Annotated in this window: 50 protein-coding genes, 1 tRNA gene and 1 pseudogene (2 of these 52 cut by a window edge); 21 read left to right on the plus strand and 31 right to left on the minus strand. The window is 66.1% G+C overall.

Features of this window, described 5'->3' with window-relative positions; all coding sequences use genetic code 11:
• The 11 genes and pseudogenes from THSYN_RS22780 to tnpA form a co-directional block, all read right to left on the minus strand.
• Positions 1-41 carry the start of a glycosyltransferase family 4 protein gene (locus THSYN_RS22780; RefSeq protein WP_100921153.1) on the minus strand. The gene continues 1,108 nt to the left of window position 1, outside the view, so the window shows 41 of its 1,149 coding nt (coding positions 1-41); its start codon is at positions 39-41; its stop codon lies off the left edge, out of view.
• The gene (gene galE, locus THSYN_RS22785) at positions 38-1,087 is read right to left on the minus strand and encodes a UDP-glucose 4-epimerase GalE (protein ID WP_100921154.1); all 1,050 of its coding nucleotides are present in this window, start codon (positions 1,085-1,087) and stop codon (positions 38-40) included. The genes THSYN_RS22780 and galE overlap by 4 nt, the downstream gene beginning before the upstream one ends.
• Positions 1,088-1,104: 17 nt before the next feature.
• Positions 1,105-1,920, minus strand: coding sequence for a glycosyltransferase family 2 protein (locus THSYN_RS22790; protein WP_100921155.1), 816 nt, complete (start codon positions 1,918-1,920; stop codon positions 1,105-1,107).
• Positions 1,921-1,938: 18 nt separating this feature from the next.
• Entirely contained in the window at positions 1,939-3,012 is a 1,074-nt protein-coding gene (locus tag THSYN_RS22795; protein WP_172965321.1) for a glycosyltransferase, read from the minus strand.
• A gap of 192 nt (positions 3,013-3,204) precedes the next feature.
• On the minus strand, positions 3,205-4,185 hold the full coding sequence (locus THSYN_RS22800; protein WP_100921157.1) for a UDP-glucuronic acid decarboxylase family protein: 981 nt from the start codon (positions 4,183-4,185) through the stop codon (positions 3,205-3,207).
• 325 nt (positions 4,186-4,510) lie between these two features.
• Positions 4,511-4,984 carry a hydrogenase maturation protease gene (locus THSYN_RS22805; protein ID WP_172965322.1) on the minus strand — a complete coding sequence of 158 codons (474 nt, stop codon included), beginning with the start codon at positions 4,982-4,984 and terminating at the stop codon, positions 4,511-4,513.
• A gap of 148 nt (positions 4,985-5,132) precedes the next feature.
• Entirely contained in the window at positions 5,133-6,638 is a 1,506-nt protein-coding gene (locus tag THSYN_RS22810; protein WP_100921158.1) for a Ni/Fe hydrogenase subunit alpha, read from the minus strand.
• A 187-nt stretch (positions 6,639-6,825) separates the two neighbouring features.
• Complete coding sequence (locus tag THSYN_RS22815; protein ID WP_100921159.1) at positions 6,826-7,365, minus strand: NADH-quinone oxidoreductase subunit B family protein; 540 nt, start codon at positions 7,363-7,365, stop codon at positions 6,826-6,828.
• Position 7,366: 1 nt separating this feature from the next.
• Complete coding sequence (locus tag THSYN_RS22820) at positions 7,367-8,086, minus strand: 2Fe-2S iron-sulfur cluster-binding protein (protein WP_100921160.1); 720 nt, start codon at positions 8,084-8,086, stop codon at positions 7,367-7,369.
• Positions 8,083-9,921: an NAD(P)H-dependent oxidoreductase subunit E gene (locus THSYN_RS22825; protein WP_100921161.1), complete on the minus strand. Its 1,839-nt coding sequence runs from the start codon at positions 9,919-9,921 to the stop codon at positions 8,083-8,085. Before THSYN_RS22825 ends, THSYN_RS22820 begins: the two co-directional genes overlap by 4 nt.
• Before the next feature lie 253 nt (positions 9,922-10,174).
• Positions 10,175-10,432 (minus strand): annotated as a pseudogene (gene tnpA / locus THSYN_RS22830) (IS200/IS605 family transposase); the annotation flags it as partial.
• Between tnpA and THSYN_RS22835 the strand changes: the two are divergent.
• Together THSYN_RS22835 and THSYN_RS22840 are read left to right on the plus strand one after the other, a co-directional pair.
• Positions 10,397-11,659, plus strand: a complete 1,263-nt coding sequence (locus THSYN_RS22835) for an RNA-guided endonuclease InsQ/TnpB family protein (RefSeq protein ID WP_236848656.1) — start codon at positions 10,397-10,399, stop codon at positions 11,657-11,659. The pseudogene tnpA and the gene THSYN_RS22835 sit on opposite strands and share 36 nt — an antisense overlap.
• A 145-nt stretch (positions 11,660-11,804) precedes the next feature.
• On the plus strand, positions 11,805-12,248 hold the full coding sequence (locus tag THSYN_RS22840) for an Hsp20 family protein (protein WP_100921163.1): 444 nt from the start codon (positions 11,805-11,807) through the stop codon (positions 12,246-12,248).
• Between the two features lie 235 nt (positions 12,249-12,483).
• Here THSYN_RS22840 and THSYN_RS22845 read toward each other — a convergent pair whose 3' ends face one another.
• The 4 genes from THSYN_RS22845 to THSYN_RS22860 all read right to left on the minus strand — a co-directional run bounded on the left by THSYN_RS22845 (position 12,484) and on the right by THSYN_RS22860 (position 14,914).
• Complete coding sequence (locus tag THSYN_RS22845; RefSeq protein WP_100921164.1) at positions 12,484-13,041, minus strand: YbhB/YbcL family Raf kinase inhibitor-like protein; 558 nt, start codon at positions 13,039-13,041, stop codon at positions 12,484-12,486.
• A gap of 335 nt (positions 13,042-13,376) precedes the next feature.
• The gene (locus THSYN_RS22850) at positions 13,377-13,934 is read right to left on the minus strand and encodes a formylglycine-generating enzyme family protein (RefSeq protein ID WP_100921165.1); all 558 of its coding nucleotides are present in this window, start codon (positions 13,932-13,934) and stop codon (positions 13,377-13,379) included.
• Positions 13,864-14,409 (minus strand): toll/interleukin-1 receptor domain-containing protein, encoded by a 546-nt coding sequence (locus tag THSYN_RS36120; RefSeq protein WP_100921166.1) that lies wholly within the window; start codon positions 14,407-14,409, stop codon positions 13,864-13,866. The genes THSYN_RS22850 and THSYN_RS36120 overlap by 71 nt, the downstream gene beginning before the upstream one ends.
• A 97-nt stretch (positions 14,410-14,506) precedes the next feature.
• The gene (locus tag THSYN_RS22860; protein WP_157817870.1) at positions 14,507-14,914 is read right to left on the minus strand and encodes a HigA family addiction module antitoxin; all 408 of its coding nucleotides are present in this window, start codon (positions 14,912-14,914) and stop codon (positions 14,507-14,509) included.
• A gap of 145 nt (positions 14,915-15,059) precedes the next feature.
• Between THSYN_RS22860 and THSYN_RS22865 the strand changes: the two genes are divergently transcribed.
• Complete coding sequence (locus tag THSYN_RS22865) at positions 15,060-16,334, plus strand: glutamate-5-semialdehyde dehydrogenase (protein WP_100921167.1); 1,275 nt, start codon at positions 15,060-15,062, stop codon at positions 16,332-16,334.
• A 90-nt stretch (positions 16,335-16,424) separates the two neighbouring features.
• Entirely contained in the window at positions 16,425-16,862 is a 438-nt protein-coding gene (locus THSYN_RS22870) for a DUF29 domain-containing protein (protein ID WP_100921168.1), read from the plus strand.
• 802 nt (positions 16,863-17,664) lie between these two features.
• Here the strand turns inward: THSYN_RS22870 and THSYN_RS22875 are convergent.
• Positions 17,665-18,246, minus strand: a complete 582-nt coding sequence (locus tag THSYN_RS22875) for a superoxide dismutase (RefSeq protein WP_100921169.1) — start codon at positions 18,244-18,246, stop codon at positions 17,665-17,667.
• A gap of 415 nt (positions 18,247-18,661) precedes the next feature.
• On the opposite strand from THSYN_RS22875, the gene THSYN_RS22880 reads away from it, so the two are divergent.
• The 3 genes from THSYN_RS22880 (at position 18,662) to THSYN_RS22890 (ending at position 21,348) form a co-directional block, all read left to right on the plus strand.
• Positions 18,662-20,452 (plus strand): N-acetylglutaminylglutamine amidotransferase, encoded by a 1,791-nt coding sequence (locus THSYN_RS22880; RefSeq protein ID WP_100921170.1) that lies wholly within the window; start codon positions 18,662-18,664, stop codon positions 20,450-20,452.
• A 238-nt stretch (positions 20,453-20,690) separates the two neighbouring features.
• Positions 20,691-20,972 carry a toxin-antitoxin system TumE family protein gene (locus tag THSYN_RS22885; RefSeq protein ID WP_100921171.1) on the plus strand — a complete coding sequence of 94 codons (282 nt, stop codon included), beginning with the start codon at positions 20,691-20,693 and terminating at the stop codon, positions 20,970-20,972.
• Between the two features lies 1 nt (position 20,973).
• Positions 20,974-21,348, plus strand: a complete 375-nt coding sequence (locus THSYN_RS22890) for an HVO_A0114 family putative DNA-binding protein (protein ID WP_100921172.1) — start codon at positions 20,974-20,976, stop codon at positions 21,346-21,348.
• A gap of 49 nt (positions 21,349-21,397) precedes the next feature.
• Here THSYN_RS22890 and THSYN_RS22895 read toward each other — a convergent pair whose 3' ends face one another.
• A complete protein-coding gene (locus THSYN_RS22895; RefSeq protein ID WP_100921173.1) occupies positions 21,398-22,369 on the minus strand; it encodes a class I SAM-dependent methyltransferase in 972 nt (323 codons plus the stop codon).
• Positions 22,370-22,552: 183 nt separating this feature from the next.
• On the opposite strand from THSYN_RS22895, the gene grxD reads away from it, so the two are divergent.
• On the plus strand, positions 22,553-22,879 hold the full coding sequence (grxD, locus tag THSYN_RS22900; protein WP_100921174.1) for a Grx4 family monothiol glutaredoxin: 327 nt from the start codon (positions 22,553-22,555) through the stop codon (positions 22,877-22,879).
• 19 nt (positions 22,880-22,898) lie between these two features.
• Here grxD and rnt read toward each other — a convergent pair whose 3' ends face one another.
• Positions 22,899-23,555 carry a ribonuclease T gene (gene rnt, locus THSYN_RS22905; protein ID WP_100921175.1) on the minus strand — a complete coding sequence of 219 codons (657 nt, stop codon included), beginning with the start codon at positions 23,553-23,555 and terminating at the stop codon, positions 22,899-22,901.
• A gap of 293 nt (positions 23,556-23,848) precedes the next feature.
• Here rnt and THSYN_RS22910 point away from each other — a divergent pair, with 293 nt between their 5' ends.
• The 7 genes from THSYN_RS22910 to THSYN_RS22940 all read left to right on the plus strand — a co-directional run bounded on the left by THSYN_RS22910 (position 23,849) and on the right by THSYN_RS22940 (position 31,619).
• The gene (locus THSYN_RS22910) at positions 23,849-24,706 is read left to right on the plus strand and encodes an MlaA family lipoprotein (RefSeq protein WP_100921176.1); all 858 of its coding nucleotides are present in this window, start codon (positions 23,849-23,851) and stop codon (positions 24,704-24,706) included.
• A gap of 245 nt (positions 24,707-24,951) precedes the next feature.
• The gene (locus THSYN_RS22915; RefSeq protein WP_100921177.1) at positions 24,952-26,397 is read left to right on the plus strand and encodes an amidohydrolase family protein; all 1,446 of its coding nucleotides are present in this window, start codon (positions 24,952-24,954) and stop codon (positions 26,395-26,397) included.
• A gap of 138 nt (positions 26,398-26,535) precedes the next feature.
• Entirely contained in the window at positions 26,536-28,401 is a 1,866-nt protein-coding gene (locus tag THSYN_RS22920; RefSeq protein WP_100921178.1) for a phosphoenolpyruvate carboxykinase (GTP), read from the plus strand.
• 140 nt (positions 28,402-28,541) lie between these two features.
• Positions 28,542-29,081 (plus strand): hypothetical protein, encoded by a 540-nt coding sequence (locus THSYN_RS22925; protein ID WP_236848658.1) that lies wholly within the window; start codon positions 28,542-28,544, stop codon positions 29,079-29,081.
• A 155-nt stretch (positions 29,082-29,236) separates the two neighbouring features.
• A complete protein-coding gene (locus THSYN_RS22930) occupies positions 29,237-29,593 on the plus strand; it encodes an MbcA/ParS/Xre antitoxin family protein (RefSeq protein ID WP_100921180.1) in 357 nt (118 codons plus the stop codon).
• Positions 29,594-29,607: 14 nt separating this feature from the next.
• A complete protein-coding gene (locus THSYN_RS22935; protein WP_100921181.1) occupies positions 29,608-30,405 on the plus strand; it encodes an RES family NAD+ phosphorylase in 798 nt (265 codons plus the stop codon).
• Between the two features lie 776 nt (positions 30,406-31,181).
• The gene (locus tag THSYN_RS22940; protein WP_172965323.1) at positions 31,182-31,619 is read left to right on the plus strand and encodes a CBS domain-containing protein; all 438 of its coding nucleotides are present in this window, start codon (positions 31,182-31,184) and stop codon (positions 31,617-31,619) included.
• Between the two features lie 163 nt (positions 31,620-31,782).
• Here THSYN_RS22940 and THSYN_RS22945 read toward each other — a convergent pair whose 3' ends face one another.
• The 9 genes from THSYN_RS22945 to THSYN_RS22990 all read right to left on the minus strand — a co-directional run bounded on the left by THSYN_RS22945 (position 31,783) and on the right by THSYN_RS22990 (position 41,577).
• The gene (locus THSYN_RS22945) at positions 31,783-32,511 is read right to left on the minus strand and encodes an HIRAN domain-containing protein (protein WP_157817871.1); all 729 of its coding nucleotides are present in this window, start codon (positions 32,509-32,511) and stop codon (positions 31,783-31,785) included.
• Positions 32,512-32,516: 5 nt separating this feature from the next.
• Entirely contained in the window at positions 32,517-33,431 is a 915-nt protein-coding gene (locus THSYN_RS22950) for a HipA domain-containing protein (protein ID WP_100921184.1), read from the minus strand.
• 85 nt (positions 33,432-33,516) lie between these two features.
• Positions 33,517-34,653 carry a restriction endonuclease subunit S domain-containing protein gene (locus THSYN_RS22955; RefSeq protein WP_157817872.1) on the minus strand — a complete coding sequence of 379 codons (1,137 nt, stop codon included), beginning with the start codon at positions 34,651-34,653 and terminating at the stop codon, positions 33,517-33,519.
• An 8-nt stretch (positions 34,654-34,661) separates the two neighbouring features.
• On the minus strand, positions 34,662-36,227 hold the full coding sequence (locus THSYN_RS22960) for a class I SAM-dependent DNA methyltransferase (protein ID WP_100921186.1): 1,566 nt from the start codon (positions 36,225-36,227) through the stop codon (positions 34,662-34,664).
• Between the two features lie 53 nt (positions 36,228-36,280).
• Positions 36,281-36,658 (minus strand): type II toxin-antitoxin system VapC family toxin, encoded by a 378-nt coding sequence (locus THSYN_RS22965; RefSeq protein WP_216644614.1) that lies wholly within the window; start codon positions 36,656-36,658, stop codon positions 36,281-36,283.
• 29 nt (positions 36,659-36,687) lie between these two features.
• Complete coding sequence (locus THSYN_RS22970; protein ID WP_100921187.1) at positions 36,688-36,951, minus strand: FitA-like ribbon-helix-helix domain-containing protein; 264 nt, start codon at positions 36,949-36,951, stop codon at positions 36,688-36,690.
• Positions 36,952-36,993: 42 nt separating this feature from the next.
• Positions 36,994-39,402 (minus strand): EcoAI/FtnUII family type I restriction enzme subunit R, encoded by a 2,409-nt coding sequence (hsdR, locus tag THSYN_RS22975; protein ID WP_100921188.1) that lies wholly within the window; start codon positions 39,400-39,402, stop codon positions 36,994-36,996.
• A 719-nt stretch (positions 39,403-40,121) separates the two neighbouring features.
• The gene (locus tag THSYN_RS22980; protein ID WP_157817873.1) at positions 40,122-40,709 is read right to left on the minus strand and encodes a hypothetical protein; all 588 of its coding nucleotides are present in this window, start codon (positions 40,707-40,709) and stop codon (positions 40,122-40,124) included.
• Between the two features lie 781 nt (positions 40,710-41,490).
• Positions 41,491-41,577: transfer RNA gene (locus tag THSYN_RS22990), tRNA-Leu, on the minus strand.
• A 130-nt stretch (positions 41,578-41,707) separates the two neighbouring features.
• Between THSYN_RS22990 and THSYN_RS22995 the strand changes: the two genes are divergently transcribed.
• Positions 41,708-42,595: a tyrosine-type recombinase/integrase gene (locus tag THSYN_RS22995; protein WP_157817874.1), complete on the plus strand. Its 888-nt coding sequence runs from the start codon at positions 41,708-41,710 to the stop codon at positions 42,593-42,595.
• Between the two features lie 132 nt (positions 42,596-42,727).
• Complete coding sequence (locus THSYN_RS23000) at positions 42,728-43,918, plus strand: IS4 family transposase (RefSeq protein ID WP_100918740.1); 1,191 nt, start codon at positions 42,728-42,730, stop codon at positions 43,916-43,918.
• A gap of 231 nt (positions 43,919-44,149) precedes the next feature.
• Here THSYN_RS23000 and THSYN_RS23005 read toward each other — a convergent pair whose 3' ends face one another.
• From THSYN_RS23005 to dnaB, 4 genes are all read right to left on the minus strand, one after another.
• Positions 44,150-44,449, minus strand: a complete 300-nt coding sequence (locus THSYN_RS23005) for a hypothetical protein (RefSeq protein WP_157817875.1) — start codon at positions 44,447-44,449, stop codon at positions 44,150-44,152.
• A 287-nt stretch (positions 44,450-44,736) separates the two neighbouring features.
• The gene (locus THSYN_RS23010; protein WP_100921193.1) at positions 44,737-45,831 is read right to left on the minus strand and encodes an esterase/lipase family protein; all 1,095 of its coding nucleotides are present in this window, start codon (positions 45,829-45,831) and stop codon (positions 44,737-44,739) included.
• Positions 45,832-46,480: 649 nt separating this feature from the next.
• Positions 46,481-46,918 (minus strand): DUF29 domain-containing protein, encoded by a 438-nt coding sequence (locus THSYN_RS23015; protein ID WP_100921194.1) that lies wholly within the window; start codon positions 46,916-46,918, stop codon positions 46,481-46,483.
• Positions 46,919-46,964: 46 nt separating this feature from the next.
• Positions 46,965-49,358, minus strand: a complete 2,394-nt coding sequence (gene dnaB / locus THSYN_RS23020; RefSeq protein ID WP_172965324.1) for a replicative DNA helicase — start codon at positions 49,356-49,358, stop codon at positions 46,965-46,967.
• 277 nt (positions 49,359-49,635) lie between these two features.
• On the opposite strand from dnaB, the gene THSYN_RS23025 reads away from it, so the two are divergent.
• The 4 genes from THSYN_RS23025 to THSYN_RS36850 all read left to right on the plus strand — a co-directional run.
• On the plus strand, positions 49,636-50,076 hold the full coding sequence (locus THSYN_RS23025; RefSeq protein WP_100921195.1) for a YcgN family cysteine cluster protein: 441 nt from the start codon (positions 49,636-49,638) through the stop codon (positions 50,074-50,076).
• A 214-nt stretch (positions 50,077-50,290) separates the two neighbouring features.
• The gene (locus THSYN_RS23030) at positions 50,291-50,896 is read left to right on the plus strand and encodes a toll/interleukin-1 receptor domain-containing protein (RefSeq protein WP_236848975.1); all 606 of its coding nucleotides are present in this window, start codon (positions 50,291-50,293) and stop codon (positions 50,894-50,896) included.
• 727 nt (positions 50,897-51,623) lie between these two features.
• On the plus strand, positions 51,624-52,913 hold the full coding sequence (locus THSYN_RS34250; RefSeq protein ID WP_157817876.1) for a hypothetical protein: 1,290 nt from the start codon (positions 51,624-51,626) through the stop codon (positions 52,911-52,913).
• Positions 52,914-52,953: 40 nt separating this feature from the next.
• Positions 52,954-56,599 carry the 5' portion of a formylglycine-generating enzyme family protein gene (locus THSYN_RS36850; protein ID WP_157817877.1) on the plus strand. The gene runs 299 nt beyond the window's last position, so the window shows 3,646 of its 3,945 coding nt (coding positions 1-3,646); the start codon lies at positions 52,954-52,956; the stop codon falls past the right edge of the window.

Here is a 56,599-nt window from a genome sequence, read left to right on the forward strand (position 1 = left end):
CAGGGATTACCCGCCATTGTGCTTACGAACGCAATTTTCATTTCCCATCCCCCGCGTCTGGACCAAACACGGAAGAGCCCCCGGATCGCAGGTCCACCCACTCCCAAGCGGTACGAATAATCTCCGGCAACTCCGCAATCTCCGCCCGCCACCCCAACACCGCCGCTGCCCGCCGAGCATTCCCGACCAACACGGCCGGATCACCTGCCCGCCTCGGCAGCGCTTGGTACTCGACAGCTTGCCCGGTAACCTCACGGCAGGCAGCGATCACCTCCAGCACGCTGAAGCCCGCGCCATTTGCAAGATTATAAAATTCCGCGCCCAAGGCCTCGTTCGCAAGCAGCCGCTCGGCCGCGCGCAAGTGCGCGGCGCACAGATCGCGGACATGGATGTAGTCACGAATGCAGCTACCATCCTTCGTCGGAAAGTCCGTCCCGAATACTTGTAGGCGGCTGTCACGCGGATCGCCACCCTCCTGCATCCGTAACGCCTCCGCAAGCACCAGCGGGATCAGGTGCGTTTCAGGGTCGTGCCGCTCCCCTGCGCGGCACTGGGGATCGCAGCCCGCCGCGTTGAAATAGCGCAAGCTGACGCTTTGCAGACCATAGGCGGTGGCGTAGTCGACCAGTGCCTGCTCGATCATCAGCTTGGTACGGCCATAGGGGTTGATTGGCCGCTGCGGATGCATTTCATCAATTGGCACCTGGTCCGGCTCCCCGTAGGTGGCGCAGGTGGAGGAAAACACCAGGCGCATTACGCCGTGCTTGCGCATGGCCGTCAACAGATTAATCGTGCCGACGACGTTATTTTGATAGTACAGTTCCGGCTCCGTCACCGACTCACCCACATAGGCCAGCGCGGCAAAGTGCATCACCAGGGCGACGCGATGCGCCGCGAAGCAGGCGTCGAGATCGACGGGCGAGCGAAGATCGCCCACGACCAGCGGCGCGGGACCAACGGCATCGGGGAATCCGCGCGACAGATTGTCGAACACCACGACCGAATAGCCGGCGTCACGCAGGGCGAGCACCATGTGAGAGCCGATGTAGCCCGCGCCGCCAACGACCAACACGGTATCAGTGATCATCGCTGTACTCTCTCAGCCTAGAAGTACTTCGACCTGAACCTTGGCTTCCTCAACCTGGCGGCAAGGAGTCTGAGCGCTAACGCGGAGCGGTCGTAGAAGATCGTAAACCTGAACTCAGCGAGATTGCGGAGTGCAGACTTAGCGATAAAAAAAATATTGCTCATTGCCAAATTTTTCTTGAAGGTGAAATAGGCAATCGATACATAGTCATTTCTTTTCTTCTTCAACGAAACCCGCGGATTAAGATATTGTATCCAGTTCCCACTCAACGCGGCGGTCGTGTATCCCATATCAAACAACCTCAACGCAAAATGCTGGTCCTCCGCAGCGGGCACGACCTCATCAAAACCGATAGTCTCTACAAGCTCCGTAACGTAAAGCGCACACGGATTCCATAGACCATTATATCCATTAAAGCTGTTGCGATCGTTTATCGTTACGCCTTCGTCGTTTCTGCAAAAATCAACGTAAACCCCTTTCGCATCATGAACACGCATCGACTCGAACATCCTGTCAACCAAGTCCGGCCTGACGATGACCACATGCGATGAAAGAACGAGGCAGTAGGGCGAGACCACGCGCCGGAACCCCTGATTGAGCGATCGGGAATAGTTGAATACGTCACCCTCGTAATCATATACACTGCAACCGCAGGCTTTACAGAGAGTCACCGTGTCGTCAGTCGATCCGGAATCGACCACGACGATCTGCGACGGCTGGGATGACAAAGACGAGATCCCGCTGAGCACGCCGCGAATGGTCTCGGCCGAATTATATGTTCTGATGAGGATATCAAAGTTGGGCGGGCCGCCTTTTAGCGATTGCGTATTCATCTAACAGGCACCCGATCCTCACAAAGACTGAAAAACAGCAATCGTCTCATGCACCATTGCGTCCATGCTGTGCAATGCTTCGACCCGTTCCCTGTTTTTCCTTCCCAACGCCGACCTGACCGTCGGATCAGCCATGAGTCGCATTACCTTCATCGCAAAATCCTGAGGGTCTGACGGAATTGCAAATTGATCCTCTGAAGTACTTCCAACGGCCTCTCGTATCCCCGGGATGTCAGTTGCGACAACCGCCAGACCATGGGTCATCGCTTCAAGAATCCCGTTTGGAACACCTTCGCACAAAGAACTGAAAACCAGCAGTGCCGCGTCGTCGAGCAGTGCCGGAACATCTGAAATTCGATTGGCGAACAGGACGCTGTCGAGCAGGTTATTTTCAACGGCAAAGGTCTGCAACTCCGAATAGGTATCCTCATATCGACCAGCAAGGACAAGCATCCAATCAGATGACATTGCGGACTGGCGAATGATTTTCCACGCCCGCAGCAATGTCAGATGATCTTTGTATTGATGCAGATTCGCCACCATCGTGAGGATCTTCTTATCCGCGGAAATGTGCCAGTTGTCACGCCAGCGGCCAGTGTGGGGAGAGACTTTGGGAAGGATTATGCCGTTGCGTATTACCGATATCCTGGTCGGGGCCACATGCAGATCCGTTTCGAGCCACCTGGCGGCGTGGATGCTATTGGATATGAAGGCAGGCGTCAAGCGGAGGGCCCATGGTTCGATCCAGTCGCTGCGCCGTAGGCGCCCTTCGTCACGCTGCTGCCAGACGCAAGCCTTTGCCCCGGTCAGACGCCACGTCAGTCCGCAGATCAGGTTGGCAGGCATGCAATAAGGCGCAACGAATGTAGGCCCCAGACGCCGCAGCCGTGCGGCAAAGCGGAAAATGCTGCGCCATTGCTGGTAATACCGATCAGGAAACTCGAACGGCCAGTAATGGCAATCGATCCCGAGACGCCTGCATTCATCCATCACATAGCCGGGATTGCTCAGTCCAACAACGCTCACGCGCACCCCTCGCTCTTTCATGAGCGCCTGAGCCAGATAAAGGGCTTGGCGCTCGGCGCCTCCCATCGTAAGCCACCCCAAAACCATCACCCAGTGCTCAGTATTCCCGTGTCTCATGACCGTATCGCTATGCTCCCAGTCCGCGGCGTCTCGCAATCTATTCCGGCGGGCGTCAAAGAAAGGTCCGGCACGTTGCTCGGCAGGATCCAGCCGGGAGGGACCGGCCACCAGTGCCCGATGATGCCACTGTGGCCAGCATCAGGCGCCGGTGCAGAGAAGTTCGTCAAAATAGGCGATGGTCTTTTTCAGCCCCTCATCAAGCGGCACCAACGGTTCCCAGCCCAGATACTCACGGGCGCGCGAGATGTCCGGCTTGCGCTGCATGGGGTCATCTGCCGGCAGCGGCAGGAAAACAAGTCGTGACCGGGCGCCAATCAGTTCGATGATCATTTCGGCCAGTTGGCGGATGGTAAATTCGCCCGGGTTGCCCAGGTTGAGCGGCCCGGGGTGGCCCGGCCCCCCGTCCTCGCCATATGGTAAATCCATATAGCGGATAAATCCCTCGATCAGATCATCGACATAGCAGAAGCTGCGGGTCTGGAGGCCGTCGCCGTAGAGGGTGATGTCCTCGCCCCGCAGCGCCTGCACAATGAAGTTGCTGACCACGCGACCGTCGTTCGGGTGCATCCGCGGGCCGTAGGTGTTGAAGATGCGGGCGACCCGGATATCGAGCCGATGCTGGCGGTAGTAGTCGAAAAACAGGGTTTCGGCGCAGCGCTTACCTTCGTCGTAACAACTGCGCAGGCCGATCGGATTGACGTTGCCCCAATAGTCCTCGGTCTGGGGATGCACGGCGGGGTCGCCATAGACCTCGCTGGTGCTGGCCTGGAAGATGCGCGCCTTGAGTCGCTTGGCCAGGCCCAGCATGTTGATGGCCCCATGCACACTGGTCTTGGTCGTCTGGACCGGGTCATGCTGATAGTGGATGGGACTGGCGGGACAGGCCAGGTTATAGATCTGGTCGACCTCGATGTAGAGCGGGAAGGTGACATCGTGGCGGATGAATTCAAAGCGCGGGTGGCTATGCAGATGCTCGACGTTGCGCTTGGTGCCGGTGAAGAGATTGTCGGCACAGACAACCTCGTCGCCGCGCTCGAGCAGGCGGTCGATCAGGTGGGAGCCGAGGAAACCGGCACCGCCCGTCACGAGGATGCGTTGGCGGGGATTATAGGTGCGCATCGATCAGAGGCCTGTTCACCGGTGAAGGGCAGAACGCCGGGGGCGATCCGACTGGCCCGGCGCCTGACGGCGGGGCCGAATGCTGCCGCCGTTTCGGGCCGCAGCCCATTTCGCCGAGATTGTATCTGTTTGGCATCGCTGTCGATAGTCGGTCAGCGCGATTGCTCGCCGCGGCGTCCCGGGGCCTTCGTCATCGTTCCGGCCACCCCGGGTCGGAGTCCAAGGCTTCAGCCTTGGAGGTACAAGACCAAGGCTGAAGCCTTGGACTCCAGAAGGTGGCCGCCGGCCGGAACGATGATCGAGGCCCGTCCCGACGGCCCTGCCATCAGGCTCGCCGACCGCGCCAGTCGACCAAAAAGGCCAGCGCAGCCAGCAGGTTTGCCGCGGCCCCTTGCGATAGCCCCGCCCCCAACTCAAAGTCGTAGCCGCGGATGGCGAGCAGCCGGCAGTCCGGCGCCTGGCCGCCGATCGCCTCCTGATAGACCCGCAAGAGCCCCCCGGGGCTCAGTGCGTGGGTGGTGATGGACAGTGCCGGCTCCGGAACCACGGGGCCGAAGGCGAAGGGCTCAGGACCGGCGAGTGCCGCATCCACGAAGATCACGAGTTCCCGACCTTGGAGATCCAGTGCGTGCTCGATCTGGAGCTGAAAGTCGGTCAACAGATCGAACGCCTGGTCAGCCTCGGGCATGGCATCGGGCAGCGCGGACAGGCGTTCGATCAAGGTCGGACCTAATGCATCATCCCCGCGAGACGGGTTGCCGCACGCGAGGATGAGGATGCCTCGCGTGGCCTCGATCATCACTCCGACCACGCGCCCTTGCGGCAGCCCGTCGCGGCCTGGGGGCCGCTCCTACGCCGTAGGAGCGGCCCCCAGGCCGCGACGGATGCCCCCCTCGAGGTGGCCGGAGTTTCGATCAAGGCCCCTCGCGCGGGGTCTTGCACCGGGATCAATACTCGGCGACGAGGGCCGGTCGGTCCACTGAACCGTCCGGATGGCGGCGCAGGCGGTCCAGGGTGGTCCCGGCCGCGTCGCACAGTTCCAGGTCGAGCGGCATCCGGCCTACCGCGTGGGTGGCGCAGGACAGACAGGGGTCATAGGCGCGGATCGCCACCTCGATCTGGTTCAGGAGCGGCTCAGTCAGTTCCCGCCCGTCCAGGAACTCGCTCGCCACCTGGCGGATGGCCGTGTTCATGGCCTGGTTGTTGTTGGTGGTGGAGACGATCAGGTTCGCCTTGGTCACGAGGCCGTCGTCGTTGATCTCATAGTGGTGGAAGAGGGTGCCGCGGGGGGCCTCGACCACGCCGATGCCCTTGGCCCGCATCTGGCCATGCAGGCGCAGGTCGGTGCCTTGCAGGTCCGGGTCCTGGAGCAGTTCCCGGATTGCCTCGGCACAGTGCAGCAGTTCGATGAGGCGCGCCCAGTGGGTGGCCAGGGCCGCCTGCAGGGGCCGCCCCTCGCCGGCGGCGGCGAAGTCCTGGCGCTCCTGCTCGGCCAGCGGGGTGTGGAAGCAGTCACAGTTGTTGACCCGCGCGAGCGGCCCCACCCGATACCAGCCGCGTTCCGGCCCCAGTTGGGTCAGGAAGGGGAACTTCATGTAGCTCCAGTCCTTGATCTCCTCGTGGATCACCCGTTCATAGTCCTGGTAGTCGACCTGGTCGAGCAGGGTGTTGCCGTCCGGATCACGGGCGCGCAGACCGCCGTGGTAGAGTTCGTGGGCGCCGTCCGGGGCGATCAGGCCCAGGGTGTTGGCGTCGACCGCGCCGAAGCGGTAGTGGAAATCCGCGTTGCCGAGGACGATGCGCTTGATCAACTGGACCGCCCCTTCCGCCCACTCGAGGACCTGGCCGATGTCCTGCCGGAGGTAGTCGCGCTCTTGCAGGCTCACATTCTTGTTGACCCCGCCCGGCAGTGCCCCGGTGCCGTGCACGCGCTTGCCCGCCGTCACCCGGATCACCTCCTGACCGAACTTGCGCATCAGTACGCCCCGGGTGGCAATCTCCGGGTGGTCCTGGATCACACCCACGATATTGCGATGGGCCACCGGGTCGTCGAAGCCGAAGAGCAGGTCGGGGGACGCCAGGTGAAAAAAGTGCAGTGCGTGCGATTGCAGGGTCTGGCCCAGGTGCATCAGGCGCCGGACCTTCTCCGCGGTCGGGGTGAGTTGATCCACCCCGATGAGCTGATCGCACGCCTTGGCCGCCGCCAGGTGGTGACTCACCGGGCAGATGCCGCACAGACGCTGGACCAGCACCGGCAGCTCCCAATAGGGCCGCCCCTGGATGAACTTCTCGAAGCCGCGGAATTCGACGATATGCAGCCGCGCCTGGCGGATATGGTTGTCCTCATCGAGCAGCAGTGTGACCTTGCCGTGCCCCTCCACCCGGGTCACCGGCTCGATGCAGACGCGCCGCAGGTGCTCCGGATGGCGGGCGGTTTCGAGTGACATGGTCATGGTTTGGTCCTCAAGAAGGAGTATTGGCCGCAAATGAACGCAAATGGACGCAAATACTCGCAAGCAGTCGTCAGCGATTGCGCCGGAACGCCAGGCCGCCGCTGGTCGAGCGATGGGGCTTGGCACCCCATCGCTCCTTTCTTATTTGCGTCCATTGGCGTTCATTTGCGGCAAAATCTTCCGCTATTCAATCGTAATGGATCTGAGTATACGGGAACGCAATCGGCTGCCCCGCCAGGAGCTCGGTGAGGAAGGTCCAGAGGGTATCCGCGGAGGGCGGGCAGCCGGGCAGGAAGTAGTCGACCTTCACGACCTCATGGATGGGGTGGACCTGGTTGAGCAGCAGCGGGATCTCCGGGTCATTGGGGATGCCCGGGTTGTGCACCCCGACCCCGCCCACATAGGACTCCTCCAGACACTCCTTGAGGGTGAACTGGTTGCGCATGGCGGGGATGCCGCCGTTGACCGCACAGGCGCCGACCGCGACCAGGACCTTGCAGTGGCGCCGGAAATCCCGCAGGACCTCCACGTTCTCGGCGTTGGCGACGCCGCCCTCGATCAGCCCCAGGTCACACTCCCCGATGGTCTTGATATCGGTCAGCGGGGTCCGGTCGAAGCGTACCAGTTGCACGAGTTCAAGGATGCGCTCATCGATGTCGAGCAGCGACATGTGACAGCCGAAACAGCCGCACAGTGAGGTGGTCGCGACGCGGGGCTTGTCAGTCATCTCAATCGACCTCGTCCTCATGGGCACGCAAGTCGCCGACCTTGCTGATGGGTTCACGGTCATAGAGCCGCTCGCCGATGGGGCGCTCGAAGCCCTTGTGTTTGGGCAGGATGGCGCCGGTCGGACAGACATGGGCGGCGCGGTCGGCGGCGGCGAAGCACGAATCACCCAGGAGACCGCTCGGGGAGTCGATCACCAGATGACTCGCAAGCCCCCGCCCGCTGATGGCGAAGACACGCTTACCATCATGGTCGCGGCTGGCGCGCACGCACAGTTCGCACAGGATGCAGCGGCCGAAGTCGATGATGAAGTCCGGGTGCGAGGCATCCACCGGGCGGCGCGGGAAGAACGGCGGATAGTGCGGCGCGAGCATCCCGGTGTAATAGGCGACCGCCTGGAGTTGGCAATTGCCGCTGCGCTCGCATGCCGGGCAGATGTGGTTGCCCTCCGCGAACAGCATCTGCAGGACGGCGCGCCGGTTGGCCTGGACGGACTCGGAGGCGTTGTCCACCTCCATCCCCTCCATCACCCGCGTGGTGCAGGCGGACACCTGACGGCGCCCCACCCCCACCAGGCAGACCCGGCAACTGCCGTGGGGGGCATAGTCCGGATTGTGACAGAGGTGCGGGATATAGACCCCGGCCGCCTGGGCCGCCTCCATGATGGTCTGGCCGGGGACGAAGGCAAGCTCCTGACCGTCGAGCGTGAAGCTGTGGCTCATACCGCGGCCTCCTTGGTTTCGGACAGGTCCTCGGGGCTCGGGTCGGCAATGTGCGCGGCGGCATCGTCGCGGCCGGCCAGCGCCCGTGCCTCGGCCAAGGCCCCGTCCAGGTCGAAGGACGGGGTGTACTCGGCGCTGCGCAGGCGGCGACGATAGATGTCGGGAAACTTGTCCAGGGTGTTCAGGATATGGTTCGGGGCGGTGTTGCCCAGGCCGCAATAACTCGCCAGGCGCATCACGCCGCCGATCTGGCGCAGTTCGCCCAGGTCATGCTCGGACGCCTGCCCGGCGGCGACCTTCTCCACCAGGTTGCGCAGCAGGGCCCCGCCGACCCGGCAGGGGGTACAGAAGCCGCACGACTCGTGGGCGAAAAAGGCGGCAAAGTTCTGCACCATATCGAACATGTCGCGACTGTGGTCGAAGATCATGAAGGACCCAGCGGTCGACAGGTCCTCGAAGGCGATGATGCGGTCGAAGTCCGCCGGGGTCAGGGTGGTCCCGGAGGCACCGGAGATCTGCAACGCCTGGGTCCGCTCGGCCCCACAGTCGGTCAGGACCCGGTGCACCGGGGTCCCGAAGGGGTACTCGTAGATCCCGGGGCGGGCGCAATCGCCGCTCACCGAGAGGATCTTGCTCCCGGCGGACTGATCGGTCCCTTCGCCGCGGAACCAGTAGCCGCCCCACTGCACCACCCGGGCGGCGGCGAGGAAGGTCTCCACATTATTGACCACCGTCGGGCGGTCCTTATAACCGGCGATGACCGGGTAAGGCGCGCGCTTGCGGGTCACCCCGCGCCGCCCCTCCAGCGACTCGATCAGGGCCGTCTCCTCCCCGCAGATATAGGCCCCGGCCCCCAGGTGCACGGCGATCTCGAAGTCGAAGCCGGCCTTGCCCAGGATCGACCCGCCCAAGAGCCCCTCGACGCGGCGCCGCGCCAGGACCGACTCCAGGTGCGGCAGCAGATAGGCATACTCACCGCGCAGATAGATGAAGCCGCGGCGGGCCCCGACCACCGCGGCGCAGATGGTCATGCCCTCGATCACCAGGTCCGTGTAGCTGGTCAGGAGGACGCGATCCTTGAAGGTCCCGGGCTCGCCCTCGTCCGCGTTGCAGACGACATAGCGGTCCCCGTCCGGGGCCTCGCGACAGAACTTCCACTTGAGCGCCGTGGTGAAGCCCGCACCCCCGCGCCCGCGCAGCCCCGAGCGCTCCAGATCCGCGAGCGCCGGTTCCACCCCCAGGTCGATCAGCTTGCGCAGGCCGGCGCCGTCGGTGACTGGATTGCTCAGCAGTAGCCCGCGGCGGCGCAGATTGTCCTCCACGCGGAAATACTCGCCGGGCCAGCGCTCGAGCGGGACACCCTGCCCCACCAGGTCCGCGATGCGGTCGATCCGCTGCGGGGTCAGTGCCGTCACCGCCCGGCCGTCGACCAGGAGCGCCGGCCCCTGATCGCACATCCCGGTGCAGGAGGTCAGCCCCAGGGTGACACGCCCGTCCGCCCGAGTCGCGTCGGTGCCCATCCCCAACTGCTCCGCGAGCAGGCCCAGCAGGCGCTGGTTGCCGAGCATGCGGTCAGTGATGTTGTCGCTGAACAGGATGTCGAAGTCGCCCCGCGGGCGATCATGGAGAAAGGCATAGAAGGCGATGGCCGCGCGCACCTGGGTGCGCGTCACGTCCAGGGCCCCGGACAGGGCCTCCACCGCCGCCGGGGGGACCCACCCGAAGCGCTGCTGGACCGCGATCAGGTGCTGGAGCAGGTGCTCCGGCGCCCGCCCGCGCAGACCGAGCGAGTCGGTCACGAAGCCCTGGACGTCTGAGACTGAGGGTCCACCCATCGTTGCCTCCAACCTGTGGGATCTGTTGCAGCGCCTGATTATAAGCCTCAACTGATGTTTGCGGACCGGGCAGCGGTGACAAACGCCTCAATGCAAAGGGTTGCGTCGGACCGGGACGACTTCACATAATATTTTTCGCGACCCCTCTTGACATGCGGGGGCCAGAGATCTACTTTGCCGGTCTTGCGCAAAAAGCCCCTTCGTTCAGGGCGGGGATGGATAGCGCCGGACGGTGGACCCGTCCGACTGCCGTTTAGGTGGGAGTCTGTTGCTGTTCGATGTACTGGCGCACGATAGAAATCGGTGCGCCCCCACAGGAGGCGGCGAAGTAGGAGGGCGACCAGAGGACGCCCTTCCAGTAGCGCCGCTGGATGTCCGGGCGCTCTTGGCGTAGCAAGCGGCTGGACACGCCCTTGAGGCTGTTCACCAGGGCGGACACCGCCACCTTGGGCGGCTACTCGACCAGCAGGTGAACATGGTCGCTCTCGCCGTCCATCTCGACCAACACCGCCCTATGTTGCGTCTCCAAGCCTTCAAGTTCGAGCTGATGCCAGACGGCGGGCAGGCGCGCGATATGCGCCGCTTCGCGGGATCGTGCCGGTTCGTCTTCAACAAGGCCCTGGCGATGCAGCAGGAGCTGCACGCGGCCGACGAGAAAAAGCTCGGGTATGCCGGGCTCTGCAAGGCCCTCACCGAGTGGAAGGCCGACCCGGCTACGGCCTGGCTCTGCGACACCCCATCCCAAGCCCTGCAACAGACCCTCAAAGACCTGGAGCGAGCCTATACCAAGTTCTTCTCCAAGCGCGCCGACTTCCCACGGTTCAAGAAAAAGGGTCGGTCCGGCGACAGCTTCCGCTACCCCCAGGGCTACAAGCTCGACCAGGCCAACGGGCGCTTGTTCCTGCCTAAACTGGGTTGGATGCGCTACCGCAAGAGCCGCGATGTTCTCGGCACGGTGAAGAACGTCACCGTCAGCCAGTCGGGCGGCAAGTGGTTCGCGTCGATCCAGACCGAGCGCGAGGCCGAGATTCCGGTTCACCAGGGCGGAGCGGTCGGGATCGACATGGGCATTGTCCGCTTCGCCACCTTGAGCGACGGCGCGGTGTTCGAGCCCCTGAGCAGTTTCAAACGCCAAGAACAGGCGTTGGCGAAGGCGCAGCGCGCCATGAGCCGCAAGACCAAGTTCGGGAAGAACTGGAAGAAGGCGAAAGCCAAGGTCCAGCGCATCCATACCAAGATCGCCAACGCCCGGCGCGACTACCTGCACAAGACCACGACCACGATCAGCCAAAACCACGCGATGGTGTGCATCGAGGACTTGCAGGTTCGCAACATGTCGGCGTCGGCGGCCGGGACGGTCGAAGCGCCGGGCACCAACGTTCGGGCCAAGTCCGGCCTGAACAAAGCCGTTCTCGACCAGGGTTGGTTCGAGTTCCGTCGGCAACTGGACTACAAGACGGCGTGGAGCGGCGGGCACCTGGTCGCGGTGCCCCCACAGAACACCAGCCGGACCTGTCCGTGCTGCGGGCATATCGCCAAGGAGAACCGGCAGACTCAAGCCCGGTTCGCGTGCGTGGAATGCGGTTTCGAGGAAAACGCCGATTTGGTCGGCGCGATCAATGTTCTAAGGGCGGGACACGCCCGGTTAGCCTGCGGAGATACTTCGCTCATTGGAGCGTCGGCCCAGGAACCCGCCGAAGCGACTATTCGCGAGCAAGCTTTGCGCGTAGCGCCGTAGGAATCGCCGTCCTTCAGGTCGGCGAGGATGTCAAATAACGCGGGTGCTCAACCGAGGCCCGCGGGTTCAGCGGTTCGTAAGAACGCGCCAGACCATATTGCTCAACCTGAGGATATGACCATGACGAACACCCCTGCTCCGGTCCATGATCGGCTACGACCGGCTCTCCAATGCACTTGAGAGCGCCTATCGCACCGAGCCCGGCGGCTATCCGCCCTACAACGTCGAGGCGAGCGGCGAGAACGACTACCGCATCACCATGGCGGTTGCGGGCTTCGCGGAACAGGACCTGACCATCGAGGCCAAGGAGAACATCCTGACCGTCTCCGGTAATCGGACCGAAGACGAGGACCAACAGGGCACCCGGCTGCTCTACCGCGGGATCGCCAACCGCAGCTTCGAGCGCAAGTTCCAACTCGCGGACTATGTCCGGGTGGTGGATGCGCAACTCGCCAACGGGCTGCTCCACGTCGAACTGCGGCGCGAGATCCCGGAGGCCATGAAGCCGCGCAAGATCGAGATCCGCGCCGTCCAGGACCAGACCCGGGAGCCGCTGACCGCCCCCACCGAGTTGCGAGCCGCTGCCTGATCGGGGCGGCCAACCCTAGGGATGGGTAATACGAAGGCCGGGCGCAAGCCCGGCCTTTTTGCGTCGTGGTATTGCCCCCGCTGATGCCTCACTGCCATTTGAGTTAAGCCGCAACGGCTACTGGGAGCGCCGCACCCCAGTGCGGCGCGGCCTCTGGTCAATCCGCACCGCCGGGGTTATCCGCAAGATCGCGCCGCACTGGGGTGCGGCGCTCCCAGGCCGGTTGAGCCGTCCCTTACTGCTCGCGACCGTAAAGCCCGGTCAGGCTCGCCTTGCCCAGACTGTGGCTGTTGACCAGATAGCCGACCAGCGCCGCGCTGGCCCCCGGCGGAACCTCGAGCTTAGGCACATCGAGCGCGTGCAGGGTGAAGTTGTACCGATGGGGTTTAGCCCCGACCGGCGGACAGGGGCCGCCCCAGCCCGCACTGCCGAAATCGGTCGTGATCTGACGCGCGCCCGCGACCATCTTTGAACCATCACTGGCCCCGGCACCGAGGGGCAGCGCATCGACCGTTGCCGGGATGTCGATCAGCACCCAGTGCCACCAGCCAGCCCCCCCGGTCGGGGCGTCCGGGTCATGCACCAGGAGCGCGAAGCCCTTGGTGCCCGTCGGCGGGTCCTGCCAGTTCAGGGCCGGTGACACATTATCGCCGGTGCACCCGAAGCCGTTGTAGACCTGCGCCTTAGCAATCGTGGCATTGGGCGCGATCTGCGGACTGGTCAGCGTAAAGGTGCCGGCGTCGGCACCTGACGCGGCGGCCAGCAGGCTCAGCAGGAGCGGAATCTTGCGCATGATGAATCTCCGTTGTCGTGACGAGAGGGGTGGACGCGGCAAACCGACGAGATTGTACGCTGTGGGAACGGCTTCAGCCGCGACGAGGCCGCGGCAGTTTGCGCCGTCCGCAAGAAGACCGGAGGTCGAGGCTTCAGCCGGTCGACAGCGGAGACACTCAGCGGCCCTGGTCCGGCTAGCGGCCATGAGGGCTCGTCCGTCACCCCGTAACATGAAAGCTTGTAGGGTGGGCAAAGCGCAGCGTGCCCATCCCCCAGACCGCGACGCGCCCCGGATGGGCACGCCCGAGCGACGCCACGACAGGTCCGGACCGTCGCGCGCGGGCTTTGCCCATCCTACGGCCCGACCTGGGAGCGCCGCACCCCAGTGCGGCACGATCTCGCAGACAACCCCGCCGGTGTGAGTTGAGCAGAGGCCGCGCCGCACTGGGGTGCGGCGCTCCCAGTAACCGTTGCGGCTTGACTTAGCGGCAGTGACGCGCCGGCGTGGGAACGAGAAGAATGGTTCCCGCGTGGCAGCAGGGGGCGGCGGTGCCCGGCTGGAAACCGCCCCGGCTCCGCCCGGGGCCTTTCCAGCCAGGCCCCGCCACCCATGCCTGCTTGCCGGATTGCGCTCCGCGCTAGCGGCCCCGGCCGGGCGGGGAAGCCCCTCGGGACAGCCGCAAGCCGATGTCGTCCGGCGCGGGCGGCATATTCCCATTCGGCCTCGCTGGGCAGGCGATAGGGCTGGCCGGTCTGCCCGGCAAGCCAGGCGGCATAGGCGCTCGCGTTGACCCAGGAGACATCGATCACCGGCCGATCGCCGCGCCCCCAACCCCGGTCGTCAGGCTTCCTGCGGCCGGTCGCCTCGGCAAAACGGTCGTATTGCGCGAAGCTCGCCTCGGTTCGACCCATGGCAAAGGCGCCCACAAGACGGAATGCCGGGGACCCTCGCCATCCCAGCGCCAGGTTCTCCCGGCGGACTGCCCATCTGAAAACACCCGGCCGGCAGGGCGATCATCTCCGGCGCCTGGCCGCCGATCTTCATGTGCTTGGCGAGGAAGAGCGGCAACTCGGGCGCCGCGGGGGCGTCGGCCAACAGGACCGGAATCACCGGGCGTCCGTCCTTCACTGCCAGGCTGAGGGCGGCGCGCATCTCCTTCTGCTCCCAAGGCCCCAGCCCGTCCGCCCCGACCAGGACGGCGACGCTGCGCGCGGCGCGGATACCGGACTCCAGGAGCGGCTGCCAGGGCAAGCCCGGCCGCAATTGCTCCTCGTCCAGCCAGACGGTCAGACCGCGGTCGCGCAGTTGCGCCGCCAGCGCCCGCACCGCGGGCTGGGCCCGGCTGTTGTGGCTCAAGAAGCAGTCGAAGGTCTCGCCGTCGGGCATGTCCCAAGTCCGAGTTGCCGCGCAACCCGCGCGCGCCTGGTGAGGGTGGCGGGATTATGCCATGGATAACGAGGGGATTGGCGGGCGCGGAGCCGGCTCATGCAGCGCGGGGCCGGACGCACTCCGCAATCGACTCTCCCAGTGTCCGTTCGGCGACCGCCAGCTCATAGCTCAATTGCAGATTCATCCAGAACCGGGCCGAAGTGCCGAAATAGCGGGCAAGGCGTAGCGCGGTGTCCGCGCTGACCGAGCGCTGGCCGTTGAGGACCTCGGTGACACGGTTCGGCGGCACGTCCAGGGCACGCGCCAGCGCGTTGGCTGACAGGCCCAATTCATCGAGTTCGTCGCGCAGCACCTCGCCCGGGTGGATGGGCGGGAGGACCAGGAGCGGCGGATCTTCAGTGATAGTCGGTGATCTCGACATTGCTGGCATCTCCCTCGTCAAAGGTGAAACAAATCCGCCACTGATCATAGCAGCCCGCGAATTCAAGCGCTCCCTCCTCATCACGCGCAGTCGGACCGGGACGACGACTGACGAGGCACGGGCAAAACGCCTGTCCGACTGCTATGCTCCCCGGCCAAGATCCCGCGGGGTCGGCGCCGCCTGCGCCCCCCACGGCACGGCATCTTTGCAGCCCCGGAACGCCACCATGACCCAGCCCCCGATCACCGACATCCCGGCCTACATGGCAGACCTGGGCCGCCGCGCCCGCACCGCCGCCCGCGCCCTGGCCCGCGCCGCCACCCTCGACAAGGACGCGGCCCTCATCGCCATCGCGCAGCACATCGAGCGCGAGCGGGCGGTGATCGCCACCGCCAACCGCGCGGACCTGGACGCCGGGGCGGCCAAGGGCCTGGACGCGGCCATGCTGGACCGCCTGGAACTCACCCCCGGGCGCATCGACGCCATGCTGGAGGGGCTGCGCCAGATCGCCGCCCTGCCCGACCCCATCGGCGCCATCACCGACCTCAACTACCGCCCCTCCGGCATCCAGGTGGGGCGGATGCGGGTGCCGCTGGGGGTCGTCGGCATCATCTACGAGTCGCGCCCCAACGTCACCGCCGACGCCGCCGGGCTTTGTCTCAAATCCGGCAACGCCACGGTGCTGCGCGGCGGCTCCGAGTCGCTCGCCTCCAACCAGGCCATCGCCGCCTGCATCCGCGCCGGCCTGACGCAAGCCGGGCTGCCGGCCGATGGGGTCCAGGTGGTCGCCACCACCGACCGCGCCGCGGTCGGGTCCATGATCGCCATGCCGGAGTTCATCGACGTCATCATCCCGCGCGGCGGCAAGGGGCTGATCGAGCGCATCAGCCGGGACGCGCGGGTACCGGTGATCAAGCACTTAGACGGCATCTGTCACGTGTACCTGGACGCCGCCGCGGACCCGGATCAGGCCCTGCGCATCGTCATGAACGCCAAGACCCAGCGCTACGGCACCTGCAACACCCTGGAGACCCTGCTGGTCGACGCACCCGTGGCCGCAACCCTGCTGCCGCCCATCGCCGCCGCCCTGGCCGCCCAGGGCGTGGAACTGCGCGGCTGCCCCCGCACTCTCGATCTGGTCCCCTACGCCCTGCCGGCCACCGACGAGGACTGGGACACCGAGTACCTGGCCCCCATCCTCTCCATCCGGATCCTGGACGGACTGGACGCCGCCATGGACCACATCGCCCGCCACGGCTCGGCCCACACCGACGCCATCGTCACCCAGGACTATGGCCGCGCCCGCCGCTTCCTGCGCGAGGTCGACTCAAGCTCCGTCATGGTCAACGCCAGCACCCGCTTCGCCGACGGCTTCGAGTACGGCTTAGGCGCCGAGATCGGCATCAGCACCGACAAGTTCCACGCCCGCGGGCCGGTGGGCCTGGAGGGGCTGACCTCGCTCAAGTTCGTGGTGCTGGGTGATGGGCAGGTGCGCGCCTGACCCTGCCGGAGTCCAAGGCTTCAGCCTTGGCGCCCCCCTCCAAGGCTGAAGCCTTGGACTCCGGTTCAGATCATTCGTACGAGGACGGCCATGGCCACTCATCGTTATGAACAAGACATCGTCGCCTGGGCCGATGAACAGGCGCGGCTGCTGCGTGCCGGCGACTTTACTCTGCTGGACCTGGAGCACATTGCAGAGGAGATCGAGGACGTGGGCAAGAGCGAGCGGCGCGAATTAAAGAGCAGGATGGCCGTGCTCCTGGCCCATCTCCTGAAGTGGCAATATCAGCCCGAGCGCCGCGGCAATAGCCGGCGGCGCACGATCAGGATCCAGCGCCGCAGCGTCATCCGTTGTCTTGCCGAAACGCTCAGTTTGAAGGCCGACTTGCGGGATGCCGGATGGTGGGAACAGGCCTGGGACGATGCCATCAGCAACGTGCTGAAAGAGGTCGAGATCGACGACTTGCCCGAAACCTGTCCCTGGTCGATGGACGACATTCTGAATGATGAGTTTTGGCCTGAGCCGTAGGATGGGCAGAGCGGGAGCGATGCCCATCATCCCGGGTCGCGGCGGCGGCCTTGATCATCATCCCGGCCACTGGGAGCGCCGCACCCCAGTGCGGTGCGATCCTCCCGGCGGGACGGGGCATTCGCCCCGTCCCGAACGTTTTGAAACTGCGGAAGATTCGCGGAATCAACCGCCTGACGCGGCCTCCGAAACGTCTCGGGCGGGGCGAATTCCCCGTCCGGCCCAGGGACGACAGTCCCTCGTGGGAGCGGCTTCAGCCGCGATGCGAGGCCGCGATAACCTGCGACATGGCGGCGGCTTGCGAGGGCTCGTCGCGGCTGAAGCCGCTCCCACAGCGCCGCTGCGCGACCTTCACGGCAAAGCCTCAGGCCCCGGGCGGATCAGGCCCAAACCGGAGATCGAGGCTTCAGGTCGTAGCCTGGATGGAGCGCAGCGGAATCCAGGTCCCCTCGGCAACCCGCTGATTCATCGCCTACCTGCGAGGCCGCACCCGGATTCCGCTGCGCTCCATCCGGGCTACGGGGAGGTCGCGGCGAATACTTGCCCAGTCTCGAATGCCCCGTCCGGCCCAGGGGACGAAAATCCCCCGCGGTAGCGGCTTCCTTCAGCCGCGATGCGAGGCCGCGGTAACCTGCGACATGGCGGCGGCTTGCGAGGGCTCGTCGCGGCTGAAGCCGCTCCCACAGCGGCGCCGCGCAACCTTTACAGCGAAGCCTCAGGGCCTTGGCTGATCAGGCCGAAACCGGAGGTCGAGGCGTCAGCCGGACGGCGGCGCCGGGCCGGGGCCCGGCGCCCCCGCGCATCAGCCCCCGAAATTCGCCGCCACGAATCCCCAGTTGATCTTGTCCCAGATGGTTTCCAGGTACTTGGGACGGGCGTTGCGGTAGTCGATATAGTAGGCGTGCTCCCAGACATCGACCGTCAGCAGGGGCTTCTTGCCGGAGGTCAGGGGGCAGCCGGCATTGGCGGTGTTGAAGATCTCAAGCGAGCCGTCGGCGTTCTTCACGAGCCAGGTCCAGCCGGAGCCGAAGTTGGTGACGGCGGACTGGGTGAAGGCCTTCTTGAAGTCCTCGAAGGAGCCGAACTTGGCGTCGATGGCGGCGGCCAGGGCGCCGGTGGGTGCGCCGCCGCCGGTGGGGCTCAGGCAGTTCCAGTAAAAGGTATGATTCCAGACCTGGGCGGCATTGTTGAAGACCCCGCCGGAGGACTTCAGGATGATGTCTTCCAGGGACAGTGACTCGAACTCGGTGCCCGGGATCAGGTTGTTGAGGTTGGTGACATAGGCCTGGTGGTGCTTGCCGTAGTGATAGTCGATGGTCTCGGCGGAGATCACGGGGGCAAGGGCGTCCTTCGCGTAGGGCAGTGCGGGCAGTTGGTGTGCCATGGTCGGAGTGCTCCGGGTGCTGAGGGTTGGGATTGGTGCGGGGTCCAGGCCCGGGGCGGCGGTCTGCGCCGCCGCCCCGGTGCCTGAGGAAAGCGATCAAGGGGGCCTTAAAGCCGTGCACCCGAGCTAGGGTCTTGGCGGGGGCTTTGCAACCTTGGCCGCGCCCGCGGGCACCAGGGATCAGGTCAACCCGGAAAAAGCAGTTTAGCCGCAAATGAACGCAAATTAACGCAAATTAACGCAAATTAACGCAAATAATCAAAGCCTTGGATTTTTCTGCCAGGTCGACGCCCGGGACGATGCCAACCAGCAGATTTATTTGCGCTTATTTGCGTTCATTTGCGGCCAAACACTCTTCTTAGGGTAGGTTATTGCGGCCGCCGGGCAAGCCCCGGCGGCCGCGGGAGCAGGGGCTATGTGCGGTATCTGTGGTGAACTGCGTCTCGACGGCGCCCCGGCGGACCTCGCGGTGATCGCGTCCATGATGGGGCGGTTGACCCGCCGCGGGCCGGACCATGGCGGGAGCTACAGCGACGGCGCCCTGGGATTCGGCCACCGGCGGCTCGCGGTCATCGATCTCTCGGTGCGCTCCAATCAGCCCATGGTCGACGCGGAACTGGGCTTGGCCCTGGTCTTCAACGGGACCATCTACAACTACCGGGACCTGCGTCGGGAACTCGAGGCCAAGGGCTACCGCTTCTTCTCCGACGGCGACACCGAGGTCATCCTCAAGGCCTGGCACGCCTGGGGCGAGCGCTGCCCGGAGCGCCTGCACGGCATGTTCGCCTTCGCCCTCTGGGACGCCAATCAGCGCGTGCTGTTCCTCGCCCGTGACCGCTTCGGCATCAAGCCGCTGTACTGGTCGCGGCAGGGCCCGAGCTTCCGGTTCGCCTCGACCACCCAGGCCCTGCTGGCGGCGGGCGGGGTGGACACCAGCATCGACCCCATCGCCCTGCACCACCTCTTCACCCTGCACGCCGTGGTGCCGGCCCCGCGCACCATCCTGCAGGGCGTGCGCAAGCTGGCCCCGGCGCACTGGCTGCGGCTGGACGCCGACGGCGGCGAGGTCGAAGAGGCCTATTGGAGTCTGGATGCGACGCGCCCGGACCCGCTGCCGAGCGAGGCCGACTGGCTCGCCGGCATCCATGAGCGCCTGCGCCTGGCGGTGAAGCGGCGCAGCGAGGTGGCGGACGTGCCGGTGGGGGTACTGCTCTCGGGCGGCCTGGACTCCAGCCTCCTGGTCGCCCTGCTGGCGGAGGCCGGGGTGGCGGATCTGCGAACCTTCTCGGTGGGCTTCGAGGACACCCCGGAGGAGGCGGGCAGCGAGTTCGAGTACTCGGACCTGGTGGTGGCCCGCTACGGCACCCGTCACCGCAAGTTCCGGGTCCCCAACGATCAGGTCTTGAAGCGCCTGCCCGAGGCCATCGACGCCATGACCGAGCCCATGTTCGGCCAGGACGCGGTCGCCTTCTATCTGTTATCCGAACAGGTCTCGCGCGAGGTCAAGGTGGTCCAGTCCGGCCAGGGGGCGGATGAGGTCTTCGGCGGCTATTTCTGGTACCCGCGCATCGACGCCGAGCCGTCCGGCTCGCGCCTCGCGCGCCTGGCGAAGCACTATTTCGACCGCGACCACGCGGAATACCTGCGCATGGTCCAGCCGGCCTACGCCGGAGCGGACCCGACCTCACCGCTGCTGGAGGCGCTGCTGGAGGCCCCGGGGGCGGACGAGGTGATGGACGCCATCCTGCGGCTCGATGTCACCACCCTGATCGTCGATGACCCGGTCAAGCGCGTCGACAACATGACCATGGCCTGGGGCCTGGAGGCGCGGGTGCCCTTCCTGGACCACGAACTGGTGGAACTGGCAGCGCGCTGCCCCCCGGCGCTCAAGCTGCGCGAGGGCGGCAAGTACCCCCTGAAGGCCATGGCCCGCGGCCTGTTGCCGGACGCCGTGATCGACCGCCCCAAGGGCTATTTCCCAATGCCGGCACTGAAATATGTCCGCGGCCCCTTCCTGGACCTGATGCGCGACGCCCTGACCGCGCGCGCCGGACGCGAGCGCGGGCTCTACCGGCCGGAGTATCTGGACATGCTGCTCGCCGCCCCGGACCTGCACCACACCCGCATCCAGGGCAACAAGCTCTGGCATTTAGCGCTGCTGGAGCTGTGGATGCAGCGCAATGTGGATGGGGCCGTGACCGGCTGAAGCCTCGACCTCCGGTTGCTCTGGCATCCCAACCGGAGGCCGACGCTTCAGCGGGCGGCGGGCCGCGAAACGGCGCTTCGCGCCGGGGCCGACAGGATGTCGGCGGTCCCAGACGTCGCCTTGCGGCGGCGGCACGGTGGCTTGTCGCTCGACCTCGATCCCGACGGCCGCGGATAGGTGCCCGGTTCAAACCCGCGGGGCACTGGCAGGACGGTGGGCGATTGCCTACCATGCAGCGATGCTGGCGACCCCCATCTACCAACTGCGCGATATCCTGCCCAACGGCCTGACCGTCGAAGCGGTGGTGTGGCAGGTCCCGGTAGCGGTACCGGGCTGCAGTCACCCGTACAAATACCGGCTCTACTGCGGACGCGCGGGAACCTGCCTGGTGCGCTATGACAACGAACGCGGCAAGGGCGATCACAAGCACCTCGGTAACCTGGAGGTGCCCTACGGCTTCGTGTCGATCGAGCGACTGATGGCCGATTTCATCGCCGACGTGGAACGGCTGGGAGGTTGAGGTGGCAAGAAAGGCGATCGTGCGGGTAGCGGACTGGACGCGGACCAAGGCCGAGCTGTCGGACCTGGCACGCCGGGCACAGGCGGGCGAGGCGTTGCCGGAGGCGGATTATCAACTGGGCTTTGCCAGCGCGGCGCAGCTCTTCGACGAACTGACACCGGCGCGGCTGGCGATGCTCGACCTGCTCAAGGAACTGGGTCCGGTCTCCATCGCTACCCTGGCCGGGCACTTGGGGCACGACTCCCGCCAGGTGCAGATCGACATCGCTAAGCTTCTGGATCTGGCGCTGGTAGAGCAGGACGCGGCGGGACTGGTCTGCGTGCCTTGGGAGGAGATTCAGATCCAGGTCACCCTGGCCAGGGCCAAGGCGGCTTAGCGGGGTCGGCCATCGCGACCGCCATGCACTTTTAGCGGGAGGGGCGGCGTCAGCGGCCACCCCGGCGAACGAGGATGAAGGCCGCCGCGTCACCGTCACGCCGGGCATTGAGGGTACGCGCCGCACGCTTGAACCCGCGGATATCCCGGGCGCTATAGCAGGTGCGCTCCCACTGCTCGTAGTCCTTCATGGTTCCCCCCAGGCTGAGCCATTCGCTCAAGGCAATCTGTTTGTACTGGGAGTCGTAGACGATGGACTCGATCGCCATCCCCGCCGCCGCGGCCAGGAGGGCGAGACTGGTCGGGGTATGCAGGTAGAGGTGCCGCGGGGCGTCCAGGTTGGCCCAGGAGGCGCCGTACTTGCGCCAGGCGTAGCTGCCGGCGAGCGGGATGCGGACCAGCAGCCGGCCGTCCGGCGCAAGGTGCGCGGCCAGTGTCGCGAGCACCTCCAGCGGCCGGTCCATGTGCTCGAACGAGTGGTGCAGCATGATCAGATCGAACTCGCCCGCGAGGTCTGCGAGCGGCTCTTTCTGCACCACCAGGCCGCCGGGATAGGTCAGCGTCTCGGCGATGAAGGGGTCCAGACCGCGCAGCGATCGGAATCCGTCTCGCTGCAGGCGCAAGAGCAGATGGCCGGCGCCGCAGCCGACGTCCAGGATGCGGGAGTCGAGCCCGAGCGGCAGCCGCGCCAACCAGTCGCCGTAGGGCGGTAACGGCAGGAGCCGCGCGAGCCACCGGCCGCCGCGCCCGAGGCCACCGAGCAGCAGCCGCGTGCGCAGGGCCTTGAGCCGGCGCCGCCAGGCGGGGAGCCGCCGCACCTTGGCCTGGCCGTAGGCGCAATAGTCGGGCGGGTACCAGGCGGCCATCTCCGGCGGGATGTCCTGCAACTGAAGGCACCCGCAGGCCGCACACTCCAGGTAGACGAAGGCGCCAGGCACGCCGTACATGGTCTCGCGCACCTGGTGCAGACGGTTGCCCTGGGAGTGTCCGCACACACGGCAGTCGGCGGCGTTTTCGCTCATCGTTTGCGGTACCTGTGGGTTCTGACTTGAGGAAGGGTGCGGGGCACCGGGGATTGGTGATGATCGAGGCCGGTCCGCGCAGCGGACGCGACTGGCGCCCCCCGCGGCACGGGAGCGTTGAAAACCAGGCGTCCGACCCGACTGTCTTGGTCCAACTTTCAGTCAACTTACAGAGGTAACCGAATGGATGTCTTGGAGCGCATCGACCAGCAGGTGAAACAACATCCCGTCGTCATCTACATGAAGGGCACGCCCCAGTTCCCCCAGTGCGGATTCTCCATGCGGGCCGCGGCGGCGCTCCAGGAGTGCGGGGTCCCCTTCGACTATGTCAACATCCTGGATGACCAGGAGATCCTCCAGAATCTACCGCGCTACGCGGACTGGCCCACGTTTCCCCAGATCTACATCGACGGCGAACTGATCGGGGGCTGCGACATCACAGTGGAACTGCACGAGAAGGGCGAACTCAAGGCGCTGATGGAGGCGGCCACGGCCAAGGCGGCACCCTAGTCGGGGTCCGCACTTCGCCCTACCGACCGTCCCCGGGTCCCTCCCAGAAGTGCACCGGGTCCAGGGCCTGCCAGCGGTTGACGATGGTACAGAAGAGGCGGGCGGTCTGTTCCGCGTCGTAGATTGCCGCGTGCGCCTCGCTGTTCTGCCAGCCGAGCCCGGCCGCCTGCGCGGCCTTGGCCAGAACCGTCTGGCCGAACATCAACCCGGCCAGGCTGACCGTGTCGAAGACGCTGAAGGCGTGGAACGGATTGCGCTTGAAGCCGGTACGCTCGACCGCCGCCGCCAGGAAACCCAGGTCGAAGTGGGCATTGTGCCCCACGAGGATGGCGCGGTTGCAGCCCGTCGACTTCACGGCCTTGCGGATCGGGGTGAGGATGCGGGCCAAGGCCTCGTGCTCGGCCACCGCGTCGCGGAACGGGTGGTCGGGATCGATACCGTTGAAGGCCAGCGCGCGCGGATCGATCTCGGACCCCACGAACGGCAGGACGTGGGCCGCGATCGGCGCGGCCGGTTCCAGGTTCCCGTCCGGGCGCATCCGGATGATCACCGCGGCGATCTCCAGCAGGGCGTGGCGCTGGGCGTCGAAGCCCGCGGTCTCCACGTCCACCACCACGGGCAGAAAGCCGCGAAAGCGGCGGGCGATCCCTTCGACAATCGGTTGCTCTTCGTTCATCGCGACAGCATACGGGGGCGGCGCCCGGTTGCCAAACCGGCGCACGCCCGGCGACGCCTCAGACGCCGCCCCGCGCGGCGGCCCCGGTGCGGACGGCGCGCCCGCACAACCGTAAAGGCACCGCAGACGCAAAGAACTACAATAGGGGCCTGACCTGGCGGGGGCGACCGCGCCGACGGCACCAAAAGGCGGGGTAGCGCCATTAAATCCCAAGCCTTTTTGCGACCTTGCGGTCTGGCGGTCTTTTTTGGTTCAACGAGCCGCGCCCGACGGGCGTCGGGGGAACGACACAAATGCGCGATTGGAAGACCGGAGCAGGGACCCGCCGGGTGGCCGGGTCGGCGCTGGCGGCACTGCTGGCCGCGGGCTGTGCCTCCCAACCCAATCGGGTCGCGGACCCCCGTGACCCGCTGGAGCCCTACAACCGGGCGGTGTACCGCTTCAACAGCGACTTCGACAAGGCGTTTATGCGGCCCTTGGCCAAGGGCTACAAGGCGATCACCCCGGAGGTGGTCGACCGCGGCATCACCAACGTTTTCGACAACATCGACGACGTCACCTCGCTCGCCAACAACATCCTGCAGTTCAAAATGTCGCGCGCCGCCAACGATATCGGGCGGCTCATCGTCAATTCCACGCTCGGAGTCCTGGGCTTCATGGACGTGGCCACCAACCTGGGCCTGCCGAGCTACAAGGAGGACTTCGGCCAGACCCTGGGCTACTGGGGCCTCCCGCCCGGTGCCTACTTCATGCTGCCGATCTTCGGACCCAGTAACTTGCGCGACACCGTGGGTTTCGCCGGGGACCTCGTCACCGACCCCTTCTTCAGCATCGAGACGGGCAAGATCTATTGGGGTTTCGCGACCCTGCGGATCGTCGACTTCCGGGCCGACCGGCTGGGGGCGGGCGAGGTCCTGGAGGACGCCGCCCCGGACCCCTATGTCTTCCTGCGCGACGCCTATCTGCAACGGCGGCGGAATCTCGTCTACGACGGCAACCCACCGGAGTCCGAGGATCAGGGGGACATCTGGGCCGACGTCGAGTTCAGCGGCGGGGCCAGGCCGGCACCCGGCGGGCGGGCGGGGTCCAAGCCCCCGGCATCCACCAAGCCGGGGGAGACGCCGCTGGGGCTGGGGTCGCATGGGGATTAATAACGAGTCAAGAACAAGTTAGACGCAGTCGTTGTCGTTGTCGTTGTCGTTGTCGTGATCGTAATCGAAGAAGCGATGCGTTTTGGGATGGTAGCGAATCCGGGGCGCTACGATAGCCTCGATTACGACAACGACAACGACAACGACGCGACAAGCATCCCCTGAAGCACTTGTTCAACGTATTAGTGAACCGTTCCTTGGTACTGTTGGCCTAGCCTTCACACTCGCATCCGGAACTCACCCCCATGCACGAAGATATCTCGCTCGAAGCCGTCGCGTTCAACCTGAAGCTCTTGGGCAAGACGCCCACGAACGTCCTGGTCAGCGCGGGCAAACCGTCGGACAAAGAGGCGATGCTGCCGGGCTTGCGCCGTTTGAAAGAGGCCAACGTGCAGCTCTATGCCACGCCCGGCACCAGCCGCTTCCTGGTCAAGCACGGCATTGCGAACATCCTGCTCCATAAGATCAACGATGCCCAGTTGCCCAACATCCGGTCGTTTCTGGACACCAACCGCTTCGATATGGTCGTGAACGTCCTGACCGGCAACAACGACTACGACGAGGCGTCCGACTGCAACCTGATCCGCTCCCTGTCGATCGAGGCCGGCATCCCGATCTACACCGACGCCGAGGTGGCCATGATCGCCATCCGGGAGATGCTGCGCAAGCACCAGGCGGGCCAGTATCGCTATAAGCTGTCGGACCCGACCGAACCCTGGAATCTGAAGCGCGATTTCCTGCGGCGCGTCGCCGCCAAGGGGGGCTTTGCCTGTCATCACGCCCATTTCGACAAGGCCTACCTGATCTCCACCGAGAATCTGAAGCTCGGACAGGTGGACATGCAGGCGAAATGGAAGCTGTACAAATACCTCAAAGAAAACTATACGCCGGAAGACCTGCTCGAGCGGATGGAGCGGGCAGTCAGGAAGATGATTGCGCAGGGCGTGACCTATTGCCGCACCTTTGTCGATGCCGACACCACCGTCGGCCAGATGCCGATCGACGCGGCGCTGCTGCTGAAGGAGCGCTTTCGCGATCAGATCCGCCTGGAGATCGCGGTCCAGCCGCTGCAGGGGGTGCTCGAACCCGACTCCCAGGGCGAATTCGTGCGTGCCTGCGAAAAGGCCGACGTGATCGGCGGCCTGCCGTCCAAGGACCGCCCCCAACCCGAGAAGCACCTGGACTTCATCTTCAGCCTGGCCCGCGAGCTCAATAAACCGGTCGACGTGCATGTGGACCAGGAGAACAACCCCGACGAGGTCGAAACCGAGTTGCTGGCCTTGAAGACCATGGAATTCGGCCTGCACGGCCGGGTGCGGGCGGTGCACGGCATCTCACTGGCGGCGCATGATGAGCGTTACCAGCGCCGCGTCATCGCCATGTGTCGCGAGGCCGCGGTCGCCTTCATCGTCTGCCCCTCCGCCGCCTTGAGCATGCGCCAACTGTCCGATCGGACGGCCCCGATCCACAACTCCATAGCCCCGGTGACGACGCTGCTGCACCATGGGGTCAGAGTTGTGATGGGCGTCGACAACATCTACGATTTGTTTATGCCGTTGGTCGATGGGGACATGTGGGTGGAGTGCCGCCTGCTCATGGAGGCGACCCGCTACTACGACATCGACGTGGTCTCTTCGATGGCGACCGACAAGTCCGGATTTGCCGTGCCGCCAGGCGCCCCGATGGCTTAAACTCACGGTGGCCCGCCGGACGCGGGCCCCGGGTGGTCGCGGCCCCGCGCCGACCCGCACGGCCGATTGCCCTCCCGCGTTCTTCCTTCAGGCCCTGATCGGCTCCACTTTCTTTGCCCAAGCGAGGATTTCTCCGCCATGACCAAGACCCACGATGGTGCGACGCGCACCACCCACCACCGGCTCCTGAACTGGGTCGACGAGATGGCCGGACTCTGCGAGCCGGACCGCATCTACTGGTGCGACGGCTCCCAAACCGAGTACGACCGACTCTGCGAGGAGATGGTAGAGAGCGGCACCTTCGTGCGTCTCAACGCGCAGAAGCGCCCCAACAGCTTCCTGGCGCGCTCCCACCCGAGCGACGTGGCGCGGGTGGAGGAGCGGACCTTCATCTGCTCGCGGCGCAAGGATGAGGCGGGTCCGACCAACAACCACATGGACCCGGTCAAGATGAAGAAGATCCTGACCGAGGCCTTCCGCGGCTCGATGCACGGGCGCACCCTCTACGTGATCCCCTTCAGCATGGGGCCGATCGGCTCGCACATCGCCCACATCGGGGTGCAGATCACCGACTCGCCCTATGTCGTGGCCAACCAGCGCATCATGACCCGCATGGGCCAGAAGGTGCTGGACACCCTGGGGGAGGACGGTGAATTCATCCCCTGCCTGCACTCGGTCGGCGCCCCCCTGGAGGACGGGGAGCCGGACGTGCCCTGGCCCTGCGCCCCGCGGATCGAGGACAAATACATCGCCCACTTCCCGGAGACCCGCGAGATCTGGTCCTATGGCAGCGGCTACGGCGGCAACGCCCTGCTCGGCAAGAAGTGCCTGGCGTTGCGCATCGCCTCCGTCATGGCCCGCGACGAGGGGTGGCTCGCCGAACACATGCTGATCCTCGGGGTCGAGTCACCTGAGGGCAAGAAGCAGTATGTGACGGCCGCCTTCCCGAGCGCCTGCGGCAAGACCAACTTCGCCATGCTGATCCCGCCCGCCGGCTTCGAGGGCTGGAAGGTCACCACCGTCGGCGACGACATCGCCTGGATCAAGCCCAACAAGGACGATGGCCGCTTCTATGCCATCAACCCGGAGGCCGGCTTCTTCGGCGTCGCCCCAGGGACCAACCCCGAGTCCAACCCCAACGCCATCGACACCCTCTATGCCAACTGCATCTTCACCAACTGCGCCCTGACCGACGACGGCGACATCTGGTGGGAGGGCCTGACCCAGGAGCCCCCGGAGCACCTGATCGACTGGAAGGGCAACGACTGGACGCCGGGCTCCGGCATCCCCGCCGCCCACCCCAATGCCCGCTTCACCGCCCCCGCCTCCCAGTGTCCCTGCATCGACCCCGAATGGGAGAACCCCAAGGGCGTACCGGTCAGCGCCTTCCTGTTCGGCGGGCGGGTGAGCAAGCACTTCCCGTTGGCCTTTCAAAGCTACAACTGGGAACACGGCGTCTATATGGCCGCCACCATGGGCTCCGAGGCCACCGCCGCCGCCATCGGTCAGGCCGGTATGCGACGCGACCCCATGGCCATGCTGCCCTTCTGCGGCTACAACATGGGGGACTACTGGCGCCACTGGCTGCTCATCGGCCGCCAGATGGTCGCCACCCCGCCGCGTATCTTCCGCGTCAACTGGTTCCGCAAGGACGAGCACGGCCATTTTATGTGGCCCGGCTATGGCGAGAACATGCGGGTCCTGAAGTGGGTCATCGACCGCTGCAACCACGTCGGCGCCGCCATCGAGAGCCCGCTCGGTTGGGTCCCCGACTACGACGCCTTCCGCTGGGACGGACTGGACTTCCCCAAAGACGTCTATGCCGCCATCAACAACATCGACACCGAGGTCGCCCGCCACGAGACCAACGACCAGGAGGAGCTGTTCACCAGCTTCGGCGACCACCTGCCGCGCGAGATGGAGCACGAGCGTGCGCTGCAACTGGCGCGCCTGATCCACTCGCCGCGGGTCTGGGACCTGGCGGACGCGGCGAAGTTGGGTTGAGCGTCGGCGCCTCGCGTTGATCGGTCCGCGCAGCGGACCCTACTCGTAGGGTCCGCTGTGCGGACCAAAACCCGCAAACAAGGTCGCCGCAACTGGACCCCATAGCCCCCAACCTGCGCCTGCCCCGTCTCTACCGGACCTTGCTCGCACTCGCGCTGGTGCTGGGTCCCCTGTATTGGATGCTGTTCACCCCGGACGGGCAGCGCCGCACCGATCTGGCGCTCCTGTCGCTGCTCGGCCGCCCCGCCTTCGACGCCGCCCTGGACGCCTTCAGCGACCGCCTGAGCGAGTCCGCCATCAGGGCCACCTTCCCCACGCTCGCCTTACAGTGCGCTGCTACCCACGGCCCCTTCGGCGATCGACGCTGCACCGCCGCCATCGGCTCCTTCAACCAATACCCCGCCCGCGCCGTCGCATTCTATTTCCAGGGCGAGGGGCTGCGCGCGGTGAAGGTTCTCTACCAACCGGCCTATCACGCACAGGTCCGCGCCTGGATGCAGCAGCGGCCGGGCCGGGTTGCCGCCGGTGACACCGGGTCATCGCCCGCGGCGCCGGCCGGCGTGGCCAGTCGACCGGTCGCCGCCGGGACCCTGGTGATGAAGGACGGTCCGCTCGGGCGGACAGACGAAGCGGCCTTGCTGTGGATCAGCGACCCGCTGCCGACCCGGCCCGCGGACTGATCAGCGACCCGCAGGCGCCGGCGCGGACCCTGCGACGGCCCTCAGCGTGGCGGCCAGGATTGGAATCGACACCCATTGACCGTTGCATTTGCCGCATTTATGAACTATAACGCGCATATGAGCACATCAAGGCCAGTCCGACCGGGGATCTGAAGATGAATACCGTCGCCGAGCGCATCCCTGATGCAACAGCGGTGTTGAGCAAGGCCCTGCTCAACGCGGGGCGCCTGCTCGGGCTGTCCCAGACAGACCTCGGCGTCATCGTGGGCAAGGACCGTAGCTCCATCGCCCGCGGCCTGGACCCCCAGAGCAAGTCCGGCGAACTGGCCCTGCTCCTGATCCGCTGCTACCGCAGCCTCTATGTCCTGGTGGGCGGTGAGGGCGCAGACCTGCGCCACTGGATGCACACCGAGAACCGGGACACGGGCGGGGTACCGGCGCAGCAAGTCCGTTCAGTGCAGGGTCTGACCCGGGTACTGGAGTACCTGGACGCGATGCGCGGACGGGTCTGAGCGGCGCCAACCCCATGCACGCCTTCCCAGGGACGCCGCAAACCGTGGCCGATGGCACCCTTGACCTCTGGAACCTCTGCCATACCGGGCTCCAACCGTTCCCCCTGGAGGGTGAGTTGCTGCGCCTCGTCGAGAGTCAGGAACAGGTGGCAACCACCAGCCTGGTCGACGACCTGGCCGAGCAATCACTGCTCGAAGACCTCCTGGAGCCCAGCAAGCCGCCGCGGCGCCCCGGCACCCAGCGGCTGCACTATCTGCTCGCGACCCCCTTTCGCTATCCGCCCCTGCCGCACGGATCGCGCTTCGGCTCCCGCCTTGAGCCCGGGATCTTCTACGCCGCCTTGGGGGAAGCCGCCACGCTTGCCGAGTGCGCCTACTACCGGTTGGTGTTCTGGAGCGCCATGTGCACGCCCCCGCCATCCGGGCGTCTGCTGACCCAGCACACACTCTTTCGTGCCCGTTACCGCGGCACCCGGGGCCTGCGGCTTCAGGCCCCGCCCTGTGCGGCGCACGAACCGGTCCTGCGCCACCCCTGCGACTATGGTCCCACCCAGCGCCTCGGTCGCGCCCTGCGCGACGCCGGTGTCGAGTTGATCGAATACCGCTCGGCGCGCGACCCGGCCAGCGGCCTCAACCTGGCCCTGTTCGACCCCGCTGCGCTCGCCAGCCGTCGTCCCCTCGATCCAGAACCCTGGCTCTGTGAGACCCGCGCCGACCGGGTAATCTTCTCCGGCCCCCGGGGTCGCACCGTACAGGGCTTTCACCTTGCCGACTTCACGGTCGCGGGGCGACTGCCGCTCCCGGCGGGCTGAGCGCATCCTACGGGACTTCCGCCAGGCCCTATGTCTTTTGGCCTGGTGACCAACGGGGTCAAACATACCAGCCCAGGGCAACGCCCTGGGACAAAGCAATGAGTCCAATGAGCCCTGAAAGGGCATGACATCAATGCCTCGTTAGGTGCCGCCCCCCTATGTCACGCCCCTTCAGGGCTAAACGCTATGCTACTGCCGACCCAGGGCGTTGCCCTGGGCTGGTATGTTGCGCCCCTGCGGGGCTGGGCTTGACTGGTATTCGTTTGCCACCTCCCGGTAGCCCGGATGAAGCGCAGCGCAATCCGGGGCGGCCTCGCAGGTACTCTAGGCATCCATGGGTTGCCGATGGGGCCCGGATTTCGCTGCGCGCCATCCAGGCTACAAACTGAGGTATCCCCGGAACCGGACACGACCGGGAATCACCGGGGATCCCGGTGTCGCACCCGTCTGTGATGATCCGGCGAAGCAAAGACCAATCCGGATATAACCTTAAAATCTAGATATTATTAAGGTTCTGTGACGTGCTATATCTTAGTTCCACAGTCGGATATTTCGACCGGAAGGCCCATGTCCCACGGGGGCGTGCGGCAATGTCGGCCGGATGCTGTCCGGGTGCTGTACCCGCCGGGAGGCGCTTCCTGGTCCTTCGAGTGCTGTCAATGCCGCACGGGATCCAGGCGGCAGGCGTCCGGGGCACGGCCGGGGCGGCGTGTGACGGATCGAGGGGTCGAGGCCGCGGGGCGGGAGATGACAACCAAACCGATGAGGGGCAGTCGATGATCTATCTATCCGTTGGGGCACTGATCCGTGGCCAAGACATGGTCAGCCTGAATCCCGAGGCGACGGTGCAAGAGGCAGCCACCCTGATGGCCGCCCGGCGCGTGGGGGCCATCCCCGTGTTAGGGTTCGGCGGACACCTCGCCGGGATCTTCACCGAGCGCGATCTGCTCAATCGGGTCGTCGCCCAGGGCCTGAGCCCCGAGTCGGTGCGCCTCGCCCAGGTCATGACCCCCGATCCGATAACGGTCGGCGTCGGGGCCTCCCTGGTCGAGAGTCTCGCGATCATGCTGGAACGCCGGTTTCGGCACCTGCCGCTGCTCGAAGGGGAACGGGTGGTGGGGGTACTATCCTGCCGAGATATCCCAGCCGATTATTGGATGATGTGGCAGAACTGGGAGGCGGCGCAGCGGAAACTCATGTCTGCGGCCGCCTGAGCGCCACTTTCTGACCGCGCCCAGCGGAAGGACATCGAGCCGTGGGCGCAGCCGAACAGATGACGGCGAAAGCGCCTGTTTTCCTTTTCGTGCCGGCGGGGAGCCTCAGCTCCGATGCCGCGTTCCCGGCGCGGCCCTACGCGCCCCATGCCTCCATCGCTGACTACCCCAAAGGTTGGAAGGCATCCTGGGAGCAGGCGGTGAATCCGGCTGGCCAGGGTGCCGTCAGGCGGCAGCGCAGCCGAAACTGAAGCGGTGCGTCAAGGTTGACCGCGGATACCGCCACCTCGACCCTGTCCCCGCCCACCAGATCAACGAGTTTCGAGAACTCCGCGGAATAGAATCTTGGGCAATAACCGACGATGGACAGGGGCTCACCGGTACGCATCAGCAGGGCGCTCGGGTCGCTCGGGTTCTGGAAATCCTTGGTCAGGAAGAGGCGTTCGCCGGGCTTGAGGTCCCCAATCCGGTCCCGCGCCGACTGCGGCAGGTGCCGGATGCCATGGCTGAAAAACTCCACGACATAGGTGTTCTCCGGGGTCGGTTCCGGGCAGGGAAAGACCTGCAAGGCATCCGTCGCCCGGGCACCACCACTCTTGCCGAGAAGTTCCAAGGCGTCGTGATCGCCCGCCTCCAGCCCCAGCCAGGTCAGGAAGTCGCGATACTCGGGCCTTGAGCGCGGCATGAGCCGGTTCGCGAACAGCGGGAACAACTCCTTCGCGACATAGACCGCGTGCAGGTTCGTCATGCGGCCGAACGGGAGAAAATTCTCTGACTCCTCGGCCCCCTTGGTATAGACGAAACGGTAATCGTCACGGTCGCGGGAAAGTTGTCCGACCGGCAACCAGCGGCTGGACTCGGGGTCGTGCCACGCCAGAAATAATCGCTTCATCATTGTCACCGGCCGGCTAAGGCAAGTAGGCGCGCGCGGTTGATATCCAACATCCGCATCGCAAAGTCGATTGCCGCATCTGAAATCAGATCCGGCGGCACCTGCTGGAAGATGGCCTCGAAATCGGCAGGCCCAAGGCTTGCGAGCCGCTCGAGCCAAAATGTCGCGGCGGCCCCCCGCAAGCGCCGCGCCGACGCAAAGGCTTCCAGCGTACCAGCAGGTTTGTCGTTATCCGGGTGAATATAGAATGCCGAGCGTGCCCTCGCACAGTAGGCGTCGAGCCCTGCACCCCAGTCCTTGGCGCCTAGAATGGACCGGCGCCGGGCGTCGGTTTCGTTGCGCCCCAAGCTGGAAGCGTGATCGTAGGTCGGCGCCAACGCCACGCGCGGAGACATCGCGGCGTGTACCATCAGCCCCCAATTCTCGTCGTGCCGGTCCTGATTGCCGACCAAACAGTCAAGCATCAGGTAGCCCACCATGACGTCAGCGGCCACCCGCAAGGGTAGTGCGAGAGTATACGCTGGAGGCGGCTCAACCCGTAATCCTGTCCAGCCTCTCCCGACGCCGATGAAGGCGCTAACCGTATGTTGGCGTCGCTTGTAGCGTTGATTTGTAAGGTAGTCGGGATAAATCCTGGCGAGCAGTTCATTGCCGTGTACGAGGCGCCACTGCGGGGGAAGGAAGGACGTGGTAACCACACCCGGTTGTCCTCGCCACACGGCAAGGTCATAGTGGGCATGAGGCAACTGAAGAAGCCCGCAAAGCTCGCAGGCCACCTTCTCCGCCCAGTTCTCGCCCGTACCCGGCCGACCCTGTTTGAACAGCAGACGCTTATCGTTGAACCAAAATTTACGTTTGGTGCCAAGCTGTTCAATGGATTCACCGGCCTCATCAGGCACGATGATGATTGGATAAGTCATTGGCCCCCCATGGTTCTGCCGCCGCCGCACGCTGCGCCTGGGAGACGGCGCCGTGTCCTATGATCAGAGATACCCGGGAAGCGGGTCATAGCTCGCCCTTGAAGGCCTTGTCGAGGACGGCGGGGAGCAGCGCGTCGAGTTCGGATTGGTTGGCGGCTTGGGCCTGATGGATCGCGGCGATTCTCTGTTGCAGGGCGGCGAAGTCCTGCTGCTTTTCCAACGAAGGGACTGGCACCTCGATCGTCTCCAGCTTCTTGACACTTAAGGTACGGTTGCGGGCGATGGTGGCGGGCGAGGCTGAAACGATCTTTGCAAAGCCCTCCCCCGTTTGAAAATAGAACCAAAGAAAGTGCGGATCGGCGATATCAGGGTGAGGTACGCAGGTGATGAAGCGATGGACGCCGATACGCCCACGATCCTCCGGGCGGACCACCGCGATGCCCCCCTCCCAGGCCATGATATTACTGAATACAAGGTCGCCGGGCACCATCTCAAACATACTTTTGTGGCTGATATCAGAGCCCGGCGAATTGCACTTGAAGAAGGTCCCTTTGTGAAAAGAGCGGATGCCGATTTCCTCGTAGGTTGAGTCCGGATCGATCTCGACCGGACGGCGGACAATGGGGGCGACAGCGGCGAGCGGGCGATAGGGGGCGCCTTGGATCAGGCGGTGAAAGACACTGCGCAACAGCGCTTTGCCATCGTCCAGAACCCCTTGACGGAGGTGCCGGACCACTGCAAGTCGGGCAGCGATGGATTCAATCGCTGCAATGATCCGTTGCTGGTCAGATAAAGTCGGCGGAACGGGTATCTCGTAAGTTAAGACGTGATGAGGGCGAACAGCGGAATAATTTGTCGACCCGTGGGCCGAAACCTGCTCTGCAAGACCGGCAGTCTTGGAAAACCACGCCAGGTAACGCCCATCCAAGAGATCCGGATTAATATCAAACAGGAAGTAATGGCTACTCACGATTGCGCCGGCCAGTTCGCTCGGTACGACTCCAAAGCCACCTAGTTTCGCATCAATTTCAGCAACCAAGAATTCACCAGCCCGGCAGACCTGCTGAATCTTCGTCTTCAACAGCGCCCCCTCCACCCTATCCCGAAGTACTACGCCACGGCCGTTGATCTGCACGCGGCACCGCATATAGGTTGTCAGATCATCGATTGGTACGAATTCGCTCCGGTGAGTCATTAATTCACCTAGCGGCAGGGTTGTCATGTTCGTCATCACAGCGCAGCGGAGAGATCCGCTTTCATTTGCAGAAGCAGTTGCAGTACCTCATTTTCCTTTGCCAATATTGATTCCACCAACTCCTCCGGCTCCCGATGTTCCAACGCCTCCAGGCTATGCGGATTCTTGATGTCCAGATTCACCGACATGAGGCGTCCCTCCGAATCATACTTGAGCACGTCCGCCGAGCTGACCCGCCAGGCATTCGGCCCCTCGGCACGGTCACTCCACCAAGCCAGACAATCGGCAAAATCGCCATCCTCCATGGGCTTGGTCTTGGTGAATTTGCGCTTACCCTCCGGCAGGGAAACTTGGTAGTACCAGATGTCACGAGTGGGGCCGGAGCGGTCGAAAAAGATCAGGTTCGACGGGATGTCCGTATAGGGTGCAAAGACGCCCTCCGGCAGGCGCACTATGGTGTGCAGGTTGTAGTGCTTGAGCAGGTCCTCCTTGATGCGGGCCGCGATCCCGTCGCCGAACAGGGTGCCGTTGGGGACTATCACCCCGGCCCGCCCGCCGCGGTCCTTGCCCGCCCCGGGGCGTTTGATACGGCGCATGATGAGTTGGAGAAAGAGCAGCGCCGTCTCCGCCGTCTGGCGGTCCTTGGGGAAGTTGCCGAGGATGCCCCGGTCCTCCTCGCCGCCGAAGGGGACATTGGTCAGGATCAGATCCACCCGGTCCTGATCCGTAATGTCGCGCAGTGGGATGCGCAGGCTGTTGCCGGGGTCGATTTGCGGGTGGTCGAGCCCGTGCAGCAACAGGTTCATCTGCGCCAGCAGATAGGGCAATGACTTGGCCTCGCCGCCGCGAATACTGGCGGTCTGCAGGGTCTTCTCGTCGGCCACGCAGCGGCACTGTGCCTGCATATGGCTGAACGCCTCCACCAGGAAGCCGCCGGTGCCGCAGGCGGGGTCGAGTACCGTCTCGCCCAGGCGCGGGTCCATCACCTGGACCATGAAGCGTACCGCCGGGCGCGGGGTATAGAACTCACCCGAGTCCCCGGCAGCGTCGCGCATCTCGCGCAGCAGGGTCTCGTAGAGCCGGCTTAGGGTGTGCATCTCCTGCGTGGCGGTGAAGTGGATGCGGTTGATCTGGTTGATGACCTCGCGCAGCAGGTAGCCGTCCGCCATACGGTTCTGCATTCCGCGGAAGACGGTGCCGATCACGTCGCGGCGGTCTGCGCCCGCGGCGCTGCGCAGTCCGCGCAGGTAATAGAAGAGCCCGGCCCCGCGGCTGCCGTTGGGGCGCATGGCCTCGTCGTTATTGACGAAGGCGATGAGGTCCTCGCCGGTCATGCCGGTCGGGTCGGCGCCCCAGTCGCGCCAGCGGTAGGGGGGCGCCAGATCGGGGCGAAAGGGTTGACCCGCGAGTTGGGCGTTGGTCTCGCGCATCAGTTCCATGTCGTCCAGAAACTTGAGAAACATGATCCAGGTGAGCATGGGCAGGCGGTCGAGGTCGCCGTTCAAGCCCTTGTCCTTGCGCATGGTGTTGCGGGCGGACTTGATGATGGCCGCGAGCTGTTGGGCGGTCGTCTGGGGTGCGGCGGACTTCTTGGGGGACATGGATAGCAGTCTATTGAATCGAAAAGATGGCAGGGACATTGCCGCAAAGCCAATCAGGATGTCGGCTGGATTGCGGCCTGGATGTCGGTCAGAGTGAAATCACCGCCCTTGAACAAGAGGGGCTCGTTGCGCTGCCTGGCCAAGGCATAGGCGAAGCAGTCACCGTAGTTTAGCTTGGCGGGATGCCGACCTTTTCCGAAGCGCGCCCAGCCCTCGTAAGCGATCTGCACCAACGCAGAATCGACCGGAACGACCTCAACCCCAACGTAAGCGAGAAACGCAGTCAACTCCTGAAAGCCGTCGCCGGGACACCGGGCGGTAGCAATCATTGCGGTCTCCAGCCAAGTCGGTGCCGCCATGCGCAACTCGGTGGCCTGGCTAAGCGCAGTGGCGTAGCGCAGGGCGTCAGCCTCATCCAACAGCACGGCCATTACGGCCGACGTATCCACTATTATCGCAGTCATTGGCGGGGCAGACCGTCTTGGTCGTAGTCCAGGATCTCGTCTGAACTGCGCGTATCGACTACGGGCAGACTCGCGAAGCGCTTCGCCCGCGCCAGGATCTCGTCCGGCGATGGACGTTTACGGACGACCGTGCGGTCGGCGCGCATCGCTTCGAGCAGTTCGATCGCTTCGCGATTCACCGACCGGCGATGTGTCTGGGCCTGGTGCTTGAGCCAGGCATGAAGCTCGTCGGATACCCCGCGGATCGTCAGGTCCGGCATCTTTGGCCTCTCTCGGCTGGTGGTTGCGAAGTCATCTCTTACTCATGCTACGCCGACATCGGCATACAGAAGCGCCTGAAGCCGATTCACGCTCTGCCGCATGGCCAGCGGTCCGCCGAAGAGGTCGGCGATCTCCATGGCGTTACCTTGAGCGGCGATGGTTCGATGCTTCAGCGCGTGGGCGATCTGAAACTCGTCCGGGCCGTGATCGGTGTATTGGTCGAGCAGGGCCTCGAGGATACCGCGGGCGGCGGCGCTGTGCTGGTCGAAGAAATCGGGGCAATTGCGGCGCAGGTGCTCGGCCCGCTCCCGGCGGGTGCGCAGCGGGCGCTGGAAGGCGAGGTGACAGAGAAGGTCCAGGGGGTCGGCCTCAGGGGTGCCGGCGGCCTCGGCCAGGTCCGCGAAGCGGATGCCGACCCGTTCCAGGCGCGCCAGCAATTCCTCGCGCGTGACCGGATCGGCCCAGTCGGCGCTCAGGGCCTCCGCAGTGCGGAACAGGGTGCGGATCTGGGCCGCGGTGTAGTCGGTATATTGAATGACCCGCAACTGCCGCCCGTCGCCGTCCAATTCATAGACCACATGCCCGATGATCTTCACGCTGCCGCCATCGACATAGTATTTGCGGGCCGGCGGTTCCTCTATCCCGCCTTGGCCCGGGCCCTCGACGGCGCCGCCGGCCTCTGCCGCGCCCGCCGTCTCGCCCGCTTGGGGCTCTTTCTCGCCACCCGGGTCGATGGTCTCGGTACCGGTCTCGCTCCCCTGCCCGTCGATCTCAATCAGGTCGATCTCATCCGGGTAGCCGTCGAAGTCCGGGTCCGCGAACCGGGCCGTGGCCGAGCCGGTATAGTCGATGATATTGAACCAGGACTTGCCGTAGTCCTCGCGCAGCCGGGTGCCCCGCCCGATGATCTGCTTGAATTCGGTCAGCCGATTGATCACCCGCACCAGGACCACGTTCCTGCAGGTGGGGACATCGACCCCGGTAGTGAGCATCTGCGAGGTCGTCAGGATGACCGGGGTGGTCTGTTCCGGGTCCTGGAAGTTGCTCAGAAATCCCCGGCCCGCCTCGCCCTCGTCGTCGGTGACGCGCTCCACATAGTGCGGGTGCACGGCGACCAGGTCCCGGTTCAGATTGGTCAGGGCTTGGCGCATGGCCGCGGCGTGCTCCTGATCGACACAGAAGACGATGGTCTTGGCCCAGCGATCGGTACGCCGCAGGAAGTCGGTCAGGTGTCTGGCGATGGCCTCGGTACGGGCCTTCAGCGCGATGATGCGCTCGAAGTCCCTGGTCTCGTACAACTCGTCGGGGATCTCGCGTCCATAGCGGTCGACCTCGGCCCGGCTCGGGCGCCAGCCGGTGGCATCCAGTTCGGTCACCACCCGGTGGACCCGATAGGGGGCGAGAAAGCCGTCGTCGATGCCTTGGCGCAGGCTGTAGGTGTAGACGGGGTTGCCGAAATAGCGATAGGTGTCGCGGTTCTCCACCCGCTGCGGCGTCGCGGTCATACCGAGCTGACAGGCGGGCTCGAACCAGTCCAGGATCTCGCGCCAATTGCTCTCATCGGCGGCGCTGCCGCGGTGACACTCATCGACGATGACCAGGTCGAAAAAGTCCCGTGGATACTGGCGATAGAGCCCGGGGCGGGTCTTGTCCCCGGCCAGCGCCTGGTAGGTGGCGAAATACAACTGCCGACTCTGTTCGGCACGGCCGCCCTCGATCTTCCAGCGGGCATTGCCGAAGGGGGCGAATTGCTTGTCCTTGGGGTCGTCCACCAGGACGTTGCGGTCGGCCAGGAACAGGATGCGGGGCCTGCGCGCCGTACCGTCGCGGGTCCAGCGGGCGGTCCAGAGCTTCCAGCAGATCTGGAAGGCGACCAGGGTCTTGCCGGTGCCGGTGGCCATGCACAGCAGGATGCGCCGCTGGCCCAGCAGGATCGCCCGCAGGGTGCGGTTGACGGCGATCTCCTGGTAGTAGCGAGTCGGCTTCTCGGGGACCGGATAAGAGGGGGTCAGGAGGCGCCGGGTGGTCTCGTCCCCCAGACCCGCGGCGGCCTGGAGTCGGGCGAGCAATTCATCGGGCGTGGGGAAGGCGCTGAGATTCGACTCGGTGCCGGTCAGGAAGTCGAACTCGATGATCCAGTGGCCGTTGGTGGCATAGGCAAACTTCAGGTCCCGCAGCTCCGCATAGCCCTTGGACTGCTGCAAGCCGGTGCCCTGGGGCGCGTCCTCGGGCTTGGACTCCACCACGGCCAGGGGAAAATCCCGGGTATAGAGGAGGAAGTAATCGACACGCTTGCGCTCGCCGCGGACCGCCTTGCCGGCGACGATGCGAATGCGGCCGTCGGTGAAGGTCTGTTGTTCCGCGATCAGATGGGGCGGGTCTTCCCACCCCGCCGCACGCAGCCTGGGGGTCACCAGGACCCGGCAAGTATCGGCTTCGTTGAGGGACATCCCGTTGCTCCGATTGAGACTGGACCCCGGTTGGGACAAGGCGCCGCGCGACGCCGCGACGCTCGGGACCGGGTCCGAGCGGAGGCCCAGTATACGTCAGGCCGCCCGCCCCGCCCGGGCAGACCTTGACCGGCAGGCCCAATTGCCCGGCACGCCAGTGGCTTGGCACCCGCCCCCACAGGCTATCCACAGAGGCGGTCACAGGTGCTGTGGAGACTTCGCCACCCCCTGGGCAAGGACTGACCGCCCGCCATTTTTCCAACGCTGCCAGTGCCGCCCCTCCCTGCCCCACAGGTTATCCACAGAAGCGGGCACAGCGATTGTGGAAGGAATCGGGCAACTGGAAAAGAGCGGCAGTGCGCGGTCCGCCTGTGGGAGCGGCTTCAGCCGCAACGCGGCGCCCCGGTCGAGCTCCCGCGCCGGACGGGGCATGCGCCCCGTCCGTAACGTTTTCTTCGGATTTGCGGGTGCGAGGCGCAGCGGCGACGGAATAAAGGTCTGGGACGGGGCGAATGCCCGTCCCGCCCGGGAGTCATCTCTCGCTCCCACGCTCCGGCGTTTCTCGCTCCCGCGCTCCAGCGTGGGAGCAAGTCCGGACGCTCCAGCGTCCCGTGCCTTCACGGGCCGCTGGAGCGGCCGGACGGCATTCCCACGCTGGAGCGTGGGAACGAGAACACGCCCGCCCCTCGCCGTGCCCGACCACACCGGAGGTCGAGGCTTCAGCCGGTCGGAGCCCGGCGTGCCGCCGCGTCCCCCGCAGCCGCCGCGCCCTCCCTGGCCTCGCGCGTCGTCACGAAGCCGACCAAGGCCAGGAGTTTGTCCCGGCTCGGCCCGTTCAGGTCCCGTCCATAGCGGCCGTCATAGTGCGCGCAGTCCTCGACCGCCAGGCGGTAGGCATCGGTCGGGGCGGTACGCACGTCGAGGTAAAGGGCCAGGCCATCCTCCACGAGCAGGAGATCGTGGTTGCGGATGATGCGGACCGGTCCGCATCGTTGGTGGACGACGTCGTTCTGAAAGGCACACAAGCGCCGGTACAGTCGCTCAGTCTCGATGAAATCCGGCGTGGCCCCGGCCGGCGGGTGCTCCAGCAGGACGGCGCGCGCCAGCGCGAACAGGTCCCCGGCCTCCCCGTCGGTGATGTCGCGGCGCACCGCCGCCCGTTCCGCGACCCAGAGCCCGAAGGCGCGCACGCGCCCGAGGTCCTTGAACCACTTCTTGAGCACCGTGAGGCGCATCATGTTGGCATGGCCGGTGCGGTCGATCTCGGCGATGATCGAGGCGAGTTGGGCTTGGAGGGAGGGGGGCATGTTGGCGGTCATCCGGCGGTTCGGGAGTCGGTCGGGTCAGGCGCGCGGCACCAGGCCTGAGATAAAGACCATAGATTCTAAATCCGGAAATTGCTCAGTCGGGTTACGCTGCGCTAACCCGACCTACGGGGGCGGGCAGTCACTGCCATTGAGTTAAGGCGCACTCGCTGACCGCGTCGCCTCTGCCTGGAGTCCAAGGCTTCAGCCTTGGCGCGCTCCAAGGCTGAAGCCTTGGACTCCAGGGGCTTGGGCTGCGGCGCTTGACCCCCGCGCCGGACGGGGCATGCGCCCCGTCCGTCCCGTTTTCTTCGGACTTGCGGGTCCGCGGCGCGGCGGCGACGCGGTAAAGGTCCGGGACGGGGCGAATGCCCCGTCCCGCCCGGGAGAAGTCCCAACAAACAACTACACTTTCAGGAGGGTGTTGTGGGTACGTCAACTTTCAGAAAGCTTTTCGCAATTACTAAAATCTTGACGGACATATCAGACGACATGGACATGTCGATAGATCAGTTTAAGTTGTACCTGGCGGTAGTCACCGCGCCGGGATCGAGCATGAAGACCCTTCAGGATATGACGGGTCGCGGGTCCTCTTCAATGTCAAGGGATATTGCAACATTAGGGGCAACACACTGGCAGAACAAAAAGCCTGGATATGGTTTGATCCGGGCGGAGGAGGACCGGATGGACCGCCGGTATAAGGTTGTCAACCTCACAGCTAAGGGGAAGGCGTTGGCGGATCGCATCCTACAGACACTTAATGGTGCCAACGCCGGGGCGTAGGTGGTGGCCCCTGCCGGGATCGAACCGGCACGCCACGGGGGCGGGGCGTTTTAAGCGCCCGGCGTCTACCAAATTTCGCCAAGGGGCCAAGTAATATGCCTATCAGAGATAGGGGAACAAGCTTTCAAGCTTCAGTCACGGTTGGGGGACAGCGGGCGCGACGGGATTTCAAGGACAGGGTTGACGCTGAGCTTTGGGAATCGGAAACCCGTGCAGCCATGAAGGATGGAACATGGGGTGCCGGGCCTACCTTCGCCACCCGCAAGGTTGAAACCGTTGGTGATCTGTTCGTAGTTGTGCGTGACCGGTTCTGGTCGACCACACATTCGGCCGGACATCTTACCAGGAACGGGCAGTTTATTGTTGACTTTTTCGGGGAGGACACCCCCATAACTGGGATAACTCCGGCAAGAATCCGCGAGTTCACAACCAGCCTTATCCAAGGGGGAAACGCCAACGCAACCGTAAACCGGAAGCTGGCGGCGTTGTCCAAAATGTTGACGGTTGCTGACCAAGAAGGTTTGATCCTGAAGAAACCCCACATCGACCGGATGAAAGAGGCTGAGGGTAGGATGGAATGGTGGACCCGGGATATGGAACGGGCGGCGTTCGATTACTGCGACTGGGCAGGACGGGCCGACCTGAAGGATTTCATTACCGTTAGTCTGGATACCGGGATGCGTACCATGGAAACCTTCCGGATAAAGGAACAAGACCTGGACTGGAGCATGGGTAACGGTATCCTGTTCGTCTGGAAGTCCAAGTCGGGTAAGGCAAGGTCGGTGCCGCTGACCACCCGTGCCGCCGAGGTTTACCGTAGGAGATTGACCGGTGCCAACGGGGGGCGCGCGTTCCGGTGGTCTGTGTGGTCCATGCGTGACCAATGGCGGGGGCTTGTCGCTCACCTGGAAGCCAAGGGTTTCCTGGGCATCGGCTCACCCCATACCCTTCGTCACTCGTTCTGTTCCCGGCTTGTTCAAAAGGGTGTCCCCCTCCTGGAAGTCGGGAAGCTGGCGGGGCACGCTTCCATGGCTGTTACCATGCGCTACGCAAAGCTTGCACCAAACTCACTAACCCACGCGATAAGTGTGCTTGAGGAGGACTAGACGTGACCCTGAGGTATCCCCACGAAAACAGCCATAAAAACAGCGGCCTAGAATTCATTTTCAGTTTCGGTGTGCGTGCATGAGGGTTTGTTGCCACACTGTTAGAAAGGCAAAGCCCACAGGAGGCCCCTCATGCACGCGTCGATATTGTTGCACTCTTGGCTCGGTCAGTGGCTGTCATGTATCCACTTAAAACGCTTGGTATCGCTCTTCGACATGGTGGCCGCCTGCGTTGCCGGCACGGGTTTATCCATCACCTCGGTGGGACGGCGCCTGCCAGGCCCGACGTCCTTGAAACACAAGATCAAGCGTGCCGACCGCGTGATCGGCAATCCTCACCTGTATCGCGAGCGCACGGCGATCTACGGCGCCCTGTGCCGGGTGACCCTGGCCCGGATTCCCGAACCGCTGATTCTCATCGACTGGTCGCCTATCAAGGTCGATCAATCCTTTCAACTGTTGCGCGCGTCGATCGCGGTCGGCGGTCACGCCTTGACCCTCTACGAGGAAATTCATCCCACCTGCGACCTCGGCAACCCCAAGGTCCAAGAGCGTTTTCTCCACACCGTGGCGGGCTTGTTGCCGCCTGGTGCCGCACCCATCATCATCGCCGATGCCGGCTTTAAGGTGCCTTTTTTCCGTGCCGTCGAGGCCCTTGGCTGGCGCTGGGTCGGACGCCTGCGGGGGCGCGACTATGTGCGCCTGAACGCCGATTGGATTAGTGGCAAGTCGTTGTTTACGAAAGCAACAACAAAACCCGTTCGGCTCGGCATCGGCGACTGGGTGAGAAGCAACCCATTGCCCGTCGTCATGGTCTTGGTCCGTCTGCCCAAGTGCGGTCGTCATGATAAGACAGCATCCGGGCGCATCGCACGCTCGCGCAAAAGTCGCAAGGCCGCCCGCAGTCAGCGTGAGCCGTGGCTGCTCATGGCGACGCGCCGTTTGGGGCATTTGGCAGCGAAGGCGATCGTGCGCATCTATCGCCAGCGCATGCAGATAGAAGAAGGCTTCCGCGACATGAAGAACCTGTACTTTGGTCAGGGCTACGAGGCCAACCGTTCACACGACCTCAAGCGCCTTTCCATTCTCGTTATGATTGCCGCACTGGCGGCTTTCCTACTCTTTATGATCGGTGCGACGGCGGAGCGATTGAACCTCCAGCGCGGTATGCATGCGAGCAGTTCCAAGCGCCGCGTCTATTCCCTGTCGTTTCTTGCCTCGCTCATTCTGAACATCACGAAAGTGGAGATCGCTCTATCCGAGTTCCTAGCGCCGGAAGAGCAGGTGGCCCAATTCCATCAGGCGCTATTGTTGGGTGAATAAACGGAGGCGAAATTCGTGGGGATACCTCAGGACGTGACCCAGTTTCTTAAGGCCCTAATCATCCTGTCCTTCATCGGATCGGCTGCTGCCGTGGTGTTGGTTCTGGGTTGTGGTGTGGTAGATATGACCCGCAGGGTGTGTAAGAAATCGTGTGCCCGTGTGCCCTAAACTGTGCCTGTGGGGTCACAATGTGCCCAAGGGTGGGAACACCGACGTAACAGAAACAAGATCTTAGGGGCTTGACACCCACCAACGAAGGACTTGGTAGCCCGTGACGCAGGCGCGGTCGTCGGCGCTGGCGTCGAGTCGCGCCCAATCGGCCGCCGGGAGTCGGCGGCAGTAGCCCTGCATCAGGAGCTTGAGCAGCAGTGACTTGCCGTTGCCGCCGTCGCCGTGGAAGAAGAGCATCCGCTCCCGGGGTGGCGCGGCGTGCAGATAGCGCAGGAACCGGCGCCGCTCGGCCAGGCGGTCGGCGAAGAGCGGCAGGGCGCGGTCGTGCGCGGTGATGCTGGGCGGCTGCGCGATGGGCATGGGCGGCATTCCCTGAGGCGTTTCAAGCCAGCTTATCAGTTCTCACCGAGGTGCTCCACGCGCCGCGTTACTCCGAATTAAGCTGAGCCTCACTTCCAGTCCGGTGCGGCCTGGGAGCGCCGCACCCCAGTGCGGCGCGATCTCGCAGATCACCCCGCCGCTGTGGGTTGAGCAAGGCCGCGCCGCACTGGGGTGCGGCGCTCCCAGTAGCCGTTGTCGCGTGCCCACACGGCGCGGCACTGCCGTCAAGCTCAGCGCCGCGGCCCAAGCGCCTGGAGTCCAAGGCTTCAGCCTTGGAGCGCGCCAAGGCTGAAGCCTTGGACTCCAGGCAGCGGCGCCGCGCCCCACTGACGCAGGATGTCGAGGATCGGCGCTATCGCGGGCGGCGGCGGGTCGCCGGGCAGCAAGCGCAGGAGCAGGCCGCGATGGGCGGCGTTGACCACCAGGGGCGCGCCGCCGCCGGGGTCGCGGGCGGACTCCAGGGTGACGACGCCGTCGCCCAGGCCGGCGCCGATGCTGTTCCACCAGGCGGCGAGGCGGCGGCGCAGGGCCGCGGAGCCGGTGTCGGCGGCGGCGGCCTCGAGCCCCGCGGCGAATTCGGGCGGCGCGGCCAGGAGTCGGCCCTCGATCGCGCGGGTCGGCACCGCGTCCGGCCAGGGGCGGGCGTTGAGTGCGCGCAGGAAGTCGCTGCCGGGCCGCAGGTCGATCTTGGCCTCGCCGGTGCCGTCGCGCAGCGCGGCAAAGAGCGAGAAGCGGCGCCCCTCGACGGTCGTGAACTGGTCGCGCAGCTCCAGCCAGACGCGCAGCCGCGCCCACTCGGACCCCTGGTTGGGGGTGCCGACGAGGATGACACCGGCGACCGCGGGGCCGTCCACCGGCGCGCCCTCCCCCACCGGGTGGCGCCGACGCGAGACGAAGTCGCGGGCGACCAGGCCGCCCATGCTGTGCCCGATCAGGGCGAACGGGGGTCCCGGCGGCAGTTCCGGCCAGTGTCCCGCCAGATAGTCGGCGCTGCGCTCGATCCCCTGGTCATTGGGGTAGCGGAACTCCCAGACCTCGAAGCCGGCGGCGCCCAGGGCCGGCGCGAGGTCGTCCCAGATGGTCCCGGGTTCGTCGAGTCCGTGAATCAGCAGGACGCGCAAGGCCTGGGCGGGGACGGGGGCCGCGACACGTTGGCGCAGCCCGTGCCAGCCGTCGTCCGGGGCCATCTGCGCCGGAAACCAGTCGTACAACTGGTCGTGGACCAGGACGCGCAGGCGGCGCTCCTGGCGCGGGTGGTCCTCCGACCACCAGGACCAGGCGGCGGTGGCGGCCAGCAGCGACAGGAGTGCGAGGGTCAGGAGGCGGCGCGGGCGTGGTCTTTTGGTTGTTGGCTCGGTCATGGGTGCAAGTCCCGGCGGCTCTGGCCGGTAGGGTCGGTCAGCATGGTGCGTCATCCTAAATCCGGCAATTGCTCTCACAAAGACACAAAGCACACATAAGGAACATAGATCGTTGAAGGCGTTGCGCCGAGCACCGCCCAGATGCCCCCCCGACCGACATATCGCGTTGAAAATCTTTGTTATCTTTGTGTCTTTGTGTCTTTGTGAGAGAAATCGTCTTTCTAGGGTCATTCGTCCCGCGTGGGAGCGGCCTGCGACGGCGCCGTGTTCGGCGCGCGGCCCGTCGCGGCTGAAGCCGCTCCCACAGGCGTCGCTGCGCGACGTGCCGGCCCGGTCATGGGGGGCGGAACTCGATGCCGCGCTCGGACAGGGGGTTCACGGAGCAGGCGCCGGTCCGGGGTCAGGCCGTCGCGCGCGAACAGGAACTGCCAAAGACCCATGGCCGCCAAGGCGCTCAAGAGCCGCTACAACAGACCTGAGGTCGAGGCTTCAGCCGGAGGCGGCGGCAGCGGCGGCGCCCGCTAAAGCGTCGGCCTCCGGTCGAGCCGCCCCGCGCACCGGACGGCGCGCCTCCCTGGTCGGACGTTCTTCTCAAATCGCCTTATAGTTCAGTCAACTGGAGACCGCTGAAGGTCGCCCTGCGGCCGCGCTAGTCGGGTTTCCAATCCTGGCAGAGGATGTCGGCGATGGGCCAGGGACACTGGTCCGGAAATTCACTCAATCCGGTTTCCTCGATCGCCCTCGCCAGCGCATCGTTCCAGGCAGCGCACCACCAGTCGGGGTCATCAAGGCTGTGCTTCAGGCTTGGGGTGTGCCGCAGGCGATGGGCAATACCGTCTCGCTGAACCCGAATCGTGGCCTCCCAACTGCGGCTCCGACGCGCGGGTTGGAACTGCCATTTGAGCAAATGAGCGAGCAGGACCGCCATCCGGCTCGCGAGTTCGCGCTGTTCACTCTTGCCCACGTCTTCGATCTCCTCGGCCAGGTGTTCGATATCGAGCCGGGCGAACTGGCCGGCGCGCAGTAACCGCGCCTGTTCGTTGGCCCAGGCGATGACATCCTGCTCATAGGCGGCAGCGCGAATCATGGTGTCGACCTCGTTTTAATCGTGACAGAATTGGTACCGAATGCGGTCAATGCATCTCCTCGCCATAATAATTGTCGGTGTAGTTCTCGAATTTGGTGTACTTACCCAGGAAGGCGAGGCGCAGGCTACCGATCGGGCCGTTGCGCTGTTTGCTGATGATGATCTCGGCCACGCCCTTGTCCTTGCTCTCGGGGTTATAGACCTCATCGCGATAGATGAAGACGATCAGGTCTGCATCCTGTTCGATGGCTCCACTTTCACGAAGGTCCGACATCACCGGCCGCTTATTCGGCCGCTGCTCCAGACTGCGATTGAGCTGGGACAGCGCGATCACCGGCACCGCCAGTTCCTTGGCCAGGGCCTTGAGCGAGCGCGAGATGGCGGAGATTTCGGTGGTGCGGTTCTCGTTCGACCCCGGGACCTGCATGAGCTGGAGATAATCGATCACCACGAGCCCCAGGTCGCCATGCTCACGCTTGAGCCGGCGCGCGCGGGCGCGAAGCTCAGTGGGCGACAGCGCCGGGGTGTCGTCGATGAAGAGCGAGGCCGCGGCCAGGATGTTGACGGCGGAGGTCAGGCGCGGCCATTCGTCGTCCTCCAGCTTGCCGGTGCGCACCCGGTGGGAGTCGATGCGCCCGAGCGAGGCCATCATGCGCATCGCCAGCGCATCCCCCGGCATCTCCATGCTGAACACCGCCACCGGCTTGCCGCCCTGGATGGCGGCGTGCTCGGCCAGGTTCATCGCGAAGCTCGTATTGTGGACGCAGATGTCGTTGGCGATGAAGTTATGAGTCTGCGGGATAGTCAGGTCGTAGACCTGGCGCGGACCCACGGATTCAATGGCGACGATTTCATCCCAGATCACGTCACGATCGGTCTGTTCCGGTCGGCATTCCAATGCCTGGCGGACCCGCTCCAGGGCCGCCTCTTTGGAAAAAATGCCGATCTCGGTGACGAAGGTCTGGATGGAAACGGGGTCGGTAATGTCCAGTTGCCAGGCGAGCGCCGGGCCATTGGGCCCCGTCAGCTCCCGCCGACGACACTTGGCAATGACCCCGAAGCGCAGCAACAGGTGTTGGACCTGCCGCCCGAGCCGCTCGCTGACCGTGCCATAACCGAGTTGGGGCTGGCCGGTCGCGAGCACCGTGGCCCAACCGTCAGTGGCGAACAGCCGATTGAGGAATACCGCCAACTGTTCCTTGGGGAGTCGGAAGACCGGGGCCGGGACGAACTTCCCGTTGGCACCCTTCCCCCAGAGCCCCAGCCCGTCGAGCCGGCGGGTCAGCGCGTCCCCGCCGAAGGCCGCGACGGCCGCGACGAAATCGGCCTGGATGCGCGGGTCCGCGTTGGTGAGCTTGGGCGCGGCGGCGGTCAGGCACCCGTCACCGATCAGGTAGCCGAGCAGCCGGACCTCGCAGTCGCGCAGGGGTGAGTCGCCGAAGACCGGCAGGCGCCGGGGCACGGCCACCGGCTCCCCGACCGACAGCTCGGCCAGCGGACGCCAGCCGGTCGGGGTCAGATAGGGGTGGCTGGCGGTGGTCTCGATCTCGCGCCCCAGGCGGGTCGTCACGCGCAACACCGGCTTTATGCCGTCGTCCACATAGTCAGTCGGCACCACCGGGTGCAGACGCCAGTCGTCCCCCAGGGTCAGCAGGCGCGCCCGCCGCCGCCCGACGATGGTCGCGATGGTCTCGACACTGCCGTCGTCCAGCAGGACCTCGGTACCCGCCTCCACGCACTTGCCCATCGACGGCCGCCCCGCCACGATGATCAGGTCCGAGGGCTGGAGCCCGGAGGTCATCATGTCGAAGTCGGTGAAGCCGGTGGCCAGGCCGGTGATGGGCTCGTCGCGGCGGTAGAGGTCGTCGATGCGCTCCACCGCCCGGGTCAGCAGCGCCTTGATCGGCTGGAAGCCGGCGCCGCCGCCGCGGGTCTCCTGCTCGGCGATCTCGAACACCCGCCGCTCGGCCGCGTCCAGCAGTTCACTCGCGTCGCGCCCGGCCGGGTTGTAGCCGCTGTCGGCGATGTCCGTGCCGGCCGCGATCATCTGGCGCAGCACCGAGGTCTCGCGCACGATCCTGGCATAGGCCTTGATGTTGGCCGCGCTCGGCGTCTCGTTGACCAGGGTGCCCAGATAGGACAGACCGCCGGCCGCGTCCAGTTGCTCGGTGCGCTCCAGGGTCTCGGCCAGGGTCACCACGTCGAACGGCTGATCGTCCCCGGCGAGCTTGGTGACGGCGCGGAAGATCAGGCGGTGCTCGCGCCGGTACAGGTCGCGCTCGACCACCATGTCGGCGATGCGGTCCCAGGTGCTGTTGTCCAGCATGAGACCGCCGAGCAGTGACTGCTCGGCGTGGATGTTGTGGGGCGGGACCCGCAGGCTGTCCATGGCGGTGTCCGGATAGGGGACCAGCAGTTCCTGGTCGGTCGGTTCGAGCATAGTTCCCTCGGCAGGCGCGCACCGCGGCGGGCGGCGGGCTGGCCGCCGCCCGCCGGGGCACGCGATGAATGGCAACGCCGCCCCGGCGCCCGGACCCGGTGGGTGGGCGCGCGGATGGGGGGCGGTATGGCGGGGATTGTGGCCCCGGACCCGCGGGGGGACAAGGGGGAAATTGGTGGGGCCGGGCGCCGCGGGGGTCCGCGCGGTCGCGTCGCGGTTCAATTCCGGTCCGCAGTCGGGCAAGATGTGAGGCCAAGCAGCAGCGAGACCGCAACCGATGAGCCAAGATGCCCCCTTTTGGGAGACCACGCCCCTGAGCGCGATGACCGAGGCGCAGTGGGAGTCGCTGTGCGACGGCTGCGGCAAGTGCTGTCTGGAGAAGTTCGAGGAGGAGGATACCGGCGACATCATCTACTCGCGCATCGCCTGCGCCCTGCTCGACACCGCAACCTGCCGCTGCCGGGACTATGAACACCGCGCCCGCCAGGTGGCGGACTGCATCGCCCTGGTCCCGGCCGCCTTGGAGATGCCCAACTGGCTGCCCGAGACCTGCGCGTATCGGCGCCTGCGCGAGGGCAAGCGCCTGCCCAAGTGGCACCCGCTGCTGACGGGCGACCCCGAGTCCGTGGCCAATGCCGGGCACAGTGTCCGCGGGCGGGTCATCGGGCCTGAGAGCGGGGAGGACCCGCTGATGAATCTGATTGATTGGATCAAGTGACAGCGCCGTTCATTGGTCCGCGCCGCCGACCCGAGGCGCCGTAGGGTCCGCTGTGCGGACCAAACATCGCCGCCCGCACCCCCCGCCCGCACCCCCGCCCACGCCGACCATGGCATAATCCCCCCGAGCACAGAGGGATAGGACCATGGCCGATGACACCTAATTTGACTGCTTCCTGAGTCACAACAGCAAGGACCAGACGGCGGCGGCCGCCCTGGCGAAGACCCTTGCCGAGCGGCGCATCCGGGCCTGGCTCGACTCTGAGCAGTTGCCCCCCGGCACGCGCTGGCAGGACGGACTTGAGCGGGGCATCGGCGCCTGCCGTAGCATCGCGGTCCTGGTGGGTCCGCACGGACCAGGCCCCTGGCAGGAAGAGGAAACCCAGGCGGCCCTTGACCTGGCCGCCCGTCGGCAGTTGCCGGTCTTTGCCGTATTGCTGCCGGGGGTCTTGGACTCTGCGCCGCTCTCACTATTCCTCAAGAACCGCAGCTGGGTCGACCTGCGCGCGGGACTCAAGGACCCGAGCGGTCTCAAGCGGTTGGAATGGGGCATTACGCAGGAACGACCCGCACGCGGTGACCCCGCAGTAACCCCAGGCGAGGGGCGCGAGCCCCCTCCAAACCCTGCCTGCGGACCGCCGACGATCACGCTGGGCCTCGACTGCATCGGCGACGGGCTGCGCGTCCGCGCCCTGGGATCAACGGTCATGCCGACCAATACGACACCCCTGCGGGACCTGAGCCCCGGACGGGTCGCTCAGGATCCGGCCATACTCGTGCGCGCACTCTTCGAGTCGGCGTTCCAGATGAAGGACTGCTAAACCGCCGCGGGCGGCTCCGGCACCGACGACTCCACCCGCCACCCGCTGCGTCTGCAACTGCTTTGCACGGATCCAACGATCGCCGATCTGCCCTGGCACTGCCTCACTCATGACGGTCGGCGGCTGGGCGAGGCCGGCTGGATCATCGAGGTCATCGATCAGCCCGCGGGCCTCGCGTTGGTGATCGACCTCGACAATCCCTTGGTGATCGCCCCCGCGGAGCCGGGGCTCGCCGACGCGATCGGCGCCCGCAGCCACGCCACCGAGGTCTGCGCCCTGATCCGCCGCCTGCTTGCGGATCGCCGCCCCGAGGTGAGGTGGGTCAGCAACCGACGCGAGTTGGAGTTGGACTTGGCGCATGAGCCGGACTTCATCTACTGCTTCGCGCAGGTTGACCGGTCGGGGATGCTCGCCCTCGGCAAGCACGGTGGGCAGCCGGATGACTATGGGCTGGGGGCCTTGGCGGACCGGCTGGCGGGCTTCGCACACAAGCCGCTCCTGTGGCTGCACCTGATCGAGGACCGCGCGGCGCCGCTGGAGCGTTCGGTCCTGTGGCGGCTGCGCCGGGTGGTGCGGCTGCTGCTGGTCCAGACCGCAAGCCAGTCCAACCTGGAGCGCAGTCTCGAGCACACCCGGGTCTGGATGTCCGCCATGGCCGACGGCAAGGAGGAGCCGGCCGCCGTCCTGAGTCGCCTGGGCGACGCCCAGGGACCCCGCCGCGGCCCTCATGGACCATATCCGCGCCGCGTTGATCCGCGTCCTACTCGGGCGCCAGGACGAAAAGCTCCGACTGTATTACCCGCTCAAGCGGGCAAGCGGCGGCACCTTGCTGCTCTATGGCGTGTGCGGCGACGAACAGTCTTGCGTACTGGGCCTACCGGGACAGACCCGCCAGTTTATCGCCGACCTCGACCGCGGTTTCCGGATCGAGACCAGACCGATCCCCTATACGCTACGGGCCAGCCGTACCCTGTTCGACGACCTGACCCGTCAGTTCAAACAGGACCTCAACGTCACCCCCCACAACCCGCCCAAGGAAGCACTCAAGGAGTTGCCGCTCCTCAAGCCCGAAGGCCACGAAACCCTCGTCATCGCCCTGTCCTGGCTGCTGGACGTGGCGCAAAACTGCACACCGGGGGAACTGGGTGACTGGCTCGCCACCTGGAGAAGGACCGTTTGTGAGGTCCTCAACCGGGACGAAAAACCAGCCGATTATCGGGTCCTGGTCGGCGCCTGTATCCAGTGGCCGACGGACTGGCCCGCGCGCCACGGCAGCGACCCGGATACCCTGCAGCAAACGATCGATCAGGCGCTCCGGCCGCGGGACCATGCGCCTGCCCATGTGCGCCCCGTTGCGATGGAACGATCACTGGCCCTGCTGAAGCGCCGTGAGATCCTGGAGTTCTACCAAGACGCCGACCCCGCGCTGAAGGCCGCACTGGGGACCCGGCAGTTGCCCCTCGAGACCCTGGCCGATTACCTCCTTGCCGACGCCGGTGGTCGCTTCCAGGAGACGGTCAATCTGATCTACAGCTCTGGAGCGCTACTTCGGCATCCCGCTCTTCCACTACCAGGTACACTCGGACAGCAGCGCCCGGGACCTGCGCTACGACTTCGACGCCGTCGCCTACCTGCGCGATGCCTATCTCGCCTCGCTGCCGATCCGCACCGACGCGGCGGCGACCCCGCCCGAGCGCACCGACCCGCGCTATCTGCACCAGGGCAAGCTCTGGCAGGCCTACGAGCACGACGGCGAGTGCGTGCTGCTGATCGACGAGATCGACAAGGCCCCGCGCGACTTCCCCAACGACCTGCTCCAGGAACTCGCCGACTGGAGGTCCGCCGCTGCCTGGAGCGGCGCAGCCGCCCGCCCAGCGCGGCGGAACTCTTGATCTGGCTGACCGTCCTCGCCGACCGCGGCACCACCCTGGAACAACTGGCCGTCGAGCGGCTGGATCAGCTCCCGGCCCTGGAGTGCCTGATCAAGGACCACGAGGACTATGGGCATCTGGCCTGAGCGCGGCCCGGGCAAGCCGTGACCGCCTGACCCAATGCCGATGCCCGCACCCCTGACCCCCGGCGACGACCCGCGTTTGGGCGACCTGTTGCGGTGCCTGCCGGACCTGGGCGTGCCGGTGGGCGCGCTGGACCATGAGCGCGTCTGCAGGGTCCTTCCCCCCGGGCGGATGCTCGGCTGGGAGGCGACGCGTGAGCTGCTGGTCACACTGCTGGCCAAGGACGAGGAGCAGCGCCGCGCGGTGCGGGGCGAGTTTCGCCGGCTGCTCCCGCCGCTCCCGGCGCGAACGCCGCCGGGCGAGACCGCGCCCGTGTCCGACGGGACCGCGGCGGGGGACTTCGACGCACCGGACCCGGACGGCGAGGCACCCGCGCCGCCCGCCGACCGGGCCGCGCCGCCGCCGCGCACCCTCCTGACCCCGCCGCCGCGCCGCTGGCCCTGGTGGCGGCTCGCACTGGCGACCACCCTGGGACTGGTCCTGATCCTCACGGCCGCGTTCCTGATCCAGACCTGGCGCACCGTGCCGCTGCCCCCGCCGCGGCAAGCGCCGGTCCCGCCCCCGCCTGCGATTGCACCGACACCCATCGGCGAACTGCCCGCCCAGCCGCTCGCCACCTTCAACGACTGGGTCCCGGTATTCGAGGCCCGGACCCCGGCCGAGCGGCTGGGCCCCTGGCTCGCGCCGCTCGCCCTCCTGTGCGGCGGCCTGCTCGCCCTCGCCTGGCTGTGGGAGCGCGCCCGCCGACTGCTCGAACCCGCCTGGTCCCCGGTCCCCGTCTACGACAAGGACGGCGAGCCGGTATTCGCCTGGACACCCGAGCACCTGCACCCGCCCGGCCTGCTCACGGCCAGGGCGCGCCGGGAGCTGGTCTGGGGGGTGCAGCGCTTCGCGGGCGAGCGCGCGACCACCCACCTCGATATCCCCGCCACGGTGCACGCCAGCGCGGCCAGCGGGCTGCCGCAACCGCGCTTCGCCCCCGCCCGCTACGAGCGCGAGGTCTGGCTCTGGCTCGACACCCGGCTGCGCTCGCGCGAGGCGGTCGCGCTCGCCGACCAGATCGAGCGCGACCTGGTGCGGGCCGGGCTCCGGGTGCGGCGCGGCACCTTCGTCGGCTGGCCGGACCGGGTCCGCCTGGCGACCGGGGAGCGCACCTCGCCCCTGGATCTCGGCCCCGCCGCCCGCACGGCCCTGGTCTGTCTCTTCACCGAGGGGGCCGACCTGGCCCGCGCCCTGGATGGCGGGGCGGGCGAGGACGGCGCCGCGCTCCAGCGCGTGCTGCGCGAACTGGGCACCTGGCCGCGCCTGTGTCTCGTCGACCTGGCGCCGCCGGACTTGGACCTGCCCGCCCTGGCCGCGCGCCTGCGGTTCGACTGCTGCCCGCCCGCCGCCCTGCCCGCCTGGCTCGCCGAGCGCCCGGACCGGCCGCGCGGCCCGCCGGCAGAAGGCCCGGCGCCCGCCGCCCTGGCCCTGCGACTCTGGGCCGCCGCCTGCGCCCTGCCGCGCCTGCCGGTCACCAGCGCCCAGGCACGGGCGCTCTACGAGACCCTGGGCGAGACCCTCGGGCTCCCGTCCGCCTGGCGCCTGCCCAACCCCGGGCGCGGCCACGCGAGCCCCGACGGCATCCGCTTCAGCGACGGCGAGCGCCAGGCCCTGCTGCGCGACCTGGCGCGCTGGGCGGCGGAGGACGGCTGGGGGACGGCGGTCGGCATCGAATCGCAGGCCTGCCGCTGTCTCGCCCTGGGGCTCGCCTTCTGGGAGCGCCACATCGGCGGGGGCGCGGCCAGCCTGGCACGGATCAGCGCGCGCTCGGGCCAGGGCCCCGCCGACCAGGCCCAGACCATCGAGCGGCTGCTGCTGGTCCTGTGGCGGGGCGACGCCTACAGCGCCCTGGCCGTGCGGGCGCTCTATGACCTCTACCAACAGGAGGCCCTCCAGGCGCCGATCCGCGAACGCCTGGGCGGGCTCGACACCTGGCGCGACGGCGCGGGCCCGCGCATCGAGTTGCCCTGGACCTGGAACACGCTGCCGGAGGCACCAGCGGCGCGGACCGGGGCCGAGACGGCCGAGACGGTCCTGGCGCTGTTCGCCGCCGATCCGCGGTCGGCCGCCGCCGCGCCGCCGTGCCGGGCCACGGATCAGGCCGCCGCCGACACCGCCCCGCCTGAACCCCGGGGCACCGCCCGCCAGCGCCTGTACCGCATGGGCTTCGCCGGCGCCGCACCAGGCGCCCGCCCCCGCCTGGGCGCCGAGACCCTCATCCTGCTCGGCACCTGTGCCGGTCTCGCCCTGGCCGGGGGCCTGGGCCTCATCGAGCGCCTCGGCGCCCGCCCGGGCCCGGCCTTCGTCCACGCGGCCCCGGTGTATGACGACGCCCTGTTCCAGGCCCTGGTCATGGAAGGCCGGCAGGACGGGCGGCCCTATGCTGCCTCCCGCAAGCACGCCGTCACCGCCGCCGCCGGACTGGGCGCCGACCCGCGCCTGCACTGGTGCTGGAGCGGGCTGGAAGCGGAGCGGGCGGCCCCGCCCTGCCGCGCCCTGGCCGAGAACCGTGCGGACCCGCGGCGGGTCAATCCGCTGCCGATGGGCCGCAGCGCATTGCTGCGTGCCGGCACCAGCGCGGAGCCGATCCGCGCCTGCGCCAAGGGCTGGCCGCAACTCTCGGTCGCCGTCATCGTCGGCGACCCCTGGAACTGGCCGCCCGATCCGCCGAACAACGAGTCCGCCCGTCGGCTGGCCATCCGCCTGCTCGACCGCGGCAGCGCCGACCTGGTCCTCATCGGCCCCGACTGGGCGGAGCAGGCGCGCGTGCTGGCGGGCAAGTGGTCATTCGCCGCCGTCCCTGGCATCGACGGCGGGCGGTCCGCGCAGCGGACCCTACGGGGGGACCCCGCCCCGCTCGGCGCGGCGCTACCGACCAACGGACCCGCGGCCCCCGTAGGGTCCGCTGCGCGGACCAGCGACCTAACACAAGGCACAAGACCCGAACCAAGCCCGAACGCCGCCCCCGACAGCCAGTGGCTCTTCTTCGCCCCGCCGGGAACGGCGCGGATCGAACAACAAGTCCCGCCGCTCGGCACCCACCGCGCCCTCCTCACCGGCGACCTGGAGGCCATGGCCCGTGCCCTGGACTTCCCCGGCGCCCGCCCCGCGGCCGACGCGCTCAGCCGCACCGCCCGGGTGACCAACCTCGCCGGCAACCCCCGACTCTGGGGCGGACCCGAGGTGGAGCCCGGACCCAAGGGCATCGCCTTCGTCCAGGTCTGCCCCGGGACCTTCACCATGGGCTCGGCGCCGGTCAAGCCGGACACCACTCCGAAGCATCTGAAGCCCCACGGCGACGAGAGGCTCGCCCACCCGGTGGTCCTGGACGGATTCTGGATCGGCCGTACCGAGACCAGCCAAACCCAATACGCCGCCGTGGCCGGCGACCCCGCTCCGGCCGGGCTCAGCCTGCCGGAAGCCGACATCAATTGGACCGACGCCCGCAAGTATTGCCAAGGCCTGGCGCCGGATGCCGACCTGCCCACCGAGGCCCAATGGGAATACGCCGCCCGCGCCGGCACCCAGGACCCCTATCCCTTCCCCGACGACCTGGCCGGGCTATGCACCTACGCTAACGGCGCGGGCAACGAAACCCCTTGGCAGAACAAGAACACCGCCTGTTCCGATCCGTTCAAGGAGGCGG

It is taken from the genome of Candidatus Thiodictyon syntrophicum, from assembly GCF_002813775.1.
GTDB classification, from domain to species: Bacteria; Pseudomonadota; Gammaproteobacteria; order Chromatiales; family Chromatiaceae; genus Thiodictyon; species Thiodictyon syntrophicum.

What these genes read in the sequence shown, in the direction of transcription:
- galE (WP_100921154.1), bottom strand. Translation starts at nt 1,087, where the DNA reads ATGATCACTGATACCGTGTTGGTCGTTGGCGGCGCGGGCTACATCGGC.
- THSYN_RS22790 (WP_100921155.1), bottom strand. Translation starts at nt 1,920, where the DNA reads ATGAATACGCAATCGCTAAAAGGCGGCCCGCCCAACTTTGATATCCTC.
- THSYN_RS22795 (WP_172965321.1), bottom strand. Translation starts at nt 3,012, where the DNA reads ATGGGAGGCGCCGAGCGCCAAGCCCTTTATCTGGCTCAGGCGCTCATG.
- THSYN_RS22800 (WP_100921157.1), bottom strand. Translation starts at nt 4,185, where the DNA reads ATGCGCACCTATAATCCCCGCCAACGCATCCTCGTGACGGGCGGTGCC.
- THSYN_RS22805 (WP_172965322.1), bottom strand. Translation starts at nt 4,984, where the DNA reads ATGATCGAGGCCACGCGAGGCATCCTCATCCTCGCGTGCGGCAACCCG.
- THSYN_RS22810 (WP_100921158.1), bottom strand. Translation starts at nt 6,638, where the DNA reads ATGACCATGTCACTCGAAACCGCCCGCCATCCGGAGCACCTGCGGCGC.
- THSYN_RS22815 (WP_100921159.1), bottom strand. Translation starts at nt 7,365, where the DNA reads ATGACTGACAAGCCCCGCGTCGCGACCACCTCACTGTGCGGCTGTTTC.
- THSYN_RS22820 (WP_100921160.1), bottom strand. Translation starts at nt 8,086, where the DNA reads ATGAGCCACAGCTTCACGCTCGACGGTCAGGAGCTTGCCTTCGTCCCC.
- THSYN_RS22825 (WP_100921161.1), bottom strand. Translation starts at nt 9,921, where the DNA reads ATGGGTGGACCCTCAGTCTCAGACGTCCAGGGCTTCGTGACCGACTCG.
- THSYN_RS22835 (WP_236848656.1), top strand. Translation starts at nt 10,397, where the DNA reads ATGGTCGCTCTCGCCGTCCATCTCGACCAACACCGCCCTATGTTGCGT.
- THSYN_RS22840 (WP_100921163.1), top strand. Translation starts at nt 11,805, where the DNA reads ATGATCGGCTACGACCGGCTCTCCAATGCACTTGAGAGCGCCTATCGC.
- THSYN_RS22845 (WP_100921164.1), bottom strand. Translation starts at nt 13,041, where the DNA reads ATGCGCAAGATTCCGCTCCTGCTGAGCCTGCTGGCCGCCGCGTCAGGT.
- THSYN_RS22850 (WP_100921165.1), bottom strand. Translation starts at nt 13,934, where the DNA reads ATGGGTCGAACCGAGGCGAGCTTCGCGCAATACGACCGTTTTGCCGAG.
- THSYN_RS36120 (WP_100921166.1), bottom strand. Translation starts at nt 14,409, where the DNA reads ATGCCCGACGGCGAGACCTTCGACTGCTTCTTGAGCCACAACAGCCGG.
- THSYN_RS22860 (WP_157817870.1), bottom strand. Translation starts at nt 14,914, where the DNA reads ATGAGGAGGGAGCGCTTGAATTCGCGGGCTGCTATGATCAGTGGCGGA.
- THSYN_RS22865 (WP_100921167.1), top strand. Translation starts at nt 15,060, where the DNA reads ATGACCCAGCCCCCGATCACCGACATCCCGGCCTACATGGCAGACCTG.
- THSYN_RS22870 (WP_100921168.1), top strand. Translation starts at nt 16,425, where the DNA reads ATGGCCACTCATCGTTATGAACAAGACATCGTCGCCTGGGCCGATGAA.
- THSYN_RS22875 (WP_100921169.1), bottom strand. Translation starts at nt 18,246, where the DNA reads ATGGCACACCAACTGCCCGCACTGCCCTACGCGAAGGACGCCCTTGCC.
- THSYN_RS22880 (WP_100921170.1), top strand. Translation starts at nt 18,662, where the DNA reads ATGTGCGGTATCTGTGGTGAACTGCGTCTCGACGGCGCCCCGGCGGAC.
- THSYN_RS22885 (WP_100921171.1), top strand. Translation starts at nt 20,691, where the DNA reads ATGCTGGCGACCCCCATCTACCAACTGCGCGATATCCTGCCCAACGGC.
- THSYN_RS22895 (WP_100921173.1), bottom strand. Translation starts at nt 22,369, where the DNA reads ATGAGCGAAAACGCCGCCGACTGCCGTGTGTGCGGACACTCCCAGGGC.
- grxD (WP_100921174.1), top strand. Translation starts at nt 22,553, where the DNA reads ATGGATGTCTTGGAGCGCATCGACCAGCAGGTGAAACAACATCCCGTC.
- rnt (WP_100921175.1), bottom strand. Translation starts at nt 23,555, where the DNA reads ATGAACGAAGAGCAACCGATTGTCGAAGGGATCGCCCGCCGCTTTCGC.
- THSYN_RS22910 (WP_100921176.1), top strand. Translation starts at nt 23,849, where the DNA reads ATGCGCGATTGGAAGACCGGAGCAGGGACCCGCCGGGTGGCCGGGTCG.
- THSYN_RS22915 (WP_100921177.1), top strand. Translation starts at nt 24,952, where the DNA reads ATGCACGAAGATATCTCGCTCGAAGCCGTCGCGTTCAACCTGAAGCTC.
- THSYN_RS22920 (WP_100921178.1), top strand. Translation starts at nt 26,536, where the DNA reads ATGACCAAGACCCACGATGGTGCGACGCGCACCACCCACCACCGGCTC.
- THSYN_RS22930 (WP_100921180.1), top strand. Translation starts at nt 29,237, where the DNA reads ATGAATACCGTCGCCGAGCGCATCCCTGATGCAACAGCGGTGTTGAGC.
- THSYN_RS22935 (WP_100921181.1), top strand. Translation starts at nt 29,608, where the DNA reads ATGCACGCCTTCCCAGGGACGCCGCAAACCGTGGCCGATGGCACCCTT.
- THSYN_RS22940 (WP_172965323.1), top strand. Translation starts at nt 31,182, where the DNA reads ATGATCTATCTATCCGTTGGGGCACTGATCCGTGGCCAAGACATGGTC.
- THSYN_RS22945 (WP_157817871.1), bottom strand. Translation starts at nt 32,511, where the DNA reads ATGAAGCGATTATTTCTGGCGTGGCACGACCCCGAGTCCAGCCGCTGG.
- THSYN_RS22950 (WP_100921184.1), bottom strand. Translation starts at nt 33,431, where the DNA reads ATGACTTATCCAATCATCATCGTGCCTGATGAGGCCGGTGAATCCATT.
- THSYN_RS22955 (WP_157817872.1), bottom strand. Translation starts at nt 34,653, where the DNA reads ATGACAACCCTGCCGCTAGGTGAATTAATGACTCACCGGAGCGAATTC.
- THSYN_RS22960 (WP_100921186.1), bottom strand. Translation starts at nt 36,227, where the DNA reads ATGTCCCCCAAGAAGTCCGCCGCACCCCAGACGACCGCCCAACAGCTC.
- THSYN_RS22965 (WP_216644614.1), bottom strand. Translation starts at nt 36,658, where the DNA reads ATGGCCGTGCTGTTGGATGAGGCTGACGCCCTGCGCTACGCCACTGCG.
- THSYN_RS22970 (WP_100921187.1), bottom strand. Translation starts at nt 36,951, where the DNA reads ATGCCGGACCTGACGATCCGCGGGGTATCCGACGAGCTTCATGCCTGG.
- hsdR (WP_100921188.1), bottom strand. Translation starts at nt 39,402, where the DNA reads ATGTCCCTCAACGAAGCCGATACTTGCCGGGTCCTGGTGACCCCCAGG.
- THSYN_RS22980 (WP_157817873.1), bottom strand. Translation starts at nt 40,709, where the DNA reads ATGCCCCCCTCCCTCCAAGCCCAACTCGCCTCGATCATCGCCGAGATC.
- THSYN_RS22995 (WP_157817874.1), top strand. Translation starts at nt 41,708, where the DNA reads ATGAAGGATGGAACATGGGGTGCCGGGCCTACCTTCGCCACCCGCAAG.
- THSYN_RS23000 (WP_100918740.1), top strand. Translation starts at nt 42,728, where the DNA reads ATGCACGCGTCGATATTGTTGCACTCTTGGCTCGGTCAGTGGCTGTCA.
- THSYN_RS23005 (WP_157817875.1), bottom strand. Translation starts at nt 44,449, where the DNA reads ATGCCCATCGCGCAGCCGCCCAGCATCACCGCGCACGACCGCGCCCTG.
- THSYN_RS23010 (WP_100921193.1), bottom strand. Translation starts at nt 45,831, where the DNA reads ATGACCGAGCCAACAACCAAAAGACCACGCCCGCGCCGCCTCCTGACC.
- THSYN_RS23015 (WP_100921194.1), bottom strand. Translation starts at nt 46,918, where the DNA reads ATGATTCGCGCTGCCGCCTATGAGCAGGATGTCATCGCCTGGGCCAAC.
- dnaB (WP_172965324.1), bottom strand. Translation starts at nt 49,358, where the DNA reads ATGCTCGAACCGACCGACCAGGAACTGCTGGTCCCCTATCCGGACACC.
- THSYN_RS23025 (WP_100921195.1), top strand. Translation starts at nt 49,636, where the DNA reads ATGAGCCAAGATGCCCCCTTTTGGGAGACCACGCCCCTGAGCGCGATG.
- THSYN_RS34250 (WP_157817876.1), top strand. Translation starts at nt 51,624, where the DNA reads ATGGACCATATCCGCGCCGCGTTGATCCGCGTCCTACTCGGGCGCCAG.